General features: G+C 69.2%; 52 protein-coding genes, 2 tRNA genes and 2 pseudogenes (2 of these 56 running past the window's edge). 21 read left to right on the top strand and 35 right to left on the bottom strand.

The window, feature by feature from the left end:
- Window positions 1-348: the final stretch of a glutaminyl-peptide cyclotransferase gene (locus tag E4A53_RS05375; RefSeq protein WP_420822604.1), read on the top strand. The gene continues 390 nt to the left of window position 1, outside the view; 348 of the gene's 738 nt are visible here — the last part of the coding sequence; its start codon lies beyond the left edge, outside the window; its stop codon occupies window positions 346-348.
- Window positions 349-401: 53 nt separating this feature from the next.
- Here E4A53_RS05375 and E4A53_RS15085 read toward each other — a convergent pair.
- From E4A53_RS15085 to acnA, 3 genes and pseudogenes are all read right to left on the bottom strand, one after another.
- Window positions 402-509 (bottom strand): annotated as a pseudogene (locus E4A53_RS15085) (PEPxxWA-CTERM sorting domain-containing protein); the annotation flags it as partial.
- A 90-nt stretch (window positions 510-599) separates the two neighbouring features.
- Window positions 600-1,730 (bottom strand): annotated as a pseudogene (locus tag E4A53_RS14860) (NF038122 family metalloprotease); the annotation flags it as partial.
- 133 nt (window positions 1,731-1,863) lie between these two features.
- On the bottom strand, window positions 1,864-4,521 hold the full coding sequence (gene acnA, locus E4A53_RS05365; protein WP_136162049.1) for an aconitate hydratase AcnA: 2,658 nt from the start codon (window positions 4,519-4,521) through the stop codon (window positions 1,864-1,866).
- 140 nt (window positions 4,522-4,661) lie between these two features.
- Here acnA and E4A53_RS05360 point away from each other — a divergent pair, with 140 nt between their 5' ends.
- Window positions 4,662-5,423, top strand: coding sequence for an SDR family oxidoreductase (locus tag E4A53_RS05360; protein ID WP_136162048.1), 762 nt, complete (start codon window positions 4,662-4,664; stop codon window positions 5,421-5,423).
- On the opposite strand, the gene E4A53_RS05355 is transcribed toward E4A53_RS05360, so the two are convergent.
- Window positions 5,386-5,979, bottom strand: a complete 594-nt coding sequence (locus E4A53_RS05355) for a HutD/Ves family protein (protein WP_136162047.1) — start codon at window positions 5,977-5,979, stop codon at window positions 5,386-5,388. The two genes, E4A53_RS05360 and E4A53_RS05355, sit on opposite strands and share 38 nt — an antisense overlap.
- Window positions 5,980-6,173: 194 nt before the next feature.
- On the opposite strand from E4A53_RS05355, the gene E4A53_RS05350 reads away from it, so the two are divergent.
- On the top strand, window positions 6,174-6,794 hold the full coding sequence (locus tag E4A53_RS05350) for a phasin family protein (protein ID WP_239018142.1): 621 nt from the start codon (window positions 6,174-6,176) through the stop codon (window positions 6,792-6,794).
- Window positions 6,795-6,877: 83 nt separating this feature from the next.
- On the opposite strand, the gene E4A53_RS05345 is transcribed toward E4A53_RS05350, so the two are convergent.
- A complete protein-coding gene (locus E4A53_RS05345; protein ID WP_136162045.1) occupies window positions 6,878-8,002 on the bottom strand; it encodes an NAD(P)/FAD-dependent oxidoreductase in 1,125 nt (374 codons plus the stop codon).
- 126 nt (window positions 8,003-8,128) lie between these two features.
- Here E4A53_RS05345 and E4A53_RS05340 point away from each other — a divergent pair, with 126 nt between their 5' ends.
- A complete protein-coding gene (locus tag E4A53_RS05340; protein ID WP_136162044.1) occupies window positions 8,129-8,464 on the top strand; it encodes a hypothetical protein in 336 nt (111 codons plus the stop codon).
- Between the two features lie 135 nt (window positions 8,465-8,599).
- On the opposite strand, the gene E4A53_RS05335 is transcribed toward E4A53_RS05340, so the two are convergent.
- The 7 genes from E4A53_RS05335 to E4A53_RS05305 all read right to left on the bottom strand — a co-directional run bounded on the left by E4A53_RS05335 (window position 8,600) and on the right by E4A53_RS05305 (window position 14,273).
- A complete protein-coding gene (locus E4A53_RS05335) occupies window positions 8,600-10,633 on the bottom strand; it encodes a TonB-dependent receptor (protein ID WP_136162043.1) in 2,034 nt (677 codons plus the stop codon).
- The gene (gene maiA, locus E4A53_RS05330) at window positions 10,626-11,270 is read right to left on the bottom strand and encodes a maleylacetoacetate isomerase (RefSeq protein WP_136162042.1); all 645 of its coding nucleotides are present in this window, start codon (window positions 11,268-11,270) and stop codon (window positions 10,626-10,628) included. Before maiA ends, E4A53_RS05335 begins: the two co-directional genes overlap by 8 nt.
- Window positions 11,267-12,136 carry an S-methyl-5'-thioadenosine phosphorylase gene (locus E4A53_RS05325; protein WP_136162041.1) on the bottom strand — a complete coding sequence of 290 codons (870 nt, stop codon included), beginning with the start codon at window positions 12,134-12,136 and terminating at the stop codon, window positions 11,267-11,269. Before E4A53_RS05325 ends, maiA begins: the two co-directional genes overlap by 4 nt.
- A 114-nt stretch (window positions 12,137-12,250) precedes the next feature.
- Window positions 12,251-12,847 (bottom strand): Holliday junction branch migration protein RuvA, encoded by a 597-nt coding sequence (gene ruvA, locus E4A53_RS05320; protein WP_136162040.1) that lies wholly within the window; start codon window positions 12,845-12,847, stop codon window positions 12,251-12,253.
- Window positions 12,844-13,335 (bottom strand): crossover junction endodeoxyribonuclease RuvC, encoded by a 492-nt coding sequence (ruvC, locus tag E4A53_RS05315; RefSeq protein WP_136162039.1) that lies wholly within the window; start codon window positions 13,333-13,335, stop codon window positions 12,844-12,846. Before ruvC ends, ruvA begins: the two co-directional genes overlap by 4 nt.
- Window positions 13,332-14,075, bottom strand: a complete 744-nt coding sequence (locus E4A53_RS05310) for a YebC/PmpR family DNA-binding transcriptional regulator (RefSeq protein WP_136162038.1) — start codon at window positions 14,073-14,075, stop codon at window positions 13,332-13,334. Before E4A53_RS05310 ends, ruvC begins: the two co-directional genes overlap by 4 nt.
- A gap of 108 nt (window positions 14,076-14,183) precedes the next feature.
- Window positions 14,184-14,273, bottom strand: a tRNA-Ser gene (locus E4A53_RS05305).
- Window positions 14,274-14,396: 123 nt separating this feature from the next.
- Between E4A53_RS05305 and hspQ the strand changes: the two genes are divergently transcribed.
- The 3 genes from hspQ to gorA all read left to right on the top strand — a co-directional run bounded on the left by hspQ (window position 14,397) and on the right by gorA (window position 17,676).
- Complete coding sequence (hspQ, locus tag E4A53_RS05300) at window positions 14,397-14,774, top strand: heat shock protein HspQ (RefSeq protein WP_136162037.1); 378 nt, start codon at window positions 14,397-14,399, stop codon at window positions 14,772-14,774.
- Window positions 14,775-14,835: 61 nt separating this feature from the next.
- Window positions 14,836-16,326 carry a glucose-6-phosphate isomerase gene (pgi, locus tag E4A53_RS05295; RefSeq protein WP_136162084.1) on the top strand — a complete coding sequence of 497 codons (1,491 nt, stop codon included), beginning with the start codon at window positions 14,836-14,838 and terminating at the stop codon, window positions 16,324-16,326.
- 3 nt (window positions 16,327-16,329) lie between these two features.
- Complete coding sequence (gene gorA / locus E4A53_RS05290) at window positions 16,330-17,676, top strand: glutathione-disulfide reductase (protein ID WP_136162036.1); 1,347 nt, start codon at window positions 16,330-16,332, stop codon at window positions 17,674-17,676.
- Window positions 17,677-17,753: 77 nt separating this feature from the next.
- Here gorA and E4A53_RS05285 read toward each other — a convergent pair whose 3' ends face one another.
- Window positions 17,754-17,981: a hypothetical protein gene (locus E4A53_RS05285; protein WP_136162035.1), complete on the bottom strand. Its 228-nt coding sequence runs from the start codon at window positions 17,979-17,981 to the stop codon at window positions 17,754-17,756.
- Window positions 17,982-18,106: 125 nt separating this feature from the next.
- Between E4A53_RS05285 and E4A53_RS05280 the strand changes: the two genes are divergently transcribed.
- Both E4A53_RS05280 and E4A53_RS05275 read left to right on the top strand, forming a co-directional pair.
- Complete coding sequence (locus E4A53_RS05280; protein ID WP_136162034.1) at window positions 18,107-19,216, top strand: sensor histidine kinase; 1,110 nt, start codon at window positions 18,107-18,109, stop codon at window positions 19,214-19,216.
- Complete coding sequence (locus E4A53_RS05275; protein WP_136162033.1) at window positions 19,206-19,955, top strand: LytR/AlgR family response regulator transcription factor; 750 nt, start codon at window positions 19,206-19,208, stop codon at window positions 19,953-19,955. Before E4A53_RS05280 ends, E4A53_RS05275 begins: the two co-directional genes overlap by 11 nt.
- Window positions 19,956-20,086: 131 nt before the next feature.
- Here E4A53_RS05275 and E4A53_RS05270 read toward each other — a convergent pair whose 3' ends face one another.
- The 3 genes from E4A53_RS05270 to ypfJ form a co-directional block, all read right to left on the bottom strand.
- A complete protein-coding gene (locus E4A53_RS05270) occupies window positions 20,087-20,449 on the bottom strand; it encodes a UrcA family protein (protein WP_168694311.1) in 363 nt (120 codons plus the stop codon).
- A 219-nt stretch (window positions 20,450-20,668) separates the two neighbouring features.
- Window positions 20,669-21,901, bottom strand: a complete 1,233-nt coding sequence (locus E4A53_RS05265; RefSeq protein ID WP_136162031.1) for a dicarboxylate/amino acid:cation symporter — start codon at window positions 21,899-21,901, stop codon at window positions 20,669-20,671.
- Between the two features lie 23 nt (window positions 21,902-21,924).
- Window positions 21,925-22,833: a KPN_02809 family neutral zinc metallopeptidase gene (gene ypfJ, locus E4A53_RS05260; RefSeq protein ID WP_136162030.1), complete on the bottom strand. Its 909-nt coding sequence runs from the start codon at window positions 22,831-22,833 to the stop codon at window positions 21,925-21,927.
- Window positions 22,834-22,935: 102 nt separating this feature from the next.
- Between ypfJ and E4A53_RS05255 the strand changes: the two genes are divergently transcribed.
- Genes E4A53_RS05255 through E4A53_RS05245 form a run of 3 tightly spaced genes read left to right on the top strand, consistent with a single transcriptional unit; the run spans window position 22,936 to window position 25,571 of the window.
- Complete coding sequence (locus tag E4A53_RS05255; RefSeq protein ID WP_136162029.1) at window positions 22,936-24,087, top strand: patatin-like phospholipase family protein; 1,152 nt, start codon at window positions 22,936-22,938, stop codon at window positions 24,085-24,087.
- 29 nt (window positions 24,088-24,116) lie between these two features.
- The gene (locus E4A53_RS05250; protein ID WP_136162028.1) at window positions 24,117-24,902 is read left to right on the top strand and encodes a 3-hydroxybutyrate dehydrogenase; all 786 of its coding nucleotides are present in this window, start codon (window positions 24,117-24,119) and stop codon (window positions 24,900-24,902) included.
- 54 nt (window positions 24,903-24,956) lie between these two features.
- On the top strand, window positions 24,957-25,571 hold the full coding sequence (locus tag E4A53_RS05245) for a DUF4893 domain-containing protein (RefSeq protein ID WP_136162027.1): 615 nt from the start codon (window positions 24,957-24,959) through the stop codon (window positions 25,569-25,571).
- A gap of 50 nt (window positions 25,572-25,621) precedes the next feature.
- On the opposite strand, the gene lysA is transcribed toward E4A53_RS05245, so the two are convergent.
- Genes lysA through argH form a run of 3 tightly spaced genes read right to left on the bottom strand, consistent with a single transcriptional unit; the run spans window position 25,622 to window position 28,534 of the window.
- On the bottom strand, window positions 25,622-26,896 hold the full coding sequence (lysA, locus tag E4A53_RS05240) for a diaminopimelate decarboxylase (RefSeq protein WP_136162026.1): 1,275 nt from the start codon (window positions 26,894-26,896) through the stop codon (window positions 25,622-25,624).
- Window positions 26,897-26,915: 19 nt separating this feature from the next.
- Window positions 26,916-27,155 carry a hypothetical protein gene (locus E4A53_RS05235; protein WP_239018141.1) on the bottom strand — a complete coding sequence of 80 codons (240 nt, stop codon included), beginning with the start codon at window positions 27,153-27,155 and terminating at the stop codon, window positions 26,916-26,918.
- Complete coding sequence (argH, locus tag E4A53_RS05230; RefSeq protein WP_136162025.1) at window positions 27,152-28,534, bottom strand: argininosuccinate lyase; 1,383 nt, start codon at window positions 28,532-28,534, stop codon at window positions 27,152-27,154. Before argH ends, E4A53_RS05235 begins: the two co-directional genes overlap by 4 nt.
- Window positions 28,535-28,550: 16 nt before the next feature.
- Here argH and E4A53_RS05225 point away from each other — a divergent pair, with 16 nt between their 5' ends.
- Complete coding sequence (locus E4A53_RS05225; protein WP_239018140.1) at window positions 28,551-29,123, top strand: TlpA family protein disulfide reductase; 573 nt, start codon at window positions 28,551-28,553, stop codon at window positions 29,121-29,123.
- 20 nt (window positions 29,124-29,143) lie between these two features.
- On the opposite strand, the gene dapD is transcribed toward E4A53_RS05225, so the two are convergent.
- Window positions 29,144-29,983, bottom strand: a complete 840-nt coding sequence (dapD, locus tag E4A53_RS05220) for a 2,3,4,5-tetrahydropyridine-2,6-dicarboxylate N-succinyltransferase (protein WP_136162023.1) — start codon at window positions 29,981-29,983, stop codon at window positions 29,144-29,146.
- A complete protein-coding gene (locus E4A53_RS05215) occupies window positions 29,976-30,650 on the bottom strand; it encodes a pyrimidine 5'-nucleotidase (RefSeq protein ID WP_136162022.1) in 675 nt (224 codons plus the stop codon). Before E4A53_RS05215 ends, dapD begins: the two co-directional genes overlap by 8 nt.
- Before the next feature lie 141 nt (window positions 30,651-30,791).
- Here E4A53_RS05215 and E4A53_RS05210 point away from each other — a divergent pair, with 141 nt between their 5' ends.
- A complete protein-coding gene (locus E4A53_RS05210) occupies window positions 30,792-33,110 on the top strand; it encodes a S8 family peptidase (protein WP_136162021.1) in 2,319 nt (772 codons plus the stop codon).
- A gap of 37 nt (window positions 33,111-33,147) precedes the next feature.
- Here E4A53_RS05210 and E4A53_RS05205 read toward each other — a convergent pair.
- The 3 genes from E4A53_RS05205 to E4A53_RS05195 all read right to left on the bottom strand — a co-directional run bounded on the left by E4A53_RS05205 (window position 33,148) and on the right by E4A53_RS05195 (window position 35,573).
- Window positions 33,148-33,224: transfer RNA gene (locus E4A53_RS05205), tRNA-Pro, on the bottom strand.
- A gap of 159 nt (window positions 33,225-33,383) precedes the next feature.
- Window positions 33,384-34,685, bottom strand: coding sequence for an FAD-dependent oxidoreductase (locus tag E4A53_RS05200; RefSeq protein ID WP_136162020.1), 1,302 nt, complete (start codon window positions 34,683-34,685; stop codon window positions 33,384-33,386).
- A 120-nt stretch (window positions 34,686-34,805) separates the two neighbouring features.
- On the bottom strand, window positions 34,806-35,573 hold the full coding sequence (locus E4A53_RS05195; protein WP_136162019.1) for a CsgG/HfaB family protein: 768 nt from the start codon (window positions 35,571-35,573) through the stop codon (window positions 34,806-34,808).
- 223 nt (window positions 35,574-35,796) lie between these two features.
- Between E4A53_RS05195 and lepA the strand changes: the two genes are divergently transcribed.
- Complete coding sequence (gene lepA, locus E4A53_RS05190) at window positions 35,797-37,608, top strand: translation elongation factor 4 (protein WP_136162082.1); 1,812 nt, start codon at window positions 35,797-35,799, stop codon at window positions 37,606-37,608.
- 167 nt (window positions 37,609-37,775) lie between these two features.
- Window positions 37,776-40,310, top strand: coding sequence for a TonB-dependent receptor (locus tag E4A53_RS05185; RefSeq protein WP_136162018.1), 2,535 nt, complete (start codon window positions 37,776-37,778; stop codon window positions 40,308-40,310).
- Window positions 40,311-40,374: 64 nt separating this feature from the next.
- On the opposite strand, the gene E4A53_RS05180 is transcribed toward E4A53_RS05185, so the two are convergent.
- Both E4A53_RS05180 and E4A53_RS05175 read right to left on the bottom strand, forming a co-directional pair.
- Window positions 40,375-40,971 (bottom strand): HD domain-containing protein, encoded by a 597-nt coding sequence (locus E4A53_RS05180; RefSeq protein ID WP_136162017.1) that lies wholly within the window; start codon window positions 40,969-40,971, stop codon window positions 40,375-40,377.
- 122 nt (window positions 40,972-41,093) lie between these two features.
- Entirely contained in the window at window positions 41,094-42,581 is a 1,488-nt protein-coding gene (locus E4A53_RS05175; protein ID WP_136162016.1) for a peroxidase family protein, read from the bottom strand.
- 239 nt (window positions 42,582-42,820) lie between these two features.
- Between E4A53_RS05175 and E4A53_RS05170 the strand changes: the two genes are divergently transcribed.
- The 3 genes from E4A53_RS05170 to E4A53_RS05160 all read left to right on the top strand — a co-directional run bounded on the left by E4A53_RS05170 (window position 42,821) and on the right by E4A53_RS05160 (window position 45,678).
- Complete coding sequence (locus tag E4A53_RS05170) at window positions 42,821-43,918, top strand: sensor histidine kinase (protein ID WP_136162015.1); 1,098 nt, start codon at window positions 42,821-42,823, stop codon at window positions 43,916-43,918.
- Entirely contained in the window at window positions 43,915-44,715 is an 801-nt protein-coding gene (locus tag E4A53_RS05165; protein ID WP_136162014.1) for a LytR/AlgR family response regulator transcription factor, read from the top strand. The genes E4A53_RS05170 and E4A53_RS05165 overlap by 4 nt, the downstream gene beginning before the upstream one ends.
- 204 nt (window positions 44,716-44,919) lie before the next feature.
- The gene (locus E4A53_RS05160; protein ID WP_136162013.1) at window positions 44,920-45,678 is read left to right on the top strand and encodes an isocitrate lyase/PEP mutase family protein; all 759 of its coding nucleotides are present in this window, start codon (window positions 44,920-44,922) and stop codon (window positions 45,676-45,678) included.
- A gap of 30 nt (window positions 45,679-45,708) precedes the next feature.
- Here the strand turns inward: E4A53_RS05160 and E4A53_RS05155 are convergent, their stop codons facing one another.
- From E4A53_RS05155 to E4A53_RS05135, 5 genes are all read right to left on the bottom strand, one after another.
- Window positions 45,709-46,941 carry a cytochrome P450 gene (locus E4A53_RS05155; RefSeq protein WP_136162012.1) on the bottom strand — a complete coding sequence of 411 codons (1,233 nt, stop codon included), beginning with the start codon at window positions 46,939-46,941 and terminating at the stop codon, window positions 45,709-45,711.
- 73 nt (window positions 46,942-47,014) lie between these two features.
- Window positions 47,015-48,205, bottom strand: a complete 1,191-nt coding sequence (locus E4A53_RS05150; protein WP_136162011.1) for an ABC transporter permease — start codon at window positions 48,203-48,205, stop codon at window positions 47,015-47,017.
- On the bottom strand, window positions 48,202-49,107 hold the full coding sequence (locus E4A53_RS05145) for an ABC transporter ATP-binding protein (protein WP_136162010.1): 906 nt from the start codon (window positions 49,105-49,107) through the stop codon (window positions 48,202-48,204). The genes E4A53_RS05150 and E4A53_RS05145 overlap by 4 nt, the downstream gene beginning before the upstream one ends.
- A gap of 70 nt (window positions 49,108-49,177) precedes the next feature.
- Window positions 49,178-49,561 carry a hypothetical protein gene (locus tag E4A53_RS05140; protein ID WP_136162009.1) on the bottom strand — a complete coding sequence of 128 codons (384 nt, stop codon included), beginning with the start codon at window positions 49,559-49,561 and terminating at the stop codon, window positions 49,178-49,180.
- Complete coding sequence (locus E4A53_RS05135) at window positions 49,558-50,277, bottom strand: EI24 domain-containing protein (protein ID WP_338054975.1); 720 nt, start codon at window positions 50,275-50,277, stop codon at window positions 49,558-49,560. Before E4A53_RS05135 ends, E4A53_RS05140 begins: the two co-directional genes overlap by 4 nt.
- Window positions 50,278-50,339: 62 nt before the next feature.
- Between E4A53_RS05135 and E4A53_RS05130 the strand changes: the two genes are divergently transcribed.
- Complete coding sequence (locus tag E4A53_RS05130; RefSeq protein ID WP_136162008.1) at window positions 50,340-51,338, top strand: adenosine kinase; 999 nt, start codon at window positions 50,340-50,342, stop codon at window positions 51,336-51,338.
- 180 nt (window positions 51,339-51,518) lie between these two features.
- On the opposite strand, the gene E4A53_RS05125 is transcribed toward E4A53_RS05130, so the two are convergent.
- Entirely contained in the window at window positions 51,519-52,502 is a 984-nt protein-coding gene (locus E4A53_RS05125) for an NAD(P)H-dependent flavin oxidoreductase (protein ID WP_136162007.1), read from the bottom strand.
- A 73-nt stretch (window positions 52,503-52,575) separates the two neighbouring features.
- Window positions 52,576-53,001 carry an RrF2 family transcriptional regulator gene (locus E4A53_RS05120; RefSeq protein WP_136162006.1) on the bottom strand — a complete coding sequence of 142 codons (426 nt, stop codon included), beginning with the start codon at window positions 52,999-53,001 and terminating at the stop codon, window positions 52,576-52,578.
- A gap of 64 nt (window positions 53,002-53,065) precedes the next feature.
- Between E4A53_RS05120 and E4A53_RS05115 the strand changes: the two genes are divergently transcribed.
- On the top strand, window positions 53,066-53,881 hold the full coding sequence (locus tag E4A53_RS05115; RefSeq protein WP_136162005.1) for a kinase: 816 nt from the start codon (window positions 53,066-53,068) through the stop codon (window positions 53,879-53,881).
- Here E4A53_RS05115 and leuA read toward each other — a convergent pair.
- Window positions 53,862-55,529, bottom strand: coding sequence for a 2-isopropylmalate synthase (gene leuA / locus E4A53_RS05110; RefSeq protein WP_136162004.1), 1,668 nt, complete (start codon window positions 55,527-55,529; stop codon window positions 53,862-53,864). The genes E4A53_RS05115 and leuA overlap by 20 nt on opposite strands.
- A gap of 218 nt (window positions 55,530-55,747) precedes the next feature.
- On the bottom strand, window positions 55,748-55,776 hold the end of the coding sequence (locus tag E4A53_RS05105; RefSeq protein WP_136162003.1) for a YceI family protein. Its footprint extends 583 nt past the window's final position; the window shows 29 of its 612 coding nt (coding positions 584-612); its start codon lies beyond the right edge, outside the window; it ends in the stop codon at window positions 55,748-55,750.

The following is a 55,776-nucleotide window of genomic DNA, read 5'->3' as shown; positions in this document are numbered from 1 at the left end:
GACGGCACGGCGGTGTTGCGCTTCCTCGATCCGAAGACGCTGGCGGTGAAGCGGCGGCTGACCGTCACCGCCGCCGGGCGGCCGGTGCCGATGCTCAACGAACTGGAATGGGTGAAGGGTGAAATCCTCGCCAATGTCTGGATGACCGACCGGATCGCACGGATCAATCCCGCGACAGGCCGGGTCAAGGCGTGGATCGACCTGTCGGCGCTTGCCCGCGCCTCCGGCCGGCGTGGGAGCGACGCGGTGCTGAACGGCATAGCCTATGACAGCGCGGGCGACCGGCTGTTCGTCACCGGCAAGACCTGGCCGACCCTCTACCAGATCCGGCTCGATCCGCCGCGCTGAATAAGAAGACCCCGCCCGTTGAAGCGGGCGGGGCCATTTGCAATCCAGCGAGGTCAGGCGAAGACAATGCGCGCGCGCGTGCGCGCCCGCCGCATCCCGGCGCCGATCAGGCCGAAACCGAGGATCAGCATCGCCCATGTCGCCGGTTCCGGCACCTGGGCGATGGCGAGGCCGCCCAGCGCGAATACCTGCCTGCTGTCAAAGGTGTAGCCACGGTCGCCGAGGATATCGAAGCCAAGGTTGTAGCCGATCGCATCGAACGCTGCGAGATCGTTGCTGGTCAGCACGCCCATGCTGCAGGCCGCGGCCGTGGGGTCCATGATGCCGATCGCCCGCGATTCGATGAAACAGCCGTTCGCAGTGACGAAGGCGTCGTTGTCCTTCCAGTGCGACGCCTGCTCGCCGTCGCCGTTGTAGCGGCCGGTCGAGAAGGACGCCATTTCCGCCTCGCTCTGATGGTCGAAGTTGAACGGAGTCTCGCCGTCGATCGAGAAGAAGGCGGGTCGGCCACCGGCTGCCCACTGCAGCTGGCGGCTGCCGTCGGCGTTGAAGCCGTTGCCATAGCGGAACATGTCGAGCGTCGAGCCGATCGAAGTGTCGTTGAAATCGAAGTCGAGCAGGTCGGCGGCGCCGGGCCCATCCGGCCCGCCGTAATAATCGTAGAGATCGACGCCGCTTACGAAGCCCAGCGCATGGCCCATCTCGTGGATCGCCACCGCGACGAAGTCATAGGTGCCGACCGAGATGCCGTCGCTCGGGTCGAAATCGAACGCGAAGTTGGAACTGAAGGTGATGTCGGCATCGGCGTCGGCATTGTAGTCCTCGCCAAAGACATCGTGGTAGTAGGCGAAGGCGGTGTCGGCATTGTCGAAACCGATGCCCAGCGCCCGGTTGTTGGCCGTATTCTGGTTCAGATATAGGTTGTTGTAGCTGTCGTCATTGTCGAGATAGGTCGCCGCGGCGGTGTCGATACCCCCGCCCGCCGGAGTCGCCGGCGCGTTGACCCGCATCGCAAGGCCGCCGTTGGCGCTGAGCGGCGTCAGCCCGGCGACCGCGATCTGGTCGAGGGCGGAGGTCTTGGTCGCGTTCAGTTGCGTGTAAACGTCGCTGATCCGGGTATCGATGGAATTGCTGCCGGTCGACCCCAGCACCCCCGGCCGCAGCGCCGCGAAGTGGATATCGAAGATCAGCGTGGTGTTGTTGGTAAGCGTCTGGTTCCAGTAATTGGCTGCTTTCTGGAACGCATAGAGCGCCGCCCCCCCGTTCGGCGCGCTGGTGAAGCTGCCGTCGGTACTGCGCAGGATGATGTTCAAAGCAGAAGCCGGTGTCGCGAACCCCGCCAGCGCCGTGGCCGCGATCAGAGCGAATTGACCCTTTTTCATACAAAACGCCTTTCCCTGTTTGATCGTCCCGCGGCGCGGGACGACATGAGGGGAAATCTTGATCAGGCGTTAACTATCGTCAATCACGCATTTTTTCGCCCCCGGACCGCTATCCGGGGGCGAAACGACCGGCTCAGGAAGCCAGCTTGCGAAGCACGTATTGCAGGATTCCACCGTTCAGGAAGTAATCCAGCTCGTTAACCGTATCGATCCGGCACACCGTCTCGAAATTTTCCGTCGCGCCGTTGGCACGGGTCAGCGTTACGGTCACGGTCTGACGGGGGCGCAGCCCGGCGACGCCGCCGATCGTGAAGGTCTCGCTGCCGTCCAGTTTCAGCGTCTTGCGGTCGACGCCCTCGGCGAACTGCAGCGGCAGCACGCCCATCCCGACCAGGTTGGACCGGTGGATGCGCTCGAACGACTCGGCGATCACCGCGCGCACGCCGAGCAGGGTGGTGCCCTTCGCCGCCCAGTCGCGGCTGGAGCCGGTGCCGTATTCCTTGCCGGCGATGACGACCAGCGGCGTGCCGTCGGCCTTGTGGCGCATCGCTGCGTCGTAGATCGGCATCACCTCGCCCTTGTAGCTGGACATGCCGCCTTCGACGCCGGGCACCATCTCGTTCCTGATGCGGATGTTGGCGAAGGTGCCGCGCATCATCACTTCATGGTTGCCGCGCCGCGACCCGTAGCTGTTGAAATCGGCGCGGCTGACCTGGTGCTCCTGCAGGTAGGTGCCGGCCGGGCTGTCGGCCTTGATGCTGCCGGCCGGACTGATGTGGTCGGTGGTGATGCTGTCGCCGAGCACCGCGAGCGGCCGCGCGTCGACGATGTCGGCGACCGGCGCCGGGGTCATGCCCATCCCGTCGAAATAGGGCGGGTTGGCGACATAGGTCGATCCGGCGCGCCAGGCGTAGGTGTCCGATCCCTCGACTTCGATCCCGCGCCACTTGGCGTCGCCGTCGAACACGTTGGCATAACGGGCGCGGTACATTGCGCTGTCGATATTGGCGTCGATCGTCGCGCGGATCTCGTCGTTGGTCGGCCAGATGTCGCGCAGATAGACGTCGGCGCCGTCCTGGTCCTGGCCGATCGGCGTGCTGATCATGTCCTCGGCGATCGTCCCGCGCAGCGCGTAGGCGACGACCAGCGGCGGCGAGGCAAGGTAGTTGGCGCGCACGTCGGGCGACACGCGACCTTCGAAGTTGCGGTTGCCGGACAGGACGGCGACGGCGGTCAGGTCGTGGTCGTTGATCGCGGTCGAGATCGGCCCGGGCAGCGGCCCCGAATTGCCGATGCAGGTGGTGCAGCCGTAACCGACCAGGTTGAACCCGATCGCGTCGAGGTCGTCCTGCAGCCCGGCCTTGATCAGATAGTCGGTGACCACCTGCGATCCGGGGGCGAGCGAGGTCTTGACCCACGGCTTCGGCTTCAGCCCGCGCGCCCGTGCCTTGCGGGCGACGAGGCCGGCGGCGACCAGCACCGACGGGTTCGAGGTGTTGGTGCAGCTGGTGATCGCGGCGATGACGACGTCGCCATTGCCGATGTCGTGGCCGCGGTCGGTGATCTGGATGCGTGGCGCCGCGGTGTCGACCGCCTTGGTGAACTCGTCGTCGACCTCGGACAGCAGCACCCGGTCCTGCGGCCGCTTCGGCCCGGCAAGCGACGGCTGCACGCCGGACATGTCGAGCGCCAGCGTGTCGGTGAACAGCGGCTCGGGCGTGCTCTCGTCATGCCAAAGCCCCTGGGCGCGGCAATAGGCCTCGACCAGCGCGACCTGTGCGTCGCTGCGCCCGGTCAGACGCATATAGTCCAGGGTCTTGCTGTCGACCGGGAAGAATCCGCAGGTCGCGCCATATTCCGGCGCCATGTTGGCAATGGTCGCGCGGTCGGCCAGCGACAGCGCCGACACGCCGGGGCCGTAGAATTCGACGAAACGGCCGACGACGCCCTTGGCGCGCAGCATTTGTGTGACGGTCAGCACCAGGTCAGTAGCCGTGATGCCCTCAGCCAGCGTGCCGGTCAGCTTGAAGCCGACAACCTCGGGGATCAGCATCGACACCGGCTGGCCGAGCATCGCCGCTTCCGCCTCGATCCCGCCGACGCCCCAGCCGAGCACGCCCAGCCCGTTGACCATCGTCGTATGGCTGTCGGTGCCGACCAGCGTGTCGGGATAGGCGATGGTGACGCCGTCGGCGGCGACCGACGACCACACCGTCTGGGCGATATTCTCCAGGTTGACCTGGTGGCAGATGCCGGTGCCCGGCGGCACCACCTTGAAATTGTCGAGCGCCTTCGATCCCCATTTCAGGAATTCGTAACGCTCCATATTGCGGGCATATTCCAGGTCGACATTGTCCTGGAACGCCTTGGGCGTGCCGAACTCGTCGACCATCACGCTGTGGTCGATGACGAGATGGACCGGCACCTGCGGGTTGATCTTCTGCGCGTCGCCGCCGAGCGCGTTCATCGCGTCGCGCATCGCCGCCAGGTCGACGACGCAGGGCACGCCGGTGAAATCCTGCATCAGCACGCGCGCCGGGCGGTACTGGATCTCGCGGTCGGACCGCCGTTCCTTCTGCCAGTCGACGATCGCCTGAACATCCTCGACGGTGACGGTGGTGCCGTCCTCGAAGCGCAGCAGATTCTCCAGCAGCACCTTCATCGAAAACGGCAGGCGCGACACGTCGCCCAGCTTCGCCGCCGCCTTGTCGAGCGCGTAATAGTCGACGGTCTGGGTGCCGGCCGACAGGGTGGTGCGGGTGGAAAGACTGTCCTGTCCGACGGCGGTCATGGGGCGTTTCCTTTGTGCTGCGCTAGCGAGATTCGCTGGCGCTATAGCGAGGGGGTAGGGCTTGGGGAAGGGTGGCGCGCGCATCCCGGCGGGCTGGCCTGGCGGGGCGGGGCCGGGCATAGGGGCGGCGGGAGCTGCCGATGTCAGACGTTTATAACCCTCTTTCCGGCCGGGTCGCGCTGATCACCGGCGCCGCCGGCGGACTTGGCTTCGCGGCGGCGCGCGGGCTGGCGGCGGCAGGCGCGACGGTGGTTCTCCACGGCCGCGATCAGGCGCGACTCGACACGGCGGCGGCAACGCTGGCGGCGGGCGGCCGCCGCGCCGACACCGTCGTCGCCGATCTGGCCGACGAAGCCGCGACGGCGGCGGCGGTCGACCAATTGGTCGCCGCCCACCGGCGGGTCGACATCCTCGTCAACAACGCCGGCGCGCGGGACCGGCGACCGCTCGCCGCTCTGGATCGGGCGGCGGTGCGCCGGCTGCTCGAAGTCAATCTGGTCGCCCCGCTCGATCTGGCGCGGCTGGTCGTGCCGCACATGCCGGCTGGCGGGCGGATCATCAACATCACCTCGATCGCCGGGCCGATCGCCCGCGCCGGCGATGCCGCCTATACCGCGTCGAAGGGCGGGCTGGCGGCGCTGACCCGCGCGCTCGCGGCGGAACTGGGCCCGGCGGGGATCACGGTCAACGCCGTCGCACCCGGCTATTTCGCCAGCGAGGCCAACCGAGCCATGGTCGACGATCCCGCCGTCGCCGCCCATCTCGCCCGCCGCACCGCGCTCGGCCGCTGGGGCGCTCCGGGGGAGATCGAAGGGGCGGTGACCTTCCTCGCCTCGCCGGCGGCCGCCTATGTGACCGGGCAGGTCATCGCCGTCGACGGCGGCTATCTGGCGCATTTCTGATCGCGTCCGTGTCGATCAGGGTGATCGCCAGGCACCGCCCGGCGACCGCGACCTCGGGTTGATCGTCGACCAGCAGCGCGTCGCGCGGAGTCAGCCGATATGCGGCGCCCCCGGCGGTCAGCACCGCCGGCGCCAGCGCCAGCAGCAGCAGGGTCGCGCCCTCCGGCCGGGCGACGCGGCCGTCGTCGACCGGCGTCACCGCCGCCCGTGCCCGCCCGCGCCGGGTCATCACGTTACAGTCGGTGACCACGCCGCCCAGCGGGGTGCCGAACACCGCCGCGTCGCCGGGAAAGGCAAGGCCCTCGTCCCCCGCTGCTAGCGTCACCGTCCGCCCGGCGACATCCAGCCGCAAGACGCCGTCGAGCACGCTCAGGTGCCGGTCGATGCCGGGAAAGGCGGAAAACGGCCCGGCGCTGGCGACCTCGGCAAGGCTGACCCGCCAGCGGAAACCGTCGAGCCCGACGCCGTCGGGGGCGCTGGCCACGGTCGCGGTAACGCCGCCGCCGTTCTTCCACGGCGTCGTTTCCCGCGCCGCCGCCGGCAGCAATCGGGTCATCGGCCGTACCGCCGGCGCTGATCTGCCGCCCGTCCCCGCATATGCCGAGAATAGCACGGCAAAGTCGCGCGGCCACCCTGGAGCGGGCGATTCTGACAATTTTGTTGCAATGCACAAAAATCGCTTGCAATCCGCTCGAGAAGATTATATTGCAGCGCAACATGAGCAAGGAAAGTGACGTTCGGAGCGCCGTTATGACCAGCAACAGCACCACGAACGGCAAGCGCGCGACCAGGGCCGCCGGCAAGGCGTCGGCCAAGCCCGCCGTGACGGCCAAGGCGGCGCAAGCCGTCAAGGCCAGCGCCATCGTTCAGGACATCGTGGAGCCGGCCGCCGCCTCCACCACCGAGAAAGGATCAGAGATCGTGACCGAGACCATCACCAAGCTGACCAGCGAAGCCACCGACCGCGCCCAGGCGCTGTTCGGCGATTTCAACACCCGTTCGAAGGACGCGTTCGAGAAGGGCACCAAGCTCGTCGAGGAACTGCACGCCTTCAACAAGGGCAACATCGAAGCCGTCGTCGAATCGGCCAAGGTCGCCGCGAAGGGCGCCGAGGCGTTCGGCCAGCAGGCTGCCGACACCGCCCGCAAGAACTACGAGAAGGCCACCGCGACGCTGAAGGGCTTCGCGTCGGTCAAGTCGCCGACCGAGCTGTTCCAGCTGCAGAGTGAATATGCCCGCGAATCGTTCGACGCTTTCGTCGCCGACGCGTCGAAGAACACCGAGGCCCTGCTGAAGCTGGCCGGCGACGTGTTCCAGCCGCTGTCGAACCGCATCGCGGTCGCGGCGGAGAAGATCAAGATCGCCGCCTGAGCCAGGCGCCGCGTCTTCAGTAAAGCGTTTTCAGTAAGGCGTACCGAAGGGGCGTTCCGGGCAACCGGGGCGCCCCTTCTCCTTTACCGGCCATAGAGTCGTTCGACGGTGACGGCAGCCGGGTCGACGCCGGGCATCGCCGGCAGTGGCGTGCCGGTGATCAGCGCCGCCGCGATCTCTGCCATCGCCGGTGCTGTTTGCAGGCCGTAGCCGCCTTGCCCGGCCAGCCAGAAGAACCCCGGCGCATCCGGGGCGAAGCCGGCGGCGGGCACCCGGTCGCGGGTGAAGCTGCGCAGCCCCGCCCAACTATGGCCGATCCGCCGCGGGACGATGGTGGTGAAATGCGCCAGCCGGTCGGCAGCGACGGCGATGTCGTACTCTTCCGGCTGGGCGTCGCACGGCGCGCTCGGAGTCTCGTCGACCGGCGAGGCGAGCAGCCGGCCAGATTCGGGCATCAGGTAGAAATCGTCGACCGCGCTTTTGACGAACGGCCAGCCCCGCGTGTCGGCGCCGTCCGGCGCGTCGACGACGATGATCGTCCGCCGCAGCGGCGTGACGCCCAGCGGCACCACCCCGGCCAGCGCGGCGACCCCGTCGGCCCAGGCGCCGGCGGCGTCGACCAGCACCGGCGCGGCCCAGCGCCGGCCGTTGCGCGCCGTCACCACCCAGGCGCCGCCGTCATGGGCGATCGCCTCGATCGCCGCGTCGGTCTCGACCCGGCCGCCGCCGGCGCGGGCGGCCCGCGCGTAGCCCTGGAGCAGCGCGTCGGCGTCGAGCTTCAGCCCGTCATGGTCGGCGAAGCCGGCGACGATCGCGTCGTCGCCTAGCCGCAGCACCGGGCACAGCGCGCGCATCCCCTCCGCGTCGAGCCGCTCGACCCCCGGTGACAGGCCGCGCGTCGTCGCCTCCAGCGTGGCCAGCGTGTCCAGCATCTCGGCGGTCGCGACGAACAGCGCCGGCATCCGGTGGCATAGCGGCGAAAAGCCGTCGGGCGGATCGAGGAAGAAGGCGCGGCTCCACCGCGTCAGTGCGCGTACCGTGGCGTTGCCGATCCCGTAGTGGGAGAAGGTGACGCTGCGCCCGGAGCTGTGATAGCCCAGCGCCTGTTCGCCCTCCAGCACCACGACGCGGCCGTGGCTGCCGAGCCGTGCCGCCAGCGACAGGCCGGCAACGCCGCCGCCGACGATCAGAAAATCGGCACTGTCCATCATGCTCGCCTTTCCGCCCGAGAATATCCCGCCGCTTCAATAGCCCCCTATCCTGTCGCCAGCCTTGCCGCATCCCTGAATTCCGTGCCGCTTGACGGACGGCCCGGACGGACGAATGATGCCGCGATGACTAGCGATCCAGCCAACCCGGACAGGGCCGCCTTCGTTCGCGACATGCTCGGCCAGTGGGAGAGCATCGCCCAGGAATTCGGCAGCAGCCTGCTGAAAACCGGGGAGTTCGCCCGCGCCGTCAACAATGCAACCGCCGCCCCGGCCAAGGCGCGGACGCTGGGCAGCGAGCTAGTCGGCCAGGCGCTCGCCGCCGCCGCCATGCCGAGTCGCGCCGACATCGCCCGGCTGACCGAACGTCTCGACACCGTCGACGCCCGCCTCGCCCGCATCGAGACCCTGCTGGAAACCTTCATCACTAAGCCGAAAAAGGCAAAGAAGAACAAGGGATAAGAGCTTTGTGTCCCTCGACTACGCTCGGGATGGATGGAGAAAAAAACTAGGGGAAAGGCGAGCCGCGGTCCCGCACTCAAACCCGTCCATCCCGAGCGAAGGCGAGGGGCGCACGATCCGACCGCGTTCCGCTTCCTACCCCCGCCAGTTAAGCCCGAACCACACCGTCCTAGGCGCCGTGCGTTCGATGATCCCGGCACCGGAAATCGTGGCGTCGACCCGCGTATTGCCGATATTCTCGCCGCGCAGCTCCACCGTCAGACCACCGGTCAGCGGCACCGCGATCCGCGCGTCGACGGTCAGCGCATCGGTCAGCGCCCGCGCATTCTGGTCGTCCTCATACTGGGCGGAGACGTAGCGCAGCGTCGTCGACAGCCAGCGCCAGCCAAGCGTCGCCGACGCCATGTGGCGCGGCGTCTGCGCGGGCCGCAGCCCGTCGAGGGGCGCGGCGGCGCCGCTCGCATGCACGGTCGATCGCGTATGGGCATAGGAGGCGGCAAGCGCGAAATCGCCGAGTCGCGCCGATGCGTCGAATTCGATCCCGCGCGCTGTGATACGATCGAGGTTGCCGCGCTGACGGTAGACACCGGCCGCGGACACAAAGCCGACGCCGGGAAAAGTGCCGGGCCCGCTGGCGAGGGTGATGTTGGCGATCGCGTCGTCCAGCCGGCTGGTGAACAGCGTCGCGCCGACGCTGACGCCGTCCGTCGGCCGCCAGTCCGCTCCCAGCTCCGCCCCGCGCATCCGCTCCGGCTTCAGCGCGGCGTTGGCGGCGGTCGCGTCGGCCCCGGCACGGAACGGCCGGTACAGCTCGTTCAGCGTCGGCAGCCGCCAGCCGGTATAGGCGGCGGCGCGCAGGGTCAGCGCCGGGGCCGCCGCCCAGGCGACACCGGCCCGCGCTGTTGGTCGCCAGCCGCTGCGGTCGGCAAAGCGGCTGTCGGTCAGCATCGGCCCGCCGGCCAGCGGCCATTCGCGCAGCCGGCCGTTGGCGATCGCCCAATGGTCGATCCGGCCGCCGCCGGTCAGAGTCAGCGTGCCCAGCTTCGCCGATGCCTCGGCAAAAGCGCCCAGCGTGTCGGTCCGCCCGCCAGCGACGCGTCCGCGCGTCGGCGCCCCGGCGACGAAGGTCGCCAGCTCCTGCGTCCGTCCGCTGGTCCGCCGCCAGTCGGCGCCTAGCCGCAGTTCGATATCCTGCCCGACCGGCGGGCGCAGCTCGACCCGGGCGCCCAGCCCGGTCGCCGGGGTGTTGTACTGGTCGAGGCTCTGGCTGATGCTGTTGCGGTCGGCGGCGATCGAGGCGAACTCGCCGGCGAAGCTGCGCGCCTGCAGATAGGCCAGCGCCGACCAGCCCCAGGCCCCCCGCCCGACCAGCCGGATACTGGCGTCGGCGCCGCGGCTGCTGTTGTCGGTATAGGCGGTGCCGCGCTCGCGCCGGTCGACGAAGCCGAGCATAGACGCCTGAAGCTCGGTCGCCGCGCCGACCGGCACCACTGCGCGTGCGGCGAGGCTGGCCTGCTCATAGGGCGCAGGCCGGTCAACGCTGCCGCGCTGGCCGGCAAGGATCGGTACGAAGCCGTCGCCGCGCGCATAGGCGGCGGATACGCTGGCATGGCCGGCGCCCAGCCGTCCCGCCACCCCGGCGTTCGCGTCGACGGCGTCGCGGCTGCCATAGGCGAGGCCGGCGGCGAGGCCGGGCAGGGTGCCGGCATCCGCGCTCTCCAATTCGATCGTCCCGGCGAGCGCGCCCGGGCCCAGCGCGCCCGCTCCGCCACCGCGCGTCACGCGGATCGTCCCCAGCCGTTCCGGCGTATAGGCGGACAGCGTCACCGATCCGCCGAACGGGTCGCTTTGCGGCACCCCGTCGAGGACGAGCAGCGCCCGGCTCGACGCATTGCCGCCCAGCCCGCGCAGCGTCAGCCCCTGGCTGGTCGGATGGGCGGAGCGCGCGTCGGAGCGGCGGAACTGCTGGAGCCCGGCGACATCGCGCAGCACATCCTCGACCCGGCCGCTGGCGGTGCCGTCGATCCGCTCGCGGTCGATGACGATCAGGTCATAGGCCGTCTCGCCGATCGACGGGGCGAGGCCGCCGCCGGTGACGACGATGTCCGGCGCCTCGGCCAGCGCGGGGGTGGCCAGCAGCAGCGGCAATACGGCAAACGGCTTACGCATCGGCGGGCTTCACTCGGTCGGGGTGGGCGTCGGCGAAGGCGGGCAGCGCCTGCGCGGCGGCGTCGGCGGCGACCAGCATAGGATAGGGCGCCAGGTCCACCGCCAGGCGGCGGGCATTGTACATCTGCGGCACCAGGCAGATGTCGGCGATGTCGGGCGCCGCGCCGCCGAGGAACGGGCCGGCGCCGGCCTCCCCGGCCATCGCCTCCAGCGCGGCGAAACCTTCGCTGATCCAGTGACGGTACCAGGCGTCGCGCGCCGACTGCTCCACCCCCAATTCGCTGCCAAGGTAGCGCAGCACCCTGAGGTTATCGAGCGGGTGGATGTCGCAGGCGACGACCAGCGCCATCGCTAGCGCGCGGGCGTGGCGCGCCGGGTCGGCGGGCAGCAGCGGCGGGGCCGGATCACGCCGGTCGAGATAGGCGATGATCGCCAGCGACTGGGTCAACTCCAGCCCGTCGATCGCCAGCGTCGGCACCATGCCCTGCGGGTTGCGTACTAAGTTATCGGGGGAAAGTTGCGCGCCGTCGAGCAGCGACACCGGAATCCTGCTGTAGGAAATGCCCTTCAGGTTGAGGGCGATCCTGACCCGATAACTTGCCGAGGAACGCCAATAGTCGAACAGCGTCGCGCTCATCGGTTCAGCACCCGCCCGGCCACCGCGTCCAGCTTCGCCAGCAGCGCCGGGTCGCGCCGGTCCGGCGCGGTGATCAGCGCGGTGTCGAGCACGGTATCGATCGGCGACGCCGTCCGCTCCGCCGGCAGCAGCCCGGCCAGTTCGACGATCAGCGCCCGCGCGTGGTCGGCATTGGCGTGCATCACCTTCAGCACCGATGGCACGTCGACATGGGCGCTGCCCTCGCGCCAGCAATCGTAATCGGTCAACATCCCGACCAGGGCGTAAGGCAGTTCCGCCTCGCGCGCCAGCCGCGCCTCCGGCATCGCGGTCATGCCGATCACGTCGCAGTTCCACTGGCGGTAGAGGTGGCTTTCCGCACCGGTCGAGAATTGCGGCCCCTCGATCGCCACGTAGGTGCCGCCTTCATAGACGGTGGCGCCGGCCCGCCGCCCCGCCTCCGCCGCCAGCACCGACAGGCGCGGGCAGACCGGATCGGCCATCGAGACATGGGCGACCATGCCGGTGCCGAAGAAGCTGTTCGGCCGGGCGACGGTGCGGTCGACGAACTGATCGACGACAACGAAGCCGCCGGGCGCCAGATGCTCGCGCAGCGACCCGACCGCCGACAGCGCCAGCAGGTCGGTGCAGCCGGCCCGCTTCAGCACGTCGATATTGGCGCGGAAATTCAGCTCGGTCGGCGGGATGCGGTGGCCGCGGCCGTGGCGGGGCAGGAAGATGAAGCGGACGGCGCCGATCGTCCCGGTCAGCAACTGGTCCGACGGCGCGCCCCACGGACTGTCGAGTGCGATCCATTCCGCCCCCTCCAGCGCGTCGATCGCATAAAGGCCCGACCCGCCAAGCACCCCGATCGTCCAGCCGCCCATGTCCGTCCCCGCTCCTGCCTCAGCCCGCCCGCTGCCTTATCCGGTGACGGCGGCGAAATGAAACGCCTTGATGAACGATGTGCGCCGGTGGGGCGCCATGCGATGGGACGCGCGCTACCGCGCCGCCTTGCGCAGGGCGAGGCGGACGAGGGCGTCGAGGCTGGCGCCGGGGCCAAGCTCCGCCTCCGCCGCCGCGACGGCGCTGCCCGCCTCGGCCGGGCGGAAGCCGAGATTGGCGAGCGCCGAGACCGCGTCGGCGGTGAGGCCGCCGGCCGGCGCGGCGGCGGGGCCGGCCCCGCCGATCGCCGCGGCGCCGACCTTGTCGCGCAATTCGGTGACGATGCGCAGCGCCAGCTTCGGCCCGACGCCATTGGCGCGCGCGACCATCGCCTTGTCGCCGGTGGAGATCGCGCGGACCAGATCGTCCGGCGCCAGCACCGACAGGATAGCGAGGGCGACGCGGCCGCCGACGCCCTGCACCCCGGTCAGCAGGCGGAACCAGTCGCGCTCGCTGGCGGAGGCGAAGGCGAACAGGGTCATCGCGTCCTCGCGCACCTGCAATTCGGTGAACAGCGTGACCTGCGCGCCGACCGCGCCCAGCGCCTGCAGGCAGCGCGCCGATGCCTGGACGAGATAGCCGACGCCGCCGACGTCGATCACCGCATGGTCGGCGCCGATTTCGACCAGCGTTCCGGTCAGTCGCGCGATCATCTGCCCCCCACCGCCCTGTTGCTGGCGAGATGATGGGCGTGGGTGATCGCAACGGCAAGCGCGTCGGCGGCGTCCGCGCCGTCGATGGCGACGCCGGGCAGCAGCCGCGCGACCATGGCGTGGACCTGGTCCTTCGACGCGCCGCCGGTGCCGACCAGCGCCTTCTTGACCAGCCGCGCCGCATATTCGCCGACGAGCATGCCGTGCCGCGCCGCCGCCAGCAGGCAGACGCCGCGCGCCTGCCCCAGCTTCAGCGTCGACTGCGGGTTGCTGTTGACGAACACTTCCTCGACCGCCGACGTTTCCGGCCGGTGGCGGTCGATCAGCGTCGTCAATGCGGCGTCCAGCGCGACCAGCCGGGCACCGAGCGCCGCGGCGGCATCGGTGCGGATCCGGCCGTTGGCGACATGGGCCAGCCGGTTGCCTTCGGCGCGGATCACCCCCCAGCCGGTGGTGCCGAGGCCGGGATCGAGGCCGAAGATGATCAGGCCAGCCGCTCCATCACCTCGTCCGGCACCTCGTAATTGCCCCAGACGGTCTGGACGTCGTCGTCGTCGTCGAGCGCGTCGATCAGCTTCAGCAACTGGCCTGCCTCCGCCTCGCCCACGGTGACGACGGTACTCGGCCGCCAGGCCAGCTTGGCGCTTTCCGCCTCGCCCAGCGCCGGTTCGAGCGCGCGCGCGACTTCGTGCAGCGTCTCGGTCGCGGTCCAGATCTCATGGCCGTCCTCGCTCGACGCGACATCCTCGGCGCCGGCCTCCAGCGCCGCCTCGAACACCGCGTCGGCGTCGCCGGCGGCGGCGGGATAGCTGATCAGCCCCATCCGGTCGAAGCCGTGGCTGACCGAGCCGCTGGCGCCCAGATTGCCGCCGTTCTTCGACACGATCGTGCGGACATTGGTGGCGGTGCGGTTGCGGTTGTCGGTCAGCGTCTCGATGATCAGCGACACGCCACCGGGGCCGAAGCCCTCGTAGCGGATTTCCTCGTAATTGTCGCCGTCGCTGCCCTCCGCCTTCTTGATCGCGCGCTGGATATTGTCGTTGGGCATCGACTGGGCGCGGGCGGCGATGATCGCCGAGCGCAGCCGCGCGTTCATGTCCGGGTCCGGCAGGCCGTTCTTCGCGGCGACGGTGATCTCTCGGCTGAGCTTCGAGAACAGCGCCGACCGCTTTTTGTCCTGCGCACCCTTGCGGTGCATGATGTTCTTGAACTTGGAATGGCCTGCCATAGGGGGCTTTCACACTGGATGGTCAAACGGACGACCGTCTCTAAAAGCCTTTGCCGCGCGAATCCACCGGGGCGGTGCTGGAGGCATGATCGGCGGGTGGGGGCTGTGTGGCGGAGAGGGTGGGATTCGAACCCACGGTACCCTCGCGGGCACGCCGCATTTCGAGTGCGGTGCTTTCGACCTCTCAGCCACCTCTCCGCGAGGAACACCGGCTGTGTCGGGCCGGCGCCGGGGCGATCGAAGGCGCGCTGTTAGCGAAAGCCGGCGGCGCAGACAAGCTATCTGCTTGCGTGGCGGGGCCGGCGCCCTAAATTGGGGCGCATGAACCATGCGCTGAACAGCAATCCGTCGACGCCCAATCCGCTCGCCCCGCCGATCGTGCATGCACGGTTCGCCATTGGCGACGTCGTGCGCCACCGGTTGTTCGATTTCCGCGGCGTCGTGTTCGATATCGACCCGGTCTTCGCCAATTCCGACGAGTGGTACGAGGCGATTCCGGAGGACGTCCGCCCGCGCAAGGACCAGCCCTTCTACCACTTGCTCGCCGAGAATGCCGACAGCAGCTACCTGGCCTATGTCAGCCAGCAGAACCTGATCGGCGATCCCGATGGCGACCCGGTCGACCACCCGGCGATCGCCGGGCTGTTCGAGGATTATCGCGACGGGCGCTACCGCCTGCGCCGCGAGCACCGGCACTGATCGGGCGGCCAGCCGGCATATCTGACGTTTGAAGAAGGACTGGGCGATGGCCGACCTCGAGATGTTTCGCGCGGCGATCGCCGGGCATGAGCGCGGGAAGGTCGCGGACCTGCTCGCCGACGCCGACCGGCTGGCGCGGCTGACGCTGGAGACGGGCGGGTTGTTCTTCGACTGGTCCAAGACCCATCTCGACGCCGCGCTGGTCGGCGATTTCGCGAAGCTGGCCGAGGCGGCCGGGCTGGCGGCGGCGCGCGACGCGCTGTTCGCCGGGCGCATCGTCAACCCGAGCGAGGGCCGCGCCGCCGAGCATCCGGCCGAGCGCGGCGAGGGCGCGCCGGAGAGCGTCGCCCGCGCCCGTCAGCTCCACGCCCGCATGCGCGCGCTGATCGACGCGATCGAGGCGGAGGCATTCGGGCCGATCCGCCACGTGCTGCACATCGGCATCGGCGGTTCTGCGCTTGGCCCCGACCTGCTGGTCGACGCGCTGGGCCGCGACGCGGGGCGCTATGACGTGGCGGTCGTCTCCAACGTCGACGGTGCCGCGCTGGAGGAGGTGTTCGCCCGTTTCGACCCGTCGGCGACGCTGCTCGCCGTCGCCTCCAAGACTTTCACGACGACCGAGACGATGCTGAACGCGGCGAGCGCGGTGCAGTGGATGGCGGAGGGCGGCAGCGCCGACCCTTATGGCCGGGTGATCGCGCTGACCGCCGCGCCCGACAAGGCGGTGGCGTGGGGCATCGACGAGACGCGGGTGCTGCCGTTCGCCGAAAGCGTCGGCGGGCGCTATTCGCTGTGGTCGTCGATCGGCTTTCCGGCGGCGCTGGCGCTCGGCTGGGACGCGTTCGAGAGCCTGCTGGAAGGGGCGGCGGCGATGGACCGGCATTTCCGCCTCGCCCCGGCCGACCGCAACGCGCCGATGCTCGCCGCCTTCGCCGACCAGTATTATGCGCAGGTGGTCGGTTGCGAGACGCGGGCGGTGTTCGCCTATGACGAGCGGCTGCGCCTACTGCCGTCCTACCTGCAGCAGCTTGAGATGGAATCGAACGGCAAGTCGGCGACAGCCGACGGCCGGCCGCTCGACCGCCCGTCGGCGCCGATCACCTGGGGCGGGGTCGGCACCGACGCGCAGCACGCGGTGTTCCAGCTGCTCCACCAGGGCACCCATGTCGTGCCGGTCGAATTCGTCGCCGCGATCGAGCCGGACCATCCGCTCGACGAGGCGCATCACCGCACGCTGCTGACCAACTGCTTCGCGCAGGGCGCGGCGCTGATGACCGGGCGGCACAGCGACGATGCGGCGCGCAACTATCCCGGCGACCGGCCGTCCTCGACGATCCTGATGGACCGGGTCGACCCGGCGACGCTGGGCGCGCTGATCGCCTTTTACGAGCACCGCACCTTCGTCAACGCGGTGCTTCTCGGCATCAACCCGTTCGACCAGTTCGGGGTGGAGCTGGGCAAGGACATCGCCCGCTCGATCGCCAGCGAGGGCACCGGCGGGTTCGATGCGTCGACCCAGGGGCTGATCGCCCGGGCATTCGGGCGGAGCTGAGCCATGGCATCCTATGATTATGACCTGTTTGTCATCGGCGCCGGATCGGGCGGGGTGCGCGCGGCGCGCGTGTCGGCGGCGCACGGTGCCAGGGTGGCGGTGGCGGAGGAATACCGCGTCGGCGGCACCTGCGTGATCCGCGGCTGCGTGCCGAAGAAGCTGCTGGTCTATGGCGCGCATTTCGCCGAGGACCTGATGGACGCGCGCAAGTTCGGCTGGGATGTCGGCGCCTGCACCTTCGACTGGCCGACGCTGCGCGACAATGTGCTGGCCGAGGTCGACCGGATCAACGGCGCCTACACCAACACGCTGGAGAGCCATAAGGTCGAGATCATTCTGGAGCGGGCGACGGTCGCCGGCCCGCATCAGGTGCGGCTGGCCGGCGGGCGGACGGTGACGGCGGCGACGATCCTGATCGCGACCGGCGCCTGGCCGGTGGTGCCGGAGCTGCCGGGGGCGGAGTATGGTATCACCTCCAACGAGGTGTTCCATCTCGACGCGATGCCGGAACGGATCCTGATCGCCGGTGGCGGCTATATCGCCAACGAGTTCGCCGGCATCTTCCACGAGTTCAGTTGCAAGGTGACGCTCGCCAACCGCAGCGACGTGATCCTGCGCGGCTATGACGAGCAGATCCGCGACCGGCTGCTGCAGATCTCGACCGCCAAGGGCATCGCCTACCGCTTCAACGCCAGCTTCACCGGGATCGAGAAGCAGGCGGACGGATCGCTGCGCGTCAAAATGACCAACCACGATCCGATCGACGTCGACGCCGTGCTGTTCGCGACCGGCCGGCGGCCGAACACCCACGGGCTGGGGCTGGACAGCGCCGGGGTCGAGACGGACGACAAGGGCGCGATCAAGGTCGATGCCGACAACCGATCGACCTGCCCGTCGATCTTCGCGGTCGGCGACGTGACCGACCGGGTGCAATTGACCCCGGTGGCGATCCGCGAAGGGCAGGCCTTCGCCGACAGCCAGTTCGGCGGCAAGCCGACGCAGGTCGATTACGCCTTCATCCCGTCGGCGGTGTTCAGCCATCCGCCGATCGCCGGCGTCGGCCTGACCGAGGGGCAGGCGAAGGAGAAATACGGCGCGGTCAAGGTCTACACGTCCGATTTCCGGCCGATGAAGAACGTCCTCGCCGGCCGCAACGAGCGGGCACTGTACAAGATGATCTGCGTGCCCGAGACCGGGCGGATCATCGGCCTGCACATGATCGGCCCGGATGCGCCGGAACTGCTCCAGGTCGCTGCCGTCGCGGTCAAGGCCGGGCTGACCAAGGCGGCGTTCGACGAAACCGTCGCCCTCCACCCGACGATGGCCGAGGAACTGGTGCTGCTCCGCTAGCCCCAGGCCAGCAAAGGGCGATGCGCCGGGGGTTTCGCCCGCCGAAGCGCGGCCGGGCGCGAAAGACCGGGAGCCGCCTAGCGTCCGGTCTGGCGCCTTTTCGCTTCGGCTTTCGGGTCATAGCCGGAGGACGGGGCCGGGCGGTCGGGGCGGCCGGGCGCGGTCACCGCCGGCGGATCGGATGCGTCCATCGATTCGTCGAGGCCGATATCCAGCTTCGCATCCGGGTCGTCCGGGTGGCGTTTCAGCCGATCGCCGATTCGTCGGTCCTGACCGGCATCCTTCGGTTGCGCTCGCTTTTTCATTACATCTCTCCTGTCCAGCGACGACAACCGCCGGCTGGCGGGCGCGGTTCCGTTCGACGAAGCACCCAGGCGGTTCGACGGTCGCCAGTGTCGCTTCGCCGCACAAGGCGGTAGAAGGGGGCATGATGACCGCCTATCCCGGCGCGCGCCGCCCTCGCATCGGCCAGGAGGTGGCGCTCTACACCATCCTCGGATTCTGGCTGTTCTACATCGTGATCACCACGTTGCGCGCGGTGATCATGGATTTCCCGGCCCAGGGCGAGATGGCGCCGCGCCGGCTGGTGGTGACCGCCGTCGGCATCGTCCTCACCTACGTGCTCTACCTGTTCCTCAGGCTGTTCGATCACCGTCCGTTCGGCCAGCGGGTCATCGCCGCGTTCGTCGGCGCGGTGCCGGTCGCGATCGCGATCGCGCTGCTCAATTATTACGTGTTCAACATCTACGACCCGATCTGGCTGATGCAGGACCCGGATGCGGTGCACGAGATGCAGAAGCCGGGGCATCTGGTCCAGGACATCGCCGACCTGGCGATCTCGCGCTATTTCTTCCTCGCCGCCTGGGCGACGCTGTATCTGGCGCTGTCCTATGCCGCCGAAACGCGCGAGGCCGAACGCCGCGCCGCCGCCTTCGCCCGCGCCGCGCAGGAGGCGGAGATCCGCGCGCTGCGCTATCAGGTCAACCCGCACTTCCTGTTCAACACGCTCAACTCGCTCAGTTCGCTAGTGATGACCGGCCGGCCGGAGGAGGCGGAGCGGATGATCATGAACCTGTCGACCTTCTTCCGCACCAGCCTGTCCGGCGACCCGCTGGAGGACGTGACGCTGGCCGACGAGGTCAAGCTGCAGCAGCTTTACCTCGACATCGAGGCGGTCCGCTTCCCCGACCGGCTGCGCACCGTCATCTCGATCCCCGACGCGCTGCTCGACATCTGCGTGCCCGGCCTGATCCTGCAGCCGCTGGTCGAGAATGCGATCAAATACGGCGTATCGCCGGCGCGCCGGCCGGTGACGATCACCATCGCGGCGAGCGCCGACGACGGCGTGGTGACGATCGGCATCGCCGACGACGGCAACGGCCCCCCGGTCGGCGACACCGGCGGCGGCATCGGCCTGGCCAATGTCCGCGACCGGCTGGCCGCGCGGTTCGGCAGCGCCGCCGGCCTGGCCACCCAGTCGCCACCGAGCGGCGGGTTTTGCGCCGTGCTCACCATTCCGGAGGTTCGCGATGGCTGCTGATCCCGCGCCGCTGCGGACCCTGATCGTCGACGACGAGCCGCTGGCGGTCGAGCGGCTGCAGCTTCTGTGCGCGCGCGAGCCGGCGATCGCGCTGGTCGGCACGGCGACCGACGGTGACGGCGCGCTGCGCATGGTCGAGGCGCTGGAGCCGGATCTGCTGCTGCTCGACATCGCGATGCCGGAACGCGACGGCATGTCGGTGGCCCGCGCGCTCGGCCAGGCGGCGCGGCGGCCGGCGATCATCTTCGTCACCGCCTTCGACGGCTTCGCGGTCGAGGCGTTCGACCTCGCCGCCGTCGACTATCTGCTGAAGCCGGTCGCGGCCGACCGGCTGAGCCGCGCCGTCGCCCGCGCCGTCGCTGCCCGGGCCGAGGCGCCCGCCGGGGCCGCCGAGGACGGCGGGTCGGCTTACGTCAACGAATTCTGGGTGCCGCACCGGGCCGAGCTGGTCCGCATCGCCGCCGAGGATATCGAGCGGATCGATGCCGAGCGCGACTATATGCGCCTGCACGTCGGCCAGCGCAGCTTCCTGCTCCACCAGACGATCAGCGCGCTGGAGGCGCGGCTCGACCCGGAACGCTTCATCCGCCTGCACCGCTCGACGATCATCCGCCGCGACCGGATCGTGAAGCTGCGCCACGACGGCAGCGGCGTCTGGTATGCCGACCTGGCCGACGGCACGGCGGTGCGAATCGGCCGCACCTACCTCGCCACCGCCAAGGCGTTGGCCGGTCGGTAGAGTTTGATCCACCGGCGCGCAGCGCCAAAGCTGCAGCGCTGACCTGTCCATAATAAAACACCCCCGGCCTGGGACTTGGCCGGGGGTGCCAGCAAATGGGCCGGATCGCGGTTCCGGCCCGGCTGTCGGGTTCAGCGGCCGGCGAGGCCGGCGGTGTCGACACCGGCGAGGCGCGTGTCGCCGGTGCGGCGGGCGATCACCTCGACGGCGGCGTGCCGGGCGCGGGTGCGGGCGGTGCTGACGCAGTCGGCGATCTCCTGCCGTTCGGCCAGCGAGACGATGCCGGTGCGGCCGCACACCGCGCGGGCAGCCATGCCGATGCGGTTGTCGAGCGCGGCGCGCCCCGTGGTGCTGGCGAGGTTGAGGTCGGTGTGGCTGACCCTGGCGGCGCGCGGCGCGTCCTCGGCATGGGCGGCGGCCGGCAGCAGCGAGACGGTCGCGGCGGCGGCGATGGCGGAGGCGGTGAATGCCTTGGTGAGGGTGAACGTGAGCATCGGGACTTCCTTCCTGACGTGGGGGGCGTCAATTGCGTGGCGCGGCGGGATCCCGGGGCCGGGGAGCATCGGAAGATCTCCGCCGCGCACTGTCTGGATAGGAAAGCCGGGCGCGCGACACACGCGCGCTTCGACCGGGGGCGAGCCGGTTCGGCGAACCGCCGGCGGCGCCGACCAACCGCCGATGCGGGTCGACGAACGACGGCTGCCGTAGGGGAATCAGGCCTCGGGCGGGGCCCGCGCGGCGACGGTGGTCGCGGCCAGGTCGTAGGCGACGTTGCCGGTGGTCCTGACCAGGTCGGGGATCACCTCGACCGCGATCAGCAGCGCCAGCGGCGCCACCGGCACCCCCATCGCCAGCGCGATCGGCACGGTGGTGATGAAGAAGGTGACCTGGCTCGGCACCCCGACCGAGGCGAGGCTGATGACGGCGGCGACCAGCACGCCGGCGGCCAGCGCGCCCGGCCCGACCGGCATGCCGACCAGCGCCGCGACGTAGAGGACGATCGCGAGGTTGGCCGCCGGGCTGGTCGCGCGCATCAGCGTCACCGCCATCGGCAGCACGATCGCCGGGCCGCGCTCGCCCAGCTTCAGCTCGTCGCGCGCGGCGGTCAGCATCGCCGGCAGCGCGGCAAGCGACGACTGGGTGCTGAAGCCGATTGACTGCGCCGGCAGCGCGGCGCGCGCGAAACGGCCGAGCGGCTGGCGCCCGCCGATCACCGCCAGCGGATAGGCGCCGGCGGTGAAGATAAGCAGCAGCAGGACATAGAGCGCGACGTAATGGGCCAGCCCGCCGATCGCGGCGAGGCCGGTATGGGCAGCGGTGGCCAGCGCCAGCGCGAACACCCCGGCCGGGGCCAGCGCCAGCACCCAGCCGACGATGACCAGCATCGCCTCGGCAATTGCGTCGAACAGCAGGGTCAGCGCGGCGCGGTGGTCCGGCGCGAGCCGGGCGACTGCGAAACCGAAGACGATGCCGAACACGACCAGCGGCAGCATCGCCGCCTCCGCCGCCGCCTGCACCGGGTTGGGCGGTACGATGCCGCGCAGCCAGTCACCGAGCGGCGGGATCGCCGGCACGGCCGCCGCCGCCGCCAGCCCCCCGCGCAACGCCGCCGCCGCCCGTTCCGGCTGCGGCCACAGCGCCAGCATCGCCGGGAACAGCAGGGCGCCGATCACCGCCGAAGCGAGCAGGATCGCCGCGAACAGGGCCACCGCCCGCGCCGCGACGCCACCGGCCTCGGCCGCGTCGCTGGCGGTGCCGATGCCGCGCACGAGTAGCGCCAGCACCAGCGGCACGATCGTCATCTGCAGGCCGTTCAGCCACAGCCCGCCGATCGGCGCGGCAACGGCGGCGACCGGCCCGGCGAGCGACGGCGCCCAGGCGGCGAGCACGGCACCGGCCGCCAGCCCGGCGCCCAGGCCGGCGATGATCCGCGTCGCGGACGTCATCCCTCAACCCCCCGCGCGATGGATCAGAGCACCCCGGCGAAGGTATCGCACTGGGCCGGGTCGCCCGTTTCGATGCCGCGCTTCAGCCACTGCATCCGCTGGGCGGAGGTGCCGTGGGTGAAGCTTTCCGGCACGGGCCGCCGGCCGGCCGCCTTCTGCAGCGTGTCGTCGCCGATCGCGTTGGCGGCGGTCATCCCTTCCTCGACGTCGCCCGGCTCCAGCCGGTCGCGGTTGTGCGCCGCCCACACGCCGGCATAGCAATCGGCTTGCAGCTCCATCCTGACCTGCAGGGCATTGCCCTCCGCCTCGCTGGCGCGCTGCTGGGCGGCGCGGATCTTGTCGGCGCCGCCGGTGATCGTCTGGATATGGTGACCCATCTCGTGGGCGATGACATAGGCCTGGGCGAAGTCGCCAGCGGCCTGGAAGCGGTTCTGCAGCTCGCTGAAGAATTCGGTGTCGAGGTAGATGCGGTTGTCGCTCGGGCAATAGAACGGCCCCATCGCCGATTGCGCCGCGCCGCAGCCGGATTGGCCCTGGTTGCTGTAGAATACCAGCCGCGCCGGGGTGAAGCGCTGGCCGGATGCCTGGAAGATCGCTTTCCACGTATCCTCGTTGCTGGCCAGCACCTGGCAGGTGAAGCGGCTGGCGGCGTCGACCGCGCAGCTCTGCTCGGCGGTGTTGCCGTTGGTCGCCGCCTGGCGTTGCGGGCCGATCGTGCCGGTGCCGCCGCCCCCGGCGAACGGGTTTATGCCGAGCAGCATCGCGCCGCCGATGACGACGATGATGCCGACGATGCCGAACTTGCTGCCGATCAGGCTCATGATCAGGCCGAGTCCGCCGCCGCCCCCGCCGCCGAAGCCGAGCCCGCCGCCACCGCCGGTACCGCGCTGGTCCTCGACATTGTCGCTGGTCCGATAATCGTCGAGCCGCATACGCACCTCCCCATGTCAGGCTGGCGGAGAATGCACTGGCTTCGCGCCGGTTGCAAAAGGAACCATTACAGACGCCGCGCATTTGCGATATTGCACTGCAATATGACCGACTCGAAAAAGCCCTCTCCACGCCGCGTTGCCGCCCCCCTGCCGCTGCCGAGTGAGGTCGCGCTGGTGTTCCAGGGCGGCGGCGCGCTCGGTTCCTATCAGGCCGGAGTGTTCGAGGCGCTGGTCGACCGCGGCATCGCCATCGACCGCATCGCCGGCATTTCGATCGGCGCGGTCAACGCCGCGATCATTGCCGGCAACCCGCCGGAACGCCGGGTCGAGCGGCTGCGCGCCTTCTGGGACATGGCGACCAGCGCGCTGCCCAGCTTTCCGATCTGGCATGACGAGCGCATTCGCGAATGGCTGCACGAATGGTCGGCCGGCTTCGTCGCCACCGCCGGGGTGCCCGGCTTCTTTTCGCCGCGCCCGCTCGCGCCGTTCTTCGCCGCGCCCGGCACGCCGGAAGCGCTGAGCTTCTACGATTCGAGCGCGCTCGCCGACACGCTCAATCGGCTGGTCGACTGGGATCTGCTGAACGACGGGCCGATCCACCTGTCGGTTGGCGCCGTCGATGTCGAACGCGGCAATTTCTTCTATTTCGACAATCGCAAGCAGCGGCTCGACGCGCGCCATGTCATGGCGTCCGGCGCACTGCCGCCGGGCCTGCCGCCGGTGGAGATCGACGGGCGGCTGTGGTGGGACGGCGGCATCGTCTCCAACACCCCGCTGACCGACGTGCTGGAGACGCAGAGCAGCGACCTGCTGGTGTTCCAGGTCGATCTGTTCCCGGCTGCCTCCGTCCGGCCGCGCACGATCATGGACGTCGTGGCGCGCGAGAAGGAAATCCGCTTTTCCAGCCGGACCCGTCAGATCAGCGACGAACTGCTGAAGCTGCGCCGCACCCGCGAGGCGGCGCAGCGGGTACTCGAAAAGCTGCCGGACGCCTTGCGCGACGACCCGGACGTCAAGGCGCTGTGCGCGGCCGCCACCGACTATCCGGTCAGCCTCGTCCAGCTGATCTACCGCGCCAATGCGTGGGAAGGCGGCTCCCGCGACTTCGAATTTTCCGCCCGCGCGATGCATGAGCATTGGGAGGCCGGCCGCGCCGCCGTCGCCAAGACGATGGGCAAGGCCGGGCTGCTGGCGAAGAACATCCTCGACGGCAAGACCGCCACCTTCGACCTGACCAAGGAACAGGCCGCCTGATTACCCTTCATCACAGAAAGGCATGATCCATGTTTCTGAAAGGCAAGAGCGCCATCATCACCGGGTCGACGTCCGGCATCGGCCTCGCCTATGCGAAGGCGCTGGCCGCCGAGGGTGCCGCCGTCGTCATCAACGGCTTCGGCGATGCCGGCGAGATCGAGAAGGAGCGCGCCGCGCTGGCCGAGGCAAGCGGCGCCGAGGCGCTCTATTCGCCCGCCGACATGACCCGGCCGGATGAGATCGCCGGGCTGGTCCAGCTTGCCGCCGACCGGTTCGGCGGGCCGGATATCGTCATTTCCAACGCCGGCATCCAGCATGTCGCGCCGGTTGAGGATTTTCCGATCGAGAAATGGGATGCGATCATCGCGATCAACCTGACCTCCAGCTTCCACCTGATGCGCGCGGCGGTGCCGCTGATGAAGGCGAAGAAATGGGGGCGGATCATCTCCACCGCCTCCGCCCATTCGCTGGTCGCCAGCCCCAACAAGTCGGCCTATGTCGCGGCCAAGCACGGCATTGCCGGGCTGACCAAGACGGTTGCGCTGGAAACCGCGACCCACGGCATCACCGTCAACTGCATCTCGCCCGGCTATGTCTGGACGCCGCTGGTCGAAAAGCAGATCCCCGACACGATGAAGGCGCGCGGCCTGACCCGCGAGCAGGTGATGCACGACGTGCTGCTGGAAGCGCAGCCGACCAAGGAATTCGTCACCGTCGACCAGGTCGCGGCGCTGGCGCTGTTCCTGTGCCGGGACGAAGCGAAAGCGATCACCGGGGCCAATCTTTCGGTCGACGGGGGGTGGACAGCCGAATAGCGGTTGCCGCCGGGCCGCGTCGCGATAGAATCGGCGCGGGAAATCAGGGTCGCCATGTTCTTGGGTATCGTGTCCGGCCTGCTGTTGGCCGCATCGTCTTCCACCGCCGCCACCGCCGTGGTGGTCCAGCCGCCGCCAGACTGGCACGGCGTCGCCACTGCCGGCGACCGCGCCCGGCTGCGCGGCTGGCGCGAGGCGCTGGTCAAGGGCGTCGCCGCCGCGACCGCTGCTGGCCATGCCGACAGCGTCGCCCGGGAGGGCGCGTTGCTCCTGCCCGACGCCGCCTTGCCCGACGCGGCGCTGCCGGCCGGGGTCTACCGCTGCCGGATCGTCAAGCTTGGGGTGAAGGCGCCACGGGCGAACGGCTTCATCGCCTATCCGCCGGCGGATTGCGTCGTCCGCGCGGAAGGTGAGGTCGCCAGCCTGCGCAAGGCCGACGGCGCCCAGCGCCCCACCGGCCTGTTGTTCGCCGACCCCGACAGCCGGATGGTGTTCCTCGGCACGATGACGCTGGGCGACGAACGCCGCGCCGTCGACTATGGCGCCGACCCGGACCGCGACATGATCGGTTCGGTTCAGCGGATCGGCGAACGGCGCTGGCGCCTCGTCCTCCCCTATCCCCGCTTCGAAAGTATCGTCGACGTGATCGAGCTGGTCCCCGCCGGCTAACCTAATTGGTTGAAGCGGCGCCGACCCACGCCCCCTGAGCAAACCCGGCCCTAGGCCAGCCAGTCCGGTATCCGTTCGCGCGCGATCATCGCCTCGATCGGCTCGCGGGGCCGCACCACTGTCCAGCGATCGCCGTCGACCAGTACCTCCGGGGTCAGCAGGCGCGAATTATAGGTGCTGGCCATCGCCGCGGCATAGGCGCCGGCGGTCATGAAGGCGACGCGGTCGCCGGCCGCCACCGCATCCATCGTCCGCGCGGTGGCGAAGGTGTCGCCGCTTTCGCACACCGGGCCAACGACGTTGACCGTCGCCGCCGCGCCGGTCGGGCGGGTGGCGCGGATGTCGTGCCAGGCGTCGTACAGGCTGGGGCGCAGCAGGTCGTTCATCGCCGCGTCGACGATGACGAACGGGCTGTCGGCGCCGTCCTTCAGCCGGATCACCGTCGCGACCAGCGCGCCGGCATTGCCGACGATAACCCGTCCCGGCTCGAAGATCAGCCGGGTATCCCAGCCGCTGGTCACCCGCGCCACCATGACGCCATAATCGGCCGGGCTGGGCGGCGCCGGCAGGCTGCGGTCGTAAGGCACGCCCAGCCCGCCGCCGAGATCGGCGGTGGTGATCGCATGGCCGGCGGCGCGCAGCGTGTCGATCAGCGCGCCGACCCGCATAAAGGCGGCTTCCAGCGGCGCCAGGTCGGTCAACTGGCTGCCGATATGGACGGCGACGCCCTGAACGGAGAGGCCGGGCAGGGCGGCGGCGCGGGCATAGGCGGCGGGCGCGGCGGCATAGGGGATGCCGAACTTGTTGTCGGACCGGCCGGTGGAAATCTTGGCATGGGTGCCGGCGTCGACATCGGGGTTGATGCGGTAGGCGACATGGGCGGTCCGGCCTTCCGCCGCCGCCACCGCCGACAGCATCTCGGCCTCCGCCTCCGACTCCAGGTTGAACTGGCCGACGCCGACGGCCAGCGCCTGGCGCATTTCGTCGGCGGTCTTGCCGACGCCGGAAAACACCATCTTGGCGGGCGGGATGCCGGCGGCGACGGCGCGGGCGATCTCGCCGCCCGAAACGACATCGGCGCCCAGCCCCTCGCGCGCCAGCGTCGCCAGCACCGCGCCATTGGGGTTGGCCTTGACCGCGAAGGCGATCAGCGGTCCGTCCGGCCCGGCGCCCAGCCCGGCGACCGCGTCGCGCATCACCCGGACATGGTGGCGCAGCGTCGCGCTCGAATAGACATAGACCGGCGTCCCGACCGCGTCGGCGATCGCGTCCAGCGCGACATCCTCGGCGTGAAGCGCGCCGTCCTTCAGGGTGAAATGGTCCATGATCCGGTGTGTCTGTGGCTCAGTTGCGGGGCGGCTGGCTGAAACGATCGTTGCTGCGTTCCTGCGATCGGGTCAGCAGTTCGTCGTTGCGGGTCGGCATCGCCTGCGACGACGGCGCCATCATCTCGCTGGGCGTCGGCGCGGCGGTGGCGAAGGCGGGTTTGGGCGGCGGCGCATGGCCTTCCGCCGGCTTCAGCTCCCCGCGCGAACCGCAGGCGGCGGTCAGCGCCAGCAATGCGATGGCCATCGCGGTCCTCACGCCTCGTCCTCCATGCCGATCGCCGCCTTCGCCTCGGCGATGCGCCGTCGTACCTGATCGGGCGCGGTTCCGCCATGGCTGGTGCGCGCGGCGACCGATGCATCGACGCCGAGCACGCCGAACACCCGTTCGTCGATCCGCGAATCGATCGCCTGGAGCGTGGCCAGCGGCAGCGCGTCGAGCGCGACGCCGTCCGCCTCCGCCTGGCGGACCACGGCGCCGGTGATGTGGTGCGCCTCGCGAAACGGAATGTTGGCTTCGCGGACTAGCCAGTCGGCGAGGTCGGTGGCGGTGGCGAACCCCGCTTCCGCCGCCGCGCGCATCCGGTCGGTGCGAAAGGTGACGGTTTCGACCATGCCGGTCATCGCCGCGATCGACAGCGCCAGCAGGTCATGCGCCTCGAACACCGGCGGCTTGTCGTCCTGCATGTCCTTCGAATAGGCGAGCGGCAGGCCCTTCATCGTGATGGTCAGCGCGGTCATCGCGCCGACGATCCGCCCGGCATGGCCGCGCACCAGTTCGGCCGCATCGGGATTGCGCTTCTGCGGCATGATCGAGCTGCCGGTCGAATAGGCGTCCGGCAGCTTGACGAAGCCGAAGGGCTGGGACGCCCACAGCACGAATTCCTCCGCCAGCCGCGACAGGTGGATCGCCGTCGTCGCCGCCGCCATCAGATAGTCGAGGGCGAAATCGCGGTCGGACACGGCATCGAGCGAATTGTCGGTCGGCCGGTCGAAGCCCAGCGCCTCCGCCGTCGCCTCGCGGTCGATCGGAAAGCCGGTGCCGGCGAGAGCGGCGCTGCCCAGCGGGCATTCGTTCATCCGCGCCCGCGCATCCTCAAACCGGCTGCGGTCGCGGTGGACCATCTCGAAATAGGCCATCAGATGGTGGCCGAGCGTCACCGGCTGGGCCGATTGCAGGTGGGTGAAGCCGGGCATTACGCTTTCGGCATGCTCCCCGGCGCGGGTGACGAGCGCGCGCTGCAGCCCGGCCAGCCCCTCGTCGACCGCGTCGATCGCGTCGCGCACCCACAGGCGGAAATCGGTCGCCACCTGGTCGTTGCGCGACCGGGCGGTGTGCAGCCGGCCGGCGACCGGGCCGATCAGCTCCGCCAGCCGGTGTTCGACATGCATGTGGATGTCTTCCAGCGCCATGTCTTCCGGCACGCCGTCCGCCTCATATTCGGCGGCGACGCGGGCAAGGCCGTCGGCGATCAGTGCCGCGTCGTCGGCGCTGACGATGCCGCGATCGGCCAGCATCGCGACATGCGCGCGCGATCCGGCGATGTCCTGGCGCCACAGCCGCTTGTCGAACGGGATAGAGGCGTTAATCTCGCGCATCACCGCGGCGGGCCCTTCGGCGAAGCGCCCGCCCCACATTGCATTGGAGCTTGTCTTGCGCTCATCCATCGCGCTTTTCCTTGCCTTTGGCCTGATCGCCGGCTGCGATAGGCAAAGCGGCGACACCCCGCAACCCGCGCCGACGGCGGAACAGCCGGCGCCCGCCGCCCCGCAGGCGGAAAAGCCGCTGATCGACGCCAGCCACAAGGGCAAGCCCGCGCCGACCGAGGCGTTTACCGCGCCGGACGGCAGCAGCGTCACCCTCGCCGCGTTCAAAGGCAAGCCGCTGCTGGTCAACCTGTGGGCCACCTGGTGCGTACCCTGCGTCACCGAAATGCCGACACTCGACGCGCTGGCGGCGCGCGAGGCGGGCAAGCTGCAGGTGCTGGTCATCAGCCAGGATTTGCAGGGGCGGGACAAGGTCGACCCGTTCTTCGCCAAGGGCGGGTTCAAGGCGCTGAAACCCTATATCGACCCGGAAAACGCGATCGGCTTCGCCCTGTCCGGCGGCCAGCTGCCGACGACGGTGCTGTTCGATGCCGACGGCAAGGAGGTGTGGCGGGTGACCGGCGGCCTCGACTGGGCCGGAGAACAGGCGAAGGAACTGCTCGCTCAGCTTGCCGGTTAACCGGCAAGCCGACGCCGGGTTCAGTCGCGCAGCAGCTCGTTGATCCCGGTCTTGGCGCGGGTCTGGGCGTCGACGCGCTTGACGATCACCGCGCAGTAGAGCGACGGCCCCGGCGTGCTGTCGGGCAGCGGCTTGCCCGGCAGGCTGCCGGGGACGACGACCGCATAGGGCGGGACGTGGCCGACGAACACCTCGCCGGTCGCCCGGTCGATGATCTTAGTCGACGCGCCCAGATAGACGCCCATCGCCAGCACCGCGCCGGTGCCGACGCGCACCCCTTCCGCCACCTCGGCGCGGGCGCCGATGAAGGCGCCATCCTCGATGATCACCGGGCCGGCCTGCAACGGTTCCAGCACGCCGCCGATGCCGGCGCCGCCGGACAAATGGACATTGCGGCCGATCTGCGCGCAGCTGCCGACCGTCGCCCAGGTGTCGACCATCGTCCCTTCGCCGACATGGGCGCCGATGTTGACGAAGCTCGGCATCAGCACCGCGCCCTTGCCGATGAACGCGCCGTGGCGGACGATGCTGCCCGGCACCGCGCGGAAACCGGCGGCGGCGAAGCTGTCGGCGCCCCAGTCGGCAAATTTCGACGGCACCTTGTCCCACCAATGCGCGCCGCCGGGGCCACCGACGATCTCGGTCATCGCGTTCAGTCGGAACGACAGCAGCACCGCCATCTTCAGCCACTGGTTGACCTGCCAGCCATCGGCGGACGGCTCGGCGACGCGGACGGCGCCGGCATCGAGCAGCCCGAGCGCCTGCTCCACCGCCTGGCGCACCGGCCCCGTGGTGCCGGCGTCGATCGTGTCGCGATGGTCCCACGCCTCCTCGATGGCGGCGCGCAATGCGTCAGTCATGCTCATTCTCCAAAAGCCGTTCCAGCCAGGAACCGACGTCGTCGGTCTCGAAATCGATATAGTCGGGGGCGGCATCGCGTGCGCCCATCTCCGATCCGTTGTTGATCCACAGCGTCGCCATGCCCAGCGCCTTGGCCGGCCGCAGGTTGCGGGCCATGTCCTCGGCGAACAGCGATTCGGCCGGGTCGATACCGAACGCCGCGACCATGCCGGCATAGGCGCGCGGATCGGGTTTCGGCACATAGGCGGCGGCGTGGATGTCGTGGATCGCCTCGAAACTGTCGCCCAGGCCGAGCCGGTCCAGCACCCGCCGCGCATAGGCGGTGTCGCCGTTGGTGAACACCAGCTTGCGCCCCGGCAGCCGCGCGAGCAGCCGCGCCAGCCGCCGGTCCTCCGCCAGCGCGTCCATGTCGATATCGTGGACGAAATCGAGGAAATCATGCGGGTCGATGCCATGCGTCGCCATCAGCCCGCTGAGCGTGGTGCCGTGATCGACGAAATAGCGTTTCTGGATGCGCCGCGCCTCGCCGGCGTCGACGTCGAGCAGGCGCTGGATATAGGCGCCCATCCTGACGTCGATCCGCCCGAACAGGTCGCTCGCCGCCGGGTAGAGCGTGTTGTCCAGGTCGAAGACCCAGTTGCGGACATGGGCGAGGCGGCGAAGCATGGCCGCGCGGGCTTAGCCGGGGCGGGGGCGCCCGGCAACACGGCGGTTCCGGCCGGACACGGGCGGATCGATAACGAACGCGGTTTAAAGGAAAAAGCAGGCGTCGGCTGCTAGATGATTCGCGACCGACAAGGGAAGATCATGCCGCGCACCGTTTCGTACCGCACCGTCCTGCTGCTGCCGCTGTTCGCGCTGGGCGCCTGCGGTGGCGGCGGCGGCCCGTCGCCAACCCCTGCGCCGCCGGTTGCGCCCACACCCAGCCCGACGCCCGCCCCGGCACCCACACCCACGCCTTCCCCGACTCCGACGCCGCCGAGCAGCTTCGACACCGCCGAATATCGCCGTTCGTCGGGCGTCGCCCTCGCCAACGCCCTGCCCGCTTATGCGGCGGGGGCGACCGGGCTCGGCGTGCTCGCGGGGGTGATCGACAGCGGCGTCGCGACCGGCAACGCCGAATTCGCCGGGCGGATCAGCGCCGCCTCAGCCGATGTCGCCGCGTCGCGCGGGCTGGAGGACGAGGACGGCCACGGCACCGCCGTCGCCAGCGTGCTGCTCGGCGCGCGCAACGGCCAGGGCACCCACGGCGTCGCCTTCGACGCGACGCTGCTGGTGTTGCGGGCCGATTCGCCGGGAAGCTGCGCCACCCCCGGCGCCGACGGCGAATCCGGCTGCACCTTCCCCGATCGGGCGATCGCGCGCGGGCTGGACCTGGCGGTCGCGCAGAAGGCGCGGGTGGTCAACATATCGCTGGGCGGCGGCGGGCCGGACAGCACGCTGCGCGCAGCCGTCGACCGGGCGACCGCAGCCGGCGTCGTCATCGTCATTTCGGCCGGCAACGATTCGGCCGCCGATCCCGACGTGCTCGCCCGCATAGCCTCCGACCCGGTCGCGCGCGGCATGGTCATCGTCGTCGGCGCCACCGATTCGGGCGGGACGATCGCCGGTTTCAGCAACCGCGCCGGTGTCGACGCCGATCATTACATCGCCGCGCTTGGCGTCGGCGTGCGGGCGATCGACAACAGCGGCACCGCCTATCTGTGGGACGGCACCTCGCTGGCGGCGCCGCACGTCGCCGGCGCTGTCGCCCTGCTTGCCCAGGCCTTTCCCAATCTGACCGGTGCGCAACTGGTCGAATTGCTGCTCCAGTCGGCAACCGATGCCGGTGCGCCGGGGACCGACCCGATCTATGGGCGCGGCCTGCTCAACATCGGCAACGCGTTCGCGCCTCAGGGGGGGATGCGCCTCGCCGGCTCGCTGGCGCCGGTGTCGCTGACCGCGGTCAGCACGCTGTCGCCGGCGATGGGCGATGCCGCCACCACGGCCAGCGGAGCGATGGAGGCGGTGGTTCTCGACGGTTATGCCCGCGCCTATGCCGCCGATATCGGCGGGGCGATCCGTAGCGCGCCGCCCAGCATGGGCTTCGGTGCGGCGCTGGCCGGCCATCAGCGCAGCCTGGCCGCGACCAGTAACGGCGGCACCGTGATCGCCCTGTCCGTTCTGCCCGGCCGGGCTGGCATGCCGGCGGTCGCGCCGCTGCGCCTGTCCGTCGAGGATGCCGATCGCGCCCGCGCCACCGCCGGCTGGGCAGCCGGGCGGCTCGGCCGCTCGCTCGATGTTGCCGTCGGCATCGCGCAGAGCGGCGGGGCGCTGGCCGCCCGCCTTGCCGGGCGCAGCGAGCCGGCCTTCCTCGTCGCGTCGGCGACCCGCGACCAGGCCGGTTTCCAACGTGCGGCCGGCGGCGCCTTCGCGCTGCGCCGATTGCTCGGGGCGACGACGCTGTGGATGACGGCGGAGCAAGGCGACGCGCTGGTCTGGCGGGAACGGGCGGTGGCGCCGGGGCGCGGCCAGTATCAGGCTTATCCGTTCGCGACGGTGACGCTTGGCGCCGACCGCGCGTTCGGGCCGCTGGGCGTAACCGCGGCGCTGGCGCACATGGTCGAGAGCCGCACCGTGCTCGGCGCCAGCTTCGGCCCGGCGTTCGGCAACGGGCAGGGCCGTAGCTGGTTCGCCGACCTGACTCTGCGCTATGCGCTCGGCGGCGGCTGGACCATCGCCGCCGCCACCCGGCAGGGCTGGACCCGCGTCGGCGCCGGCGGCGCCGCCCCCGGCGCGACCCTGATTCGCACCGATGCCTATGCCGTCGACGTCAGCGGCCCCGGCCTGTTCGCGCCGGGCGACCGTTTCGCCCTGCGCGTTGCGCAGCCGCTGCGCGTCCGCTCCGGCGGCTTCGCGCTCAGCCTGCCGGTCGGCTACAGCTATGCGAGCGGCGTCACCGCTTTCGCCCCCGCCCGGCTGAACCTGGCGCCCAAGGGACGTGAGATCACGACGGAGGCGAGCTACGGCCTGCCACTGCTCGGCGGCCGCGTCGATGCCAACCTGTTCTGGCGTCAGGATCCGGGTAACATCGCCGCGATGCCCGACGACCGCGGCGGCGCCCTGCGCTTCTCAACCGCGTTCTGATCGGGGGGCCGATTCCGTTTCGGCGGTGGCCGTAAATTGGTCGGGGAGAGAGGATTCGAACCTCCGGCCCCTGCCTCCCGAAGACAGTGCTCTACCAGGCTGAGCTACTCCCCGACCGGACCGGGCGCCGGTGGCGCGCGGAGGCAAGGAGGGTGCCTATAGGGGCGGCGGGCCGTGGTGACAAGCGGTGGAATGCGATGGCGGAATCGCCCGCGCCTTAGAGCCTGTCCGCTTTAGGCGGCTGGTGCCGATTCCGCTTCAAGCGGACAAACTCTAATCGCTCCGCGCCGCGATCATTTCGGCAATGCCGGTGAATTTCTCGCGCGGGGCGCCGGCGCGCGCGCGCGCGACTTCCGCCGCCTCGATCTTCTGCCAGTCGCGGAAGGTCACGACGTCGGCCGCCCGCTCGGCGAGCAGGGTATCGAGGCCGGGGCGCCCGGTCTTGCCGCTGGCCGCGCCGGTGTCGGCGGCGATCAGCTCGACCACCGCGTAGCCGTCCGGCCGGTTGGTGCCGATCGTGCCGGTCGGGCCGCGCCGTGCCCAGCCGACGCAATAAAGGCCGGGCAGGATCCGCCCGTCGGTGTTGGCGAAGCGGCCGCGGCCATGCTCGTAGGGCACGCCGGCGATCGGCGGGGTGCGGTAGCCGATGCAGGTGACGACCAGCGATGCCTCCACCATATAGGTCTCGCCGGTGCCGACCGAGCGCAGGTCCTCGGTCAGCCGCGTCCGTTCGACGATCACCCGCTCGGCCCGGCCGTCGCCCTCGATCGCCACCGGCATCGCGAAGAAATCGAAATCGATCGCGATCGGCTTGCCCCTGTGCGGGGTGGCGGCGAAATCGCGCAGGTGGGTGACCGCCTTGCGCATCCCCGGCTCGAGCAGCGCGTCGTCGCCCTCGGGCGGGAAATCGGCCGGGTCGACCACCGGCTGCGCGCGCTCCAGCTTGCCCAGCTCGCCCAGTTCCTTCGGCGTCATCGCGATCTGGTGGGGGCCGCGCCGGCCGAGGATGTGGATGTCGCGCACGCGCGCCTGCTCCAGTGCCGCCAGCGCGTGGGCGACGATGTCGGAACCGGCGAATTCCGCCGGGGTCTTGGCCAGGATGCGGGCGACGTCGAGCGCGACGTTGCCGTTGCCGATGACGGCGACGCCGGGGCCGGCGAGCGGCGGGGCAAGGTCGGCGAAATCGGGGTGGCCGTTATACCAGCCGACGAAGGCGGCGGAGCCGATCACCCCGGGCATGTCGGCGCCCGGTATCTCGAGCGGCCGGTCGTGCGGCGCGCCGGTCGCCAGCACCACCGCGTCGTAAAGCTGCTGCAGTTCGGCGACGGTCACGTCCTCGCCGATGGTGATGTTGCCGACGAAGCGGACATTGTCGGTCAGCGCGACCTGTTCGTAGCGCTTGGCGACCGCCTTGATCGACTGGTGGTCGGGGGCGACGCCGAACCGGATCAGCCCGTAGGGCACCGGCAGCCGGTCGATGACATCGACGCGGACCGCGTCGCCGAAGGTCTTGAGGCACGCCTCGGCGGTGTAATAGCCCGCCGGCCCAGAACCGATCACCGCGACATGCCGCATGTCAGACCGTCCTCCCGCCATGTTGTCGTGCGGGATGCTAGCGTGGGACGGGGCAAGCGCAAGCAAAAGCGCGGCGCCCTCGCCGGCAAGCGAAGGCGCCGCGCCTGATTGTTCGTACGGTCAGCGCGCGAGCGGTGCCGCGTCCGCCGCGTTCTCCGGCAGGCCGCCGAGCTGGGTGACCAGCTTGGTGTAGGCGTCGAGGTAGGCGAGGACGATGACCTGGCCGATCTCGGTGTTCTGGTAGCCGCCGCCGCCGGCCGCGGCGAGGCCGCTCATCCAGCCGGCACCGCCGCCGGCGCCGAAGCTCAGGTCAGACTTGCGGGCATAGCCCTCGACCAGCGCCTCTTCCTCCGTCGTGCGGGCGTTGACCACCGACAGGGTGACGTTGGCTTCCTTCTTCTTGATCGAGATACCGCCGGCGATTGCGCCGATCGTCGACCGGCCGAGGAAGCCGCCGAGCACGCCGCCCAGCGCGTTGCCACCGGAATTGTTGTTCGAACTGACGATGTCGGGCTGGAGGAAGTAATCCGCCGCCTTCACCTGGCCCTTGCCGAGGTTGGAGCCGGCCTGCAGCTCACCCGAATCGGCCATGGCGCGTTCCATGTTGCGGCTGGCCATGCTGCGGCCGCGATTGACCAGGCCGAAGCACCCGGACTTCTGGACGAAGACCTTGATGATCGCTTCCGGGCTGCCGAGGCTCAGCTCGCGCCACCATTGGTTGTCGGGCTCGACGATCGCGATGGTGCCCAGCCGCTTGGTGCAGACCGGGATTTCCTGGGTGCCCTTGGTCTGTGCCTGGCGGCCGGACGAACCCTTGTTCTGCGCCAATGCCGGCGCCGCGGTGGCGACGAGCGAGGCAGCGGCGACGGCGGTGATAATCTTGCGCACGATTTTTCCCCCAAAAGGCGGTGGCAGTAAAAATGAAACACGCCCGTCTTTTTTCCGTGGCGCGGCACGCGGCCTTATGCGATCCGAACTATATTATCGGTTAACCGCGGGGGCCGATCAAGTATTTGCTGGCGGGCGCCCCGACGATTCACCTCTCCTTTTGGCAAGCGCCGGCGCCGGTGCTATCGGCGGCGCTCCTTTCTCTGGAAGAATGACGCGAACCGTGGCCGCTCCGCTCGACAAAATCCGCAATTTCAGCATCATCGCCCATATCGATCACGGCAAGTCGACGCTTGCCGACCGGCTGATCCAGCGCACCGGCGGTCTGACGGAGCGCGAGATGAGCGCCCAGGTGCTCGACAACATGGACATCGAGAAGGAACGCGGCATCACCATCAAGGCGCAGACCGTGCGCCTCGACTGGAAGGGCAAGGACGGCGAAACCTATGTCCTGAACCTGATGGACACGCCGGGCCATGTCGACTTCGCCTATGAAGTGTCGCGCAGCCTGGCCGCCTGCGAAGGCGCGTTGCTCGTCGTCGACGCAGCGCAGGGGGTGGAAGCGCAGACGCTGGCCAATGTCTACCAGTCGATCGAGCACGACCATGAAATCGTGCCGGTGATCAACAAGATCGACCTGCCGGCCGCCGAGCCGGAAAAGGTCCGCGCGGAGATTGAGGAGGTGATCGGCCTCGACGCGTCGGACGCGGTGCTGGCCAGCGCCAAGACCGGCATCGGCATCGACGAGATTCTCGACGCGATCGTCGCCCGCATCCCGCCGCCCAAGGGCGACGCCGACGCGCCGCTGAAGGCGATGCTGGTCGACAGCTGGTACGACCCCTATCTGGGCGTCGTCATCCTCGTCCGCGTCGTCGACGGCACGATCCGCAAGGGCCAGGCGATCAGGTTCATGAACGCCGGCACCCAGCATCTGGTCGACCGGGTCGGCTGCTTCCGCCCGAAGATCGAGCAGCTGACCGAGTTGGGGCCGGGCGAGATCGGCTTCATCACCGCCCAGATCAAGGAAGTCAGCCAGACTGCGGTCGGCGACACGATCACCGACGTCAAGCGCCCCGCCGCCCAGCCGCTGCCGGGGTTCAAGGAAGTGCAGCCGGTGGTGTTCTGCGGGCTGTTCCCGGTCGACGCCAATGATTTCGACAAGCTGCGCGAATCGATCTCCAAGCTCAGGCTGAACGACGCCAGCTTCTCGTTCGAGATGGAAACCTCGGCGGCGCTCGGCTTCGGCTTCCGCTGCGGCTTCCTGGGGCTGCTCCACCTGGAGATCATCCAGGAACGGCTGACCCGCGAATACGACCTCGACCTGATCACCACCGCGCCGTCGGTGGTCTACAAGATCGGCCTGACCCACGGCGGCGGCGAGATCGAGCTGCACAACCCCGCCGACATGCCCGATCCCAACCGGATCGAGCTGATCGAGGAGCCATGGATCGAGGCGACGATCTACGTGCCCGACGAATATCTGGGCGGGATACTGAAGCTGTGCCAGGACCGGCGCGGCATCCAGAAGAACCTGACCTATGTCGGCGGTCGCGCCCAGATGACCTACGAATTGCCGCTGAACGAGGTGGTGTTCGATTTCTACGACCGGCTGAAATCGATCAGCCGCGGCTATGCCAGCTTCGACTATCACCAGATCGGGCACCGCGCCGGCGATCTGGTCAAGATGAGCATCCTGGTCAACGGCGAGCCGGTCGATGCGCTCAGCATGATCGTCCACCGCGCCGCCGCCGAGGCGCGGGGCCGCCATATGTGCGAGCGGCTGAAGGACCTGATCCCCCGCCATCTGTTCAAGATCCCGATTCAGGCGGCGATCGGCGGCAAGGTGATCGCCCGCGAAACGATCGCCGCGCTGCGCAAGGACGTCACCGCGAAATGCTATGGCGGCGACGCCAGCCGCAAGCGGAAATTGTTGGACAAGCAGAAGGAAGGCAAGAAGCGGATGCGCGAGTACGGATCCGTTTCGATCCCCCAGGAAGCGTTCATTGCGGCCCTTCGCATGGGTGACGAGGGCTGAGCAGGTGCAGCATGTGATGCATTTCTGCAACGCATAAACGGCGTTTTTTCAGCGGTATAAATATCCCCTAAACTCTGTCACACTGCGGCAATATACCGCGACCAATGAAGGCCCGCCGCAGCGATCCGCAGCGTAGACGGGCCGTACGAGCCCAAGGGGATAGCAAGATGAAGATGTACTACCTTTGCGGGGTGGCGTTGGCCGCCCTGACGATGCCGGCTGCCGCCGGCGCCCAGTCGACCGGATCGGTCGATTTCGACAACGAGATCGTCGTTACCGCGATCACCAGCCGGGATGTCGGCGGCGTCGTCGTGCCGGACACCTCCAAGGCCAAGGCGGTCCTGACCCAGGAATTCATCCAGCGGCAGGTGCCTGGCCAGACGGTCAACGACATCATCAACCAGCTGCCCGGCGTCAGCTTCCAGAACAACGATCCGTTCGGCTCGGCCGGTGGCAAGATGTTCATCCGCGGCTTCGACAACAGCCGCATCAGCCAGACCTTCGACGGCATCCCGCTGAACGACTCGGGCAACTACGCGCTCTATTCGAACCAGCAGCTCGATCCGGAGCTGATCGAGCAGGTCAACGTCAACCTCGGCTCGACCGACGTCGACAGCCCGACCGCCGCCGCTTCCGGCTCGACGGTCAACTACCGCACCCGGCTGCCGTCGGAGGATTTCGGCGTGAAGCTCGTCGGCTCCGCCGGCGATTTCAGCTTCTTCCGTATCTTCGGCATGGTCGACACCGGCACGTTCACGCCGTGGGGTACCCGCGCCTTCTTCTCGGCGAGCAGCGCGACCAACGATACCGTGTACGGCAGCGGCCGGATCAACAAGAAGCAGTTCAACGGCCGCCTGTACCAGCCGATCGGCTCCAACGGCGACTTCGTGTCGATCGCCGGCCACTGGAACGTCAACCGCAACAATTTCTTCGGCTCGGTGCCGCTGCGGCTCGACGCCGACCGCGTCGTCGGCCCGAACAGCAGCAACCGCTTCCCCGTCACCAAGGACGAGCGCTTCTATGAGATCACGCCGTGCCAGGTCGACGTCGCGCAACCCGGCGTCGCCGACACGCCGAACAGCTGCGGCACCGTGTTCGACAACCGCTTCAACCCGTCGGACACCGGCAACATCCGCATCTCGTCGCGCTTCACCCTGGCCGACGGCCTGGTGCTGACCGTCGACCCAAGCTACCAGTCGGTCAAGGCGAACGGCGGCGGCACCGTCACCGGATTCGAATATGCCTATATCAACGAGCCGGGCTCGCCGACCTTCAACAGCCGCAACCCGGTCACCGGCCCGAACGGGCTGTTCGGCTATATCGGCGGCAAGCCCTATGCCGGCATCGACCTGAACGGCGACGGCGACCTGCTCGACCAGGTATCGCTGCTCGCCCCCAGCCAGACGCGGACCAAGCGCTATGGCGTGATCGCCTCGCTGCGCTACGATATCAGCGACGCACACAGCGTCCGGCTTGCCTATTCCTATGACCGCGCCCGCCATCGCCAGACCGGCCAGGTCGGCTATCTCCAGCGGGACGGCAAACCGGTCAGCGTATTCCCGGTCGACGATCCGATCGCCGACCTGAACGGCCATGTCCTGCAGAAGCGCGACCGGCTATCCTACGCGATCCTGAACCAGGTGTCGGGCGAATATCGCGGCCGCTTCTTCGATGGCGGGCTGATCGTCACGGCCGGCCTGCGCATGCCGTTCTTCAAGCGGGACCTGAACAATTTCTGCTCGACGACCAGCGATACCGGTTTCGTCGACTGCTTCGGCGACAACGCCGCCGACGCGGCCGCCTATGCAGCGGCCAACCCCAATTTCCAGGGGCCGCAGCAGCGGGTGCTGAAATATGACAAGCCGCTGCCGAACGTCGGGCTGACCTACAACATCAGCAGCCAGGTTTCGCTGTTCGGCAATTACTCGAAAGGCCTGCAGGTTCCGGGCACCGATAACCTGTACAACGCGTTCTTCTTCCCGGCGAACACGCCGTCGGCCCGGCCGGTGCCGGAATCGACGGACAATTTCGACCTTGGCGTCCGCTACCGTTCCGGCCGGGTTCAGGCGCAACTGAGCGGCTGGTACACCAAGTACCAGAACCGGCTGGCCGCCGCCTACGACCCCGAAACCGACCGCACACTGTACCGCAACCTCGGCACCGTCGACAAATACGGCGTCGACGGCAGCATCGCCTACAGCCCGGTGCGCGACCTGACCGTCTATGTCTTCGGCTCCTACCTGAAGTCGAAGATCAAGGACGACGTGCTGGTCGGCGAGGTCGGCGGGGTAAAGACTTACCTGCCGACCGGCGGCAAGCGCGAGAGCGGCGCGCCCGAATACACGTTCGGCGGGCGGATCCAGGGGTCGCTCGGCCCGCTGGAGCTGGGCGTGCAGGCGAAGCGCACCGGCCGGCGCTGGGTGAACGACCAGAACACCCCGGTCTACCAGACGATCGGCGGCGTCCGTACTGAGGTCTACGGCGCGACCGCCCCGGCCTATACGCTGGTCGACATCGACGCCCGGCTGCCGCTCGGCTTCCTCGGGCTGAACGACACCACCTACCTGCAGTTCAACGTGACCAACCTGTTCGACAAGCTCTATGTCGGCGGCTTCGACGGCACGATGGACAACGGCAAGATCACCAACGCCCAGATCGGCGCGCCGCGCACCTTCATCGGTACGCTCGTCGTCGGCTTCTGATCGGCTGGTCTACCACGGAAAGGCCGTCGCTCCCCTGGGGGGGGGCGGCCTTTTCCGTATCGGATCAGGCCGCTTCCGTCCGCTTCACGTACATGCTGTTCTTCGGCGCCGCCGTCACCCGCCGCAGCATCGGCTCGAAAAAGCTGAGCGGCGCGGTGTCGTAGGCCGGATCGAACGCCGCCTGATCGTATCTCTCGCAGAACTCGGCGCACGCCTCGAAATGCGGATGGCCGCGGAAATGCTCGCGCATGTCGCGGTCGAGGCCGAGGTGGTGGAAGAAATAATAGCCCTGGAACACGCCGTGCTGGGCGCAGATCCAGTGCAGCTCCTCCGACACGAATGGCTTCAGGATCGCCGCCGCCATGTCCGGGTGGTTGTAGCTGCACAGCGTGTCGCCGATGTCGTGGAGCAGCGCCATCACCACATAATCCTCGTCGCGGCCGTCGCGGTGGGCGCGGGTCGCGGTCTGCAGCGAATGCTGCAGCCGGTCGACGGGGAAGCCGCCATAGTCGCCGTCGAGCAGGGTCAGGTGGGCGATCACCCGGTCGGCCAGCCGACCGGCGAACGGCATGAAATGCGCCGCGATGATCGCCCAGTCCTCGCGCGTTCCCTCGGTCATCGCGGCAAAGCGCGCGCGATCGGGGTGGGTATCCCCGGCCATGATCCGCCTCCTCTCGACCTGCATGTCGGGCGCCAGTCTAGCGCGAAGGTGCCCGACGTACAGCCCGGCGCACAGGAGGAGCAGGCGGGCGGCGATACGGCCGCCCGCCGCTTCCCTGGCCGCTAAGCCACCTGGGCGAAGCGCAGCAGGTCGATCATGCCGAAATCGTCGCCCTTCTTCGACGGGTCGACGGTCGGCAGGAAGGGCTGCCATTCCGGGTCCTGCGACAGGTAGGAGGCGCGGTCGCCCTGGATCAGGCCCAGGAACACCTCCGCGACGATCCGCGCGCCGACCGGGCCGAGCCGCTCGCCATTCTCGACCGTCGCCGCCTCGCGCAGGATGTAGAACCAGAGCGGGGTGCGGTCGTCCAGCCCGTGCGGCTTCAGGTCGGCGAGGTCGCCCTTCGACAGCACTGGTAGCTGCATAGCGCTCGCCACCCGCTGGCCGGACGGCAATGAAAAGGTCAGGTGGCGCAGCAGGTTGCGCTGGGCGAGCGAGGACGGGTTCGCCTTCGGATCCGGGTGCGGCACCACCGATCCTGGCAGCTTGAACAGCGCGGTCGACAGGGTGGTGTCGATCTTCTTGTTCGGCTTCACGTTGCCGTCGTGGAAATCGAAGAAGGTCGGCCAGTCGACGAAGCGGCGCGGTGCGCGGCAGCCGCCCGACAGGTCGTCCGGGTCGAGCGGGTCGGACGGCGTCGGCGTGAAGATCATCGCGAAGAACGGCGTGTCGCCGGGGTTGCCGGTGAAATTGGCGCGGTAGGACGGCCGGATCTGGCTGTGGCCGAAGCGATAGGCCGCGACCGAGAATTCGACCGGAATGAACGGCTCGTTGTGCCATTTGTAGAATTTGCGGCCGTTCTGCAGGATGGTGTCGACTACCGCAGCGCCGCAGCTTTTCTTCAGGAATTCGTGGACGACCATCCATTGATAGTGCCAGCGCACGATGCGCTGCGCCTCGGCGAACACCTCGCCTGGAACGGTCAGCTTGATCTTGGTGCGGACATAATCGACCGCCGCGTTGTGGAATTGCAGGAAGGCGACCTGCAACTGCGAGATGATCAGATTCTCGTCGTCGCGCGGGTCGCCGATCAGCGCGACACGCTGGCTGTTGCGCGGCACGTCGTTCTTGCCGGGGGTTCCGGTCGGCTCGAGCAGGAACTTGATGCCCTGACCGGCGCCCTGATCGTAAAGGTGCGGGCTGCCGCCCGGCCCGGCGCCGTAGACATTGTCGAGGCCCAGGCTGGGGGTACGGAAATTGGCGATCTGTTCCGGGTCGGACTGCCGCTCCAGGCTCGACGTCGGGTCGGCGGTGATGTCGTGGTCGAGGAACTGGCCGAGGAAAGTGAAGCCGGCCGAGAGCGTCGGGTTGTCGCTGTTCTTCGCCGACAAAGTCGGGTCGGTGATCAGCTTCTGCGGCCCCTCGTTCAGCTTGTCCTTCGCGTCCATGATGCCGCCGGCCTTGCCGATGTCGAGCAGGGCCGCGCGGATATCGGGCGTATCGGCGGCGAACGGCGGCAGCTTGCCGAACATCCGGCCAAAGCGGCCCGAGTCATAATATTGAGAGCGGGGTGGAATAATGTCGTGCGGATAAATGCCGTGACGCGCCATAGTTAATCTCCCGTGAACTTAATAATGTTTCGAGAGACATCTTGCCGATGTACTTATGATCAGCGCGACCTGACTGGTATCTATATTTGCTCAATGAAGACAAACAATGACTCATCGCTTGCCGGGCGGTGTTTCGCGCCAGGCCGCCCGGCGCGGTCGCCGAAGCGAGCGGTGCGGCCCGCGGCCGGGGCGGCATGTCCGCTTCAAACCGGTCGCCGAATCGACTAGACCAACCGCCGATGGCGACGATTGGCCTTAGTGCGAAGCCCTTTTTCGACGACAAGAACCGGGCTTTCTGGAACCTCCAGACCGCCGGCTGGGCTGCCTATTTCCTGCTGCGGACGTTGTCCGGCTTCGCCAACGGGCTGACGATTTCGTTCCTGATCCCGGTCGCGGTGTCGACGGCGACCGGTTATTCGCTGACGCTGGTGCTGGCGGCGGTGTTCCGCGCGCTGCTCAACCGCGCGCCGATCGTGACGTGGAGCGCCTCGATCGCGGCGCTGGTCGTCGCCGCGGCGACCTATTCGCTGATCGACGCATGGATCTTCAACACCATCCAGCGCCCCGGCGCGATCTTCGAGGTGCGGCTGCTGCTCGGTACGGTGTTCCTCGACGCGATGGTCATCATCGGCTGGTCGGCGCTCTATTACGCGATCAACTTCTATCTGGTGGTCGAGGACCAGGCCGACCAGCTGACCCGGCTGGAAACCCAGGCATCGACCGCCCAGTTGGCGATGCTGCGCTACCAGCTCAACCCGCATTTCCTGTTCAACACCCTCAATTCGATCTCGACGCTGGTGCTGCTGAAACAGACGGAGCGCGCCAACGCGATGCTGTCGCGGCTGTCCTCCTTCCTGCGCTACACGCTGGTCAACGAGCCGGCGGCGGCGGTGACGCTGGAGCAGGAGATCGAGACGCTGAAGCTCTATCTGGAGATAGAGAAGATGCGCTTCGAGGACCGGCTGCGCACCGGTTTCGATTGCGACCCGGCGGCGGCCAAGGCGCTGCTGCCCTCGTTGCTGCTCCAGCCGCTGGTCGAGAACGCGATCAAATACGCGGTGACGCCGAAGGAGGAAGGGGCGGATATCGCGGTGACGGCACGGCTGGTCATCGATCGCGTCCACATCACCGTGGCCGATACCGGGCCGGGGTTGAATGACCGGCGTAAAAGACCCAGCTATTCCACAGGAGTCGGTTTGGCGAATATCCGCGACCGTTTGGCGCAGGCCTATGGCGCGGACCATCGATTCGAGGCGAAAGCTCGTCCAGGTGGCGGTTTCGCGGTGACGATCGAGATCCCGTTCCAGACCGGAGAACAACCTAAGGTAGCTGCATGACCATCAGAACCATCCTGGTCGACGACGAATCCCTGGCGATCCAGGGCCTCGCGTTGCGCCTGGAAGCCCATGACGATGTCGAGATCGTCGAAACCTGCTCGAACGGCCGCGAGGCGATCCGGGCGATCAAGACCCACAAGCCGGATCTCGTCTTTCTCGACGTCCAGATGCCCGGCTTCGACGGCTTTTCCGTCGTCCAGGGGCTGATGGAGGTGGAACCGCCGCTGTTCGTGTTCGTCACCGCCTATCAGGACCACGCGATCCGCGCGTTCGAAGCGCAGGCCGCCGATTACCTGATGAAGCCGGTGGAGGAGGAACGGCTGGCCGACACGCTCGACCGCATCCGCCAGCGCATGGCCGAGAAGCGCGGCGTCGAGGAAATCGGCCGGTTGAAGGAGGTGCTGGCCGAGGTCGCGCCGGAGGCGGCGGCCGAGATGGCCGAGGCGGACGACGCCCCCGCCGCCAACCGCTTCGAGAAGCTGATCAACATCAAGGACCGCGGCCAGATTTTCCGCGTCGACGTCGACACGATCGAACGGATCGACGCCGCCGGCGATTACATGTGCATCTACACCGGCGACAACACGCTGATCCTGCGCGAAACGATGAAGGACTTGGAAAAGCGGCTCGACCCGCGCCGTTTCCAGCGGGTTCACCGCTCGACCATCGTCAATCTCGACCTGGTCAAGCAGGTGAAGCCGCACACCAACGGCGAGTGCTTCCTGGTCCTCGATTCCGGCGCGCAGGTGAAGGTCAGCCGCAGCTACCGCGACGTCGTCGCCCGCTTCGTCCACTAACCCCGCCCGCAATACGAGCGGCATTGCGAGCTCCGACGGGGCGCGCAATCCATCGGCTGACGCCCCGCCCCCTTGCGACTCCCGCCATCAGGGTCCAGCAAAGGGGGCGGAGGGTTCCACCCCGTCGTGCTCCTGCGCAGGCAGGAGCCCAGAACGGGCGTACCGTCGCGGGCGCGGACCGCTCCAGGCGAAAGGAGACAGGGCATGACGGACAGGATCGATCGGGCACGGGCGTTCGCCGCCCTTCACGTCCCCGGCCGGCCGGTGATCCTGTTCAACATCTGGGACGTCGGCAGCGCGCTCGCCGTGGCGGAAGCCGGGGCGAAGGCGTTGGCGACCGGCAGCTGGTCGGTCGGCGCCGCCTATGGCGCGACGGCGGCCGAGGCGGTGCCGATCGCTGACGCGCTCGCCAATGCCGCGCGAATCTGCGCGGCGACGCCGCTGCCGGTGACGCTTGATTTCGAGGGCGGCTACGCGACCGATTCGGCCGCGCTCGCCGATAATTTCGGCCGGGCAATGGCGACCGGCATGGTCGGCATCAACTACGAGGATCAGGTGATCGGCGGCAGCGGCATCCACCCGATCGGCCCGCACGCCGCCCGGATCGCGGCGATGCGCGCGGTCGACGGCGACGCCTTCATCAACGCCCGCACCGACATCTTCCTGAAGGCGCCGGCCGAGGCGCACGATGCCGCCGCCCTCGACGCCGCGCTTGAGCGCGCCCGCGCCTATGGCGACGCCGGGGCCAGCGGCTTCTTCGCGCCGGGGTTGAAGGACGAACGGCTGATCGCCCGGCTGTGCGCGGCGTCGCCGCTACCGGTCAACATCATGATGGCGCCCGGCGTGCCGGACGCCCGCCGCCTCGCCGAGCTGGGCGTCGCCCGCGTCAGCCACGGCCCCGGCCCCTACCGCCTGGCGATTCAGGCCGTCACCACCGCCGCCCGCAGCGCCCTCGGTGACTAGGATGTGGGAGTCGGCAACGCCGATCAGCCGCTAATACCGGCTCAGCTCCACCGGCAGCTTGCGATAGCCGTTGACGAAGCAGGCGGCGACGCGCACCGGCTGGTCCAGCACGTTGACCCGCAGCCGGCGCCTGGCCATCTCCTCCAGCAGGATCTGGATCTGCATCTCGGCCAGGCGCGCGCCGACGCAGCGATGGATGCCGTAGCCGAAGGCCAGGTGCCGCCGCGCGTTCGGCCGGTCGACGATCAGCCTGTCCGGGTCCTCGAACACGCTCTCGTCACGGTTGGCGGAAATGTACCACAGCGCCAGTTTGTCGCCGGCGCGGATTGCCTGCCCGTCCAGCTCGGTGTCGGCGGTGGCGGTGCGGCGCATATGGGCCAGCGGCGTCTGCCAGCGGATGATCTCGCTGACCGTGTTGGGGATCAGGCCGGGGTCCGCCTCCAGTTTCGCGCGCTGGTCGGGGAATGTGTCGAGCGCATACATCGCCCCGGTCATCGAATTGCGGGTGGTGTCGTTGCCGCCGACGATCAGCAGGATCAGGTTGCCGATGAACTCGCCGTCGTCCATGTGGCTCATCGCCTCGGAATGGATCATCATCGAGATCAGGTCGGCCGCCGGCGGCTGGTTGATCCGCTCCTCCCACAACCGCTTGAAATAGCTGGCGCACTCGAACATGTGGCCCAGCCGTTCCTGCCGGCTCTCGGCATTGTGGACCAGCTCGATGTCGCCCGCCCAGTCGGACCAGAAGGTCAGCTTGCGCCGGTCCTCCCACGGGAAGGCGAACAGGATTGCCAGCATCTGGGTGGTCAGTTCTATCGACACCCGGTCGACCCAGTCGAACCGCACGCCGACCGGCAGCGTGTCCAGAATCTCCTGCGTCCGGCGGCGGATGTCGTCGGCCATGCCGGCGAGCGCGCTGGGTGCGAAGGCGGGGGCGATCGTCCGCCGCTGGGCGGTGTGCACCGGCCGGTCGCGGGCGATGAACATCGGCATCGCGTAGTCGTCGTCCAGCCGGTCGGCGAGGGTGATGCCGCCCAGTTCGGACGAGAATAGCTCCGGCAGCGATTCGACATGGACGATCGGCTTGTAGGTCGACACCGACCAATAGGGGCCGAAGGCGGAATGTTCGCAGTAATAGACCGGCGCCTCGGCGCGCAGCCGGCGGAACGGCTCATGCCATTGGTGGTCGCGGTAGATTTCGGCGCGGCTGACGTCGAGCGGATCGACCGCCGCCGCCGCTGCATCCTCGGCAAGCGTCGCCATGGTTCAGGCCCTCTCCCGCCGGCCGCGTCATCGCGGCCCGGACCGGGGTAGAGTGCCATTGCTTACATGAATGTCAATGGCGCGCCGGTGCCGCCCCGCCCGATTTCAGCACACCGCGCCGGAACAGCCGCGCGGCGAGCATCACCGTTGCCGCCACCCACGCCATTTGCCAGGCGATCGCGGCAAGATGCGGCAGGATCGCCGGGCTGGTCGCCGCCCGCGCCGCCATCGCGAAGGGCGAGCTGAACGGGAATATGGCGGCGAACAGGCCGACGGCGCTGTCCGGCCGCGCCGCGGCGGCGGAGGACAAGCCGAACATGCCGACCTGGAACAGGGTGATCGGCAGCGACAGCATCTGAATCTCGCGCATCGACCCGGCCTGCGCGCCGACCCCCAGGAACACCGCACCGAGCAGCAGGAAGGCGAGGGTGAAATAGATGAGGAACAGGGCGACGAACAGCGGCATGCCGACGGCCGGCGCGATCCGCTCGATCAGCGCCGCGTGGTCCGGCAGCAGCATCAGCCCCTGGCCGAGCAACGTTGCCCAGAAGGCGATGAACAGCAGTGCGACGCCGAACATGCCGATCAGCTTGCCGAGGAACACCGATTCCAGCGGCACGGCGGCGGCGAGGATCTCGATCACCTTGTTGGTGCGCTCCTCTGCCAGCATGCCGACCGACTGGCCGGCGAGCAGCAGGGTCAGGAAAAAGATCAGGAACACCGCGCCGAAGCCGGTCGACTGGCGGCCGTCGTCGGCAGAGGGGGCGGCGGCGAGGGCAACCCGCCGTGGCGCGCTGCGCCGTTCCGCCCCGGCCAGCGCGCGTTCGGCGACCTCACCGAGCCAGGTCGCGGCGCGCTCGCCATGCGGGCGGTAGAGGATCGTCGGCGCGGCGAGCGGGCCGGAAAGCACCGCCACGACGTGGCGGGCGGGTGCGTCCAGCATCGAGCGCGCCTGCTTGGCCGGGTCGGCGCCCGCCGTCTCGACGATCAGCTCTGGCGGCGCCTCGCCGGGGCGGAACACCCCGCGCAGCGCTGCGTCGGCGGCGGCGAAGCGTCGGCCCTCGTCGGCCGGCAGCACGGCGACAATCCGCGCCCGCTCCGCCCCGCCGTCGGCCAGTTGTGCCGCCCCGACCCCGCCGATCGCGGCGAAGCCGACCATCAGCAGCGGCGCGAGCAGGAATACCAGGAAGGTCGGCGTGAAAACGATCGCGGTGAAATCGCGCCGCGCGATGACCAGCGTCTGACGCAGGAACCGGCCGGTCATCGCCCGTTCCCGCCGACGATGGCGACGAACACGTCGTGCAGCCCGGGCCGTTCGATAGACAGGCCGGCGACGCCGTGTCCCTTCTCGATCAGCCGGGCGAGCAGCGCCTCCATTCCTTCGTCCGGCACGGTGAAGGCATAGCCGTCGCCGCTGCGCTCGGCATCGGCGGGGAGCAGCGCCCGCACCGTGTCGTCGCCCGCTTTCGGCACGAAATGCGCGCGCAGCGGCAACAGCGCCCGCGCCTCCGCCACCGTGCCCTCGAACCGGCGCTGTCCGCCGGCGATGATCGCGATCCGGTCACACAGCCGCTGGGCGTGGGCCATCACATGGGTACACAGCAGAATCGTCGCGCCGCGCGCCTGCTCGCCGCGGATCAGCGCCTCCAGCCGTTCCTGGTTGACCGGGTCTAGGCCGGAAAACGGCTCGTCCAGAACCAGCAGCGCCGGCCGGTGGACCAGCGCACCGAGAAGCTGGACGAGCTGCGCCATGCCCTTCGACAGCTTGCGGATCTTCTGGTCGGCGGCATGGCCCAGCCCCGCCGCGTCCAGCAGCTCGGCCGCCCGCCCCCGCCCGGTCTTCCAGTCGAGGCCGCGCAGCGCGCCCATGAAGGCGATCGCCTCGCGCGCCTTCATGCCGGGGTAGAGGCCGCGCTCTTCCGGCAGATAGCCGATATGGTCGCCTGCCGCGCGCGGCCGGTCGTGGTCGAGCACGCGGCAATGGCCTTCGTCCGGGTCGATGATCCCCATCAGCATGCGCAGCGCCGTGGTCTTGCCGGCGCCATTGGGGCCGAGCACGCCGTAGATCGTGCCGGCGGGAATCGCCAGGTCGACATGGTCGACGGCCACATGCCCGCCGAAGCGCTTGACCAGCCCGGTCGCGCACACCGCCAGAGCATCGTTCACCGCTGCGCGCCTTTCGTCTCCGGCATCGGCGGAGCGTGGCAGGCCCGGCTTAACATCGCGTTGCCCGCCGTCATTTGCCCCCGGTCCGGCGGACGAGCGCGGCGACGCAGCTGGCGCGGTCGATGTCCTGCCCGTCGGGCTGGCGCGCGTCGATATAGCGGACGACCGGCTCGGCCTGCGCGGCGGGCGGATAGAGATAGGCGTCGAGCACGCAGATCGCGCTGGCGAACTGCAGCTTGCGGGCGCTCGCCTCGCGCACGTCCAGGTCCGGCTGGCCGAACAGCGCGACCAGTGCGGATGCCGGCTTGCCCATCACCCGCTCCAGCCCGACCAGGCCGAAGGCAGGCGGCCGGACCACCGGCGCGGCTTGTGGGCGCGGCACCAGCGGCGCCGTGGCACAGCCGCCGGTCAGCAGCGCCGCCGCGATCGCCCCGCTCACCCAGCCCTTCGTCATTGCCTACCCCCGTGAAAGCGGTGCGTGGCCAGCGCGGCGCCGATCGCCGGCGCCAGCAGGTTGACCACAGGAATCACGAACAGCAGCGTCGCGACAAGCCCGATCAGCGCGCGCGGGCCTCGCGTCGCCGCAAGCCAGCCCTTCATCGCCGCCGCCGGCACATGGCGCGCCGCGACCATCTCGCCCAGGTCGCGGCCGAGCAGCGGCGCGTTGACCGCGGCGAACAGCAGCGGCGCCAGCGGCGCGCCGACCGCGCTGACCAGCAGCAGCAGATAGAAGGGCGCCGCGACCAGATTGGCGAGGATCGCCCGCGCCGCCGACCGCCCGCCCATCGCCAGCGCGCGATGCAGCCGCACCGGCCGCGCCCGCGCCGCCTCCGCCGGATAATGGCGCTGCTCGACCGCGGCGACGATCGTGTCGGCGAACAGGCCGATCACCGCCACCGCCACGGCGCGGAACAGCAGCCAGCCGGTCAGGATGGTCAGCAGCGTCGCCGCCGTCGCGGCGATCGCCCCGGCATGGCCGATGCCGGCATGGGCCAGCAGCATCCGCCCGCCAAGACCGAGCGCGACGCCACTCGTGGCGAAGATCAGCAGGGTCAGCGCCAGCGAGCGCAGGATGACGCCGACGATCGCCGGGTCGCCGAGCTGGCGCAGCGTCAGGATCAGCGCCCGGACCATCGCCGCACCCTGCGCGCCGCCGCCGCGCGCGGTCAAGTTGACGAATGCGAAGCGACCGCTATTCCGGCGCTCATCCAGCAGAACAAGAAGGACAGGCAGTGGCTGCACCCCAATATGATGTCGTCGCCATCGGCAACGCGATCGTCGACGTCATCGCCAAGGCGGATGACGCGTTCATCGTCGCCGAGAATCTGAAGAAGAACACGATGCAGCTGCTGTTCTCGATGGAGGCGGCCGAGGCGCTCTATGCGAAGATGGGGCCGGGGATCGAAGCGAGCGGCGGCTCGGCGGCCAACACCGTCGCCGGCCTCGCCGCGCTCGGCCACCGCTGCGGCTTCATCGGCCAGGTCGCCGACGACCAGCTCGGCGGCGTGTTCGCGCACGACATCCGCACCCTCGGCGTTACCTTCGACACGCCGATGCGCAGCGGCGATCCGTCGACGGCGCGCTGCCTGATCCTGGTCACGCCCGACGGCCACCGGACGATGAATACCTATCTCGGCGCGTCGCAGTTCCTGCCGGCCGCCGCGCTCGACCCGACGCTGATCGCCGATGCCGCGATCCTCTACCTCGAAGGCTATCTGTGGGACCCGGAGGAACCGCGCCAGGCGATGCGCGCGGCGATCGACATCGCCCGCAAGGCCGGGCGCAAGGTGGCGTTCACCCTGTCCGACACTTTCTGCATCTCGCGCCACCGCGCCGACTTCCTCGCGCTGATCGCCAATGGCGACATCGATATCCTGTTCGCCAACGAGGCGGAGATCACCGCCCTCAACGAAACCGAGGATTTCGAGGCGGCGGTCGCCGCGACGGCGGCGCAGGTGCCGCTGCTCGTCGTCACCCGCAGCGAGCAGGGCGCGCTTGCCGTCGCCGGCGGTGAGCGCGTTGCCGTCCCGGCCGAGCCGGTCGCCGAGGTTATCGACACCACCGGTGCCGGCGACCTGTTCGCCGCCGGCTTCCTCGCCGGGCAGGCGCGGGGCCTGTCGCTGGCGGACAGCCTGACGATGGGCGCCGTCGCGGCGGCGGAGATCATCTCCCATTACGGCGCGCGGCCGGAAGCGGACCTGAAAGCCCTCGTCGCCGCCCGCCTGGGCTGAACCGGAAGGCCGATCGTGCTCCTGCGAAAGCAGGAGCCTAGGGTGTATGACTCTGGGCTCCTGCCTGCGCAGGAGCACTGCGGCGCCGAACCGTCATTGCGAGCCGCGCAGCGGCGCGGCAATCCCGTACTGGAGTTTGTCTGCTTTAGGCTGGCCGGTGCCGCTTGAACGGGACGAACCCTAACCGCGCGGCCGGTAATCGGACCGGGCGATCAGCTCGGCGCGGGCGGCGTGGTATTCGCGCTCCAGCCGGTCGACCCGGTCGGCGACGCTTTCGACCTGGTCGACGGAGCCGATGCCCTGGCCGGAGCCCCAGATGTCGCGCCACGCCTTCTTGGCGCTGTTGCCGCCGGAGCCGAAGTCCATCGTCTTGTAATCGCCCTTCGGCAGATTGTCCGGATCCAGCCCGGCCGCCTCGATCGACCCGCGCAGATAGTTGCCGTGCACGCCGGTGAACAGGTCGGAATAGACGATGTCGGCGGCGTGGCCGGCGACGATGCCGTCCTTGTAGCCGGCGCTCGCATTGGCCTCCGTCGTCGCGATGAACGCGGATCCGATATAGGCGAGGTCGGCGCCGGTCGCCTGCGCCGCCAGCACCGACCGGCCGTTGCCGATCGCGCCGGACAGCACGACCGGCCCGTCGAACCAGCGCCGGATCTCCGACACCAGCGCGAAGGGGGAGATGACGCCGGCATGGCCACCGGCGCCGGCCGCGACCGGGATCAGCCCGTCGGCGCCCTTCTCGATCGCCTTGCGGGCGAAGCGGTCGTTGATCACGTCGTGCAGGGTGATGCCGCCCCAGCCGTGGACCGCGTGGTTCAGGTCCTCGCGCGCGCCGAGCGAGGTGATGACGATCGGCACCTGCCATTTGGCGCAGGTCGCCAGGTCCGCCTCCAGCCGGTCGTTCGACTTGTGGACGATCTGGTTGACCGCGAACGGCGCCGCTGGCCTGTCCGGGTGGTCGCGGTTCCACGCCGCCAGCTCTTCGGTGATCCGGTGCAGCCATTCGTCGAGCAGGGTCTGCGGCCGGGCGTTCAGCGCCGGGAACGACCCGACGATCCCCGCCTTGCACTGGGCGATGACCAGTTCCGGGCCGGACACGATGAACATCGGGGAAGCGATGATCGGCAGGCGCAGCCGGTCGAACAGCGGGGGAAGGCTCATGCCCCATTCCTAGCGCGCGCTACGCCGCTGTCCAGTTGCGCGGAAACCCCCGGGGCCCCGCCCCGAAAGCGGCTCAGGCGGCGATCAGCTCGCTGATCGGGTCGGACAGGGTGATGCCGTCCAGCACGTTCGCCACCTCGTCACGCACGCGCAGCATGACGAAATGGATCCGGCATTCCTCCTGGCTGACGCAGTTTTCGCATGGCGCGTATGCACGGCGGCTGGCGCACGGCACCAGCGCCAGCGAGCCGCGGGTCAGCCGGACGATATGGCCGTAGCTGATCTCGTGCGGGGGCCGCGCCAGCCAATAGCCGCCGTCCTTGCCGCGCTGGGTATCGACCAGCCCGGCCCGGCTCATCTCGGACAGGATGACGGTCAGGAACTTGGCGGGAATATTCTGCGTCTCGGCGATCGCGGTCAGCTGGATCGGCCCCTCGCCGTAACGGTCGGCGAGATGGAGCAGCGCCCGAATTGCATACCGTGTCCGTTGAGAAAGCATGCCGTCCCATGGCCGCGACGAGCCGGTTTTGCAAGCTTTTGCGCCGCGCCTATAGCTGAACGGGATGGACCCGTTGCACGATGCGCACACCCCGGCCCACGCCGCCATCGCCCGGGCCTTGTCCCGGCATCGCGGCGGCCCGCTGATCGTCGGCATCGCCGGCGCGCAGGGCAGCGGCAAATCGACCCTCGCCGCCCGGCTGGCGCAGACGTTCGGCGCCGGCGGATTGCGCGTCGCCTGTCTGTCGATCGACGACCTCTATCTGCCGCGCGCCGACCGCCTGGCGCTTGCCGCCGCCGAGCATCCGCTGTGGATCACCCGCGGCCCGCCCGGCACCCACGACATCGCCCTCGGCCACCGGCTGTTCGACGCGCTGGCCGGCACCGGCCCGGTCCGCCTGCCGCGCTTTGACAAGGCGGTGGACGACCGGCTGCCGGACTCCGCCTGGCCGGTAGTCGCGGCGCCGGTCGACCTGATCCTGTTCGAAGGCTGGCTGGTCGGCGCCCGGCCTCAGGATGCGGTGGCGCTGGCGGCGCCGGTCAACGCGCTGGAGCGGGACGAGGACGCCGACGGTCGCTGGCGCCGCCGCGCCAACCAGCTTCTCGCCACCCTCTACCAGCCGCTGTTCGCCCGGATCGCGGTGCAGATCCTGCTCGCCGCCCCCGCCTTCTCCGTCGTCCACCGCTGGCGCGCGGAACAGGAGGCGGCGCTCCCCCACTCAGCGATGGACACCGCCGCCCTCACCCGCTTCATCGCCCATTACGAGCGACTGACCCGCCACATCCTGACCGAAATGCCCGCCCGCGCCGACTGCCTCATCCGCCTCGACGCCAACCGGCGGGTGGTCGAGGCAGTGTCGCTCAGCTGTTCAACCGGTTGACCGCGCTCAGCACGGCGCGGACGGAGGCGGTGGCGACGTCGAGGTCGATGCCGACGCCCCAGACGCTGCGGCCGTCGGGCGTTCGGCATTCGACATAGGCGGCGGCGTGCACCCCGGCGCCCTTGCCGATCGCGTGCTCGCTATAGTCGGCGACGTCGAGGTCGACACCGCAGCCGCTGTTCAGCGCGGCGAGCACGCTGGAGATCAGGCCGTTGCCGCGTCCGCCGACCGAGCGCAGCGCGCCGTCGACGCCGATATGCCCGGCGAAGATGCGGTCGCCGTTGGGCGCCCGGCTTTCGTCATAGGCGTCGAGGGTGAAACGCTGCTCGCCGGACAGGCGGTAGGTCTGCTCGAACAGCGACCAGATGTCGCCGGCGTCCAGCTCGCGGCCGTTGTCGTCGGCCAGTTGCTGGACGTGGCGGCTGAAATCGGCCTGCAGCCGCTTGGGCAGCTTCAACCCCTTGTCCTGTTCCAGCACCCAGGCGACGCCGCCCTTGCCGGATTGCGAATTGACGCGGATCACCGCCTCGTAGCTGCGGCCGAGATCGGCCGGGTCGATCGGCAGGTAGGGCACTTCCCAATAATCGTCGTTGCGCTGCTCCTGCGCGGCGAAGCCCTTCTTGATCGCGTCCTGATGGCTGCCGGAAAAGGCGGTGAACACCAGTTCGCCGGCATAGGGGTGGCGCGGGTGGACGGGCAGGGCGTTGCAATATTCGACCGTCTGGATCACCGAATCGATGTCGGAAAAGTCCAGCTTCGGGTCGACGCCCTGAGTGTAGAGGTTCAGGCCCAGCGTCACCAGGTCGACGTTGCCGGTGCGCTCGCCATTGCCGAACAGGCAGCCCTCGACCCGGTCGGCGCCGGCCATCAGGCCCAGCTCGGCGGCGGCGACGCCGGTGCCGCGGTCGTTGTGCGGGTGCAGGCTGATGACGACGCTGTCGCGGTTGGGGATGTTGCGGCCGAACCATTCGATCTGGTCGGCATAGATGTTGGGCGTTGCCGCCTCGACGGTGGCCGGCAGGTTCAGGATCAGCGGGTGGTCCGGCGTCGGGCGCAGCACGTCCATCACCGCCGCGCAGACCTCGACCGAGAAATCCAGCTCGGCGGTGGAGAAGGTTTCCGGGCTATATTCGAAATGCCAGTCGGTGTCCGGCCGCTTCGCCGCCTCGTCGCGCAGAATCTTGGCGCCGTCGACCGCGATCTGGCGTACCTCGGCGCGGTCCATCTGGAACACGATCCGCCGCCACGCCGGCGACACCGCGTTGTAGAGGTGGACGATCGCGCGCCGCGCGCCCTCCAGGCTCTCGAAGCTTTTCTCGATCAGGTCGCGGCGCGACTGGGTCAGCACCTGGACGGTCACGTCGTCGGGGATGCGGCCGGACCGGACGAGGCCGCTGATATAGTCGAACTCGGTCGCCCCGGCGGACGGGAAGCCGACCTCGATCTCCTTCACGCCGACGCGGACGAGCAGGTCGAAGAAGCGCTGCTTCTTCTCGCTGTCCATCGGGTCGATCAGCGCCTGGTTGCCGTCGCGCATGTCGGTGGACAGCCAGCGCGGCGCGCGGGTGATGGTGCGCGACGGCCATTGGCGGTCGGCGATCGGCACCTGCGGGAACGCTCGGTATTTGGTCGAAGGATCGGCAATCATGATGCGGCTTTCGGAATCAGCGGCGGGGCTATGCCCGTCTGGCTTGAAGATGCTGAACCCTTAGGCGCGGTGCGCAGCCCGGACCGGGCGCGCGACGGGGAACACGCCTAAGGGCGTGTAAGTCGAAGCAGGAAAAGGCCGCCGAGCGACTGCATGGCTGCGCGATAGCCCGGCTGCCGCCGCAAAGTCCATCCCTTTCTTGGCGGCCGGGCTGGCCGCTACGCCTTCTCGAACGCAACGGTGATCG

The sequence above is a fragment of the Sphingomonas flavalba genome, assembly GCF_004796535.1.
Taxonomy (GTDB): Bacteria; Pseudomonadota; Alphaproteobacteria; order Sphingomonadales; family Sphingomonadaceae; genus Sphingomonas_L; species Sphingomonas_L flavalba.
The sequence above is the reverse complement of the archived record's forward strand: the minus strand, read 5'-3'. Positions and strand labels throughout refer to the sequence as shown.

Coding starts and splice junctions, on each gene's coding strand:
- E4A53_RS05250 (WP_136162028.1), top strand. CDS start 24,117: ATGTTTCTGAAAGGCAAGAGCGCCATCATCACCGGGTCGACGTCCGGC.
- dapD (WP_136162023.1), bottom strand. CDS start 29,983: ATGACTGACGCATTGCGCGCCGCCATCGAGGAGGCGTGGGACCATCGC.
- E4A53_RS05310 (WP_136162038.1), bottom strand. CDS start 14,075: ATGGCAGGCCATTCCAAGTTCAAGAACATCATGCACCGCAAGGGTGCG.
- E4A53_RS05180 (WP_136162017.1), bottom strand. CDS start 40,971: ATGGCCGGGGATACCCACCCCGATCGCGCGCGCTTTGCCGCGATGACC.
- E4A53_RS05175 (WP_136162016.1), bottom strand. CDS start 42,581: ATGGCGCGTCACGGCATTTATCCGCACGACATTATTCCACCCCGCTCT.
- E4A53_RS05275 (WP_136162033.1), top strand. CDS start 19,206: ATGGCTGCTGATCCCGCGCCGCTGCGGACCCTGATCGTCGACGACGAG.
- ypfJ (WP_136162030.1), bottom strand. CDS start 22,833: ATGCGGCTCGACGATTATCGGACCAGCGACAATGTCGAGGACCAGCGC.
- ruvA (WP_136162040.1), bottom strand. CDS start 12,847: ATGATCGCGCGACTGACCGGAACGCTGGTCGAAATCGGCGCCGACCAT.
- hspQ (WP_136162037.1), top strand. CDS start 14,397: ATGAACCATGCGCTGAACAGCAATCCGTCGACGCCCAATCCGCTCGCC.
- E4A53_RS05170 (WP_136162015.1), top strand. CDS start 42,821: ATGGCGACGATTGGCCTTAGTGCGAAGCCCTTTTTCGACGACAAGAAC.
- E4A53_RS05185 (WP_136162018.1), top strand. CDS start 37,776: ATGAAGATGTACTACCTTTGCGGGGTGGCGTTGGCCGCCCTGACGATG.
- E4A53_RS05165 (WP_136162014.1), top strand. CDS start 43,915: ATGACCATCAGAACCATCCTGGTCGACGACGAATCCCTGGCGATCCAG.
- E4A53_RS05125 (WP_136162007.1), bottom strand. CDS start 52,502: ATGAGCCTTCCCCCGCTGTTCGACCGGCTGCGCCTGCCGATCATCGCT.
- E4A53_RS05155 (WP_136162012.1), bottom strand. CDS start 46,941: ATGGCGACGCTTGCCGAGGATGCAGCGGCGGCGGCGGTCGATCCGCTC.
- E4A53_RS05215 (WP_136162022.1), bottom strand. CDS start 30,650: ATGCTTCGCCGCCTCGCCCATGTCCGCAACTGGGTCTTCGACCTGGAC.
- E4A53_RS05210 (WP_136162021.1), top strand. CDS start 30,792: ATGCCGCGCACCGTTTCGTACCGCACCGTCCTGCTGCTGCCGCTGTTC.
- maiA (WP_136162042.1), bottom strand. CDS start 11,270: ATGAGCGCGACGCTGTTCGACTATTGGCGTTCCTCGGCAAGTTATCGG.
- E4A53_RS05345 (WP_136162045.1), bottom strand. CDS start 8,002: ATGGACAGTGCCGATTTTCTGATCGTCGGCGGCGGCGTTGCCGGCCTG.
- E4A53_RS05200 (WP_136162020.1), bottom strand. CDS start 34,685: ATGCGGCATGTCGCGGTGATCGGTTCTGGGCCGGCGGGCTATTACACC.
- gorA (WP_136162036.1), top strand. CDS start 16,330: ATGGCATCCTATGATTATGACCTGTTTGTCATCGGCGCCGGATCGGGC.
- E4A53_RS05280 (WP_136162034.1), top strand. CDS start 18,107: ATGACCGCCTATCCCGGCGCGCGCCGCCCTCGCATCGGCCAGGAGGTG.
- E4A53_RS05350 (WP_239018142.1), top strand. CDS start 6,174: ATGACCAGCAACAGCACCACGAACGGCAAGCGCGCGACCAGGGCCGCC.
- leuA (WP_136162004.1), bottom strand. CDS start 55,529: ATGATTGCCGATCCTTCGACCAAATACCGAGCGTTCCCGCAGGTGCCG.
- E4A53_RS05140 (WP_136162009.1), bottom strand. CDS start 49,561: ATGACGAAGGGCTGGGTGAGCGGGGCGATCGCGGCGGCGCTGCTGACC.
- E4A53_RS05245 (WP_136162027.1), top strand. CDS start 24,957: ATGTTCTTGGGTATCGTGTCCGGCCTGCTGTTGGCCGCATCGTCTTCC.
- E4A53_RS05340 (WP_136162044.1), top strand. CDS start 8,129: ATGACTAGCGATCCAGCCAACCCGGACAGGGCCGCCTTCGTTCGCGAC.
- E4A53_RS05325 (WP_136162041.1), bottom strand. CDS start 12,136: ATGGGCGGCTGGACGATCGGGGTGCTTGGCGGGTCGGGCCTTTATGCG.
- E4A53_RS05265 (WP_136162031.1), bottom strand. CDS start 21,901: ATGACGTCCGCGACGCGGATCATCGCCGGCCTGGGCGCCGGGCTGGCG.
- E4A53_RS05355 (WP_136162047.1), bottom strand. CDS start 5,979: ATGACCCGATTGCTGCCGGCGGCGGCGCGGGAAACGACGCCGTGGAAG.
- E4A53_RS05335 (WP_136162043.1), bottom strand. CDS start 10,633: ATGCGTAAGCCGTTTGCCGTATTGCCGCTGCTGCTGGCCACCCCCGCG.
- E4A53_RS05150 (WP_136162011.1), bottom strand. CDS start 48,205: ATGACCGGCCGGTTCCTGCGTCAGACGCTGGTCATCGCGCGGCGCGAT.
- E4A53_RS05120 (WP_136162006.1), bottom strand. CDS start 53,001: ATGCTTTCTCAACGGACACGGTATGCAATTCGGGCGCTGCTCCATCTC.
- pgi (WP_136162084.1), top strand. CDS start 14,836: ATGTTTCGCGCGGCGATCGCCGGGCATGAGCGCGGGAAGGTCGCGGAC.
- E4A53_RS05255 (WP_136162029.1), top strand. CDS start 22,936: ATGACCGACTCGAAAAAGCCCTCTCCACGCCGCGTTGCCGCCCCCCTG.
- E4A53_RS05285 (WP_136162035.1), bottom strand. CDS start 17,981: ATGAAAAAGCGAGCGCAACCGAAGGATGCCGGTCAGGACCGACGAATC.
- E4A53_RS05270 (WP_168694311.1), bottom strand. CDS start 20,449: ATGCTCACGTTCACCCTCACCAAGGCATTCACCGCCTCCGCCATCGCC.
- E4A53_RS05160 (WP_136162013.1), top strand. CDS start 44,920: ATGACGGACAGGATCGATCGGGCACGGGCGTTCGCCGCCCTTCACGTC.
- E4A53_RS05360 (WP_136162048.1), top strand. CDS start 4,662: ATGTCAGACGTTTATAACCCTCTTTCCGGCCGGGTCGCGCTGATCACC.
- acnA (WP_136162049.1), bottom strand. CDS start 4,521: ATGACCGCCGTCGGACAGGACAGTCTTTCCACCCGCACCACCCTGTCG.
- lysA (WP_136162026.1), bottom strand. CDS start 26,896: ATGGACCATTTCACCCTGAAGGACGGCGCGCTTCACGCCGAGGATGTC.
- E4A53_RS05115 (WP_136162005.1), top strand. CDS start 53,066: ATGGACCCGTTGCACGATGCGCACACCCCGGCCCACGCCGCCATCGCC.
- argH (WP_136162025.1), bottom strand. CDS start 28,534: ATGTGGGGCGGGCGCTTCGCCGAAGGGCCCGCCGCGGTGATGCGCGAG.